General features: G+C 72.7%; 50 protein-coding genes (2 of these 50 cut by a window edge). 40 read left to right on the forward strand and 10 right to left on the reverse strand.

Going from position 1 to position 57,671, the window contains the following annotated elements; translation table 11 throughout:
* Positions 1-1,094, reverse strand: the 5' portion of a protein-coding gene (locus tag ACH4S9_RS22715) for a D-arabinono-1,4-lactone oxidase (protein WP_398373688.1). It extends 217 nt beyond the left edge of the window; the window shows 1,094 of its 1,311 coding nt (coding positions 1-1,094); it begins with the start codon at positions 1,092-1,094; its stop codon lies off the left edge, out of view.
* Positions 1,063-2,328: an MFS transporter gene (locus ACH4S9_RS22720; protein ID WP_398373689.1), complete on the reverse strand. Its 1,266-nt coding sequence runs from the start codon at positions 2,326-2,328 to the stop codon at positions 1,063-1,065. Before ACH4S9_RS22720 ends, ACH4S9_RS22715 begins: the two co-directional genes overlap by 32 nt.
* A gap of 156 nt (positions 2,329-2,484) precedes the next feature.
* Between ACH4S9_RS22720 and ACH4S9_RS22725 the strand changes: the two genes are divergently transcribed.
* Entirely contained in the window at positions 2,485-3,639 is a 1,155-nt protein-coding gene (locus tag ACH4S9_RS22725; protein ID WP_398373690.1) for a ferrochelatase, read from the forward strand.
* An 88-nt stretch (positions 3,640-3,727) separates the two neighbouring features.
* On the forward strand, positions 3,728-4,549 hold the full coding sequence (locus tag ACH4S9_RS22730; protein ID WP_398373691.1) for an inositol monophosphatase family protein: 822 nt from the start codon (positions 3,728-3,730) through the stop codon (positions 4,547-4,549).
* A gap of 122 nt (positions 4,550-4,671) precedes the next feature.
* Here ACH4S9_RS22730 and ACH4S9_RS22735 read toward each other — a convergent pair whose 3' ends face one another.
* Positions 4,672-4,842, reverse strand: a complete 171-nt coding sequence (locus tag ACH4S9_RS22735) for a hypothetical protein (RefSeq protein ID WP_170066589.1) — start codon at positions 4,840-4,842, stop codon at positions 4,672-4,674.
* A 305-nt stretch (positions 4,843-5,147) separates the two neighbouring features.
* On the opposite strand from ACH4S9_RS22735, the gene ACH4S9_RS22740 reads away from it, so the two are divergent.
* From ACH4S9_RS22740 to ACH4S9_RS22755, 4 genes are all read left to right on the forward strand, one after another.
* Positions 5,148-5,801 (forward strand): response regulator transcription factor, encoded by a 654-nt coding sequence (locus ACH4S9_RS22740; protein ID WP_311723754.1) that lies wholly within the window; start codon positions 5,148-5,150, stop codon positions 5,799-5,801.
* Between the two features lie 6 nt (positions 5,802-5,807).
* On the forward strand, positions 5,808-7,049 hold the full coding sequence (locus ACH4S9_RS22745; protein ID WP_311723753.1) for a HAMP domain-containing sensor histidine kinase: 1,242 nt from the start codon (positions 5,808-5,810) through the stop codon (positions 7,047-7,049).
* 429 nt (positions 7,050-7,478) lie between these two features.
* A complete protein-coding gene (locus tag ACH4S9_RS22750) occupies positions 7,479-7,781 on the forward strand; it encodes a DUF4193 domain-containing protein (protein WP_009714537.1) in 303 nt (100 codons plus the stop codon).
* 13 nt (positions 7,782-7,794) lie between these two features.
* A complete protein-coding gene (locus ACH4S9_RS22755) occupies positions 7,795-8,502 on the forward strand; it encodes a hypothetical protein (protein WP_398373692.1) in 708 nt (235 codons plus the stop codon).
* Positions 8,503-8,511: 9 nt separating this feature from the next.
* On the opposite strand, the gene ACH4S9_RS22760 is transcribed toward ACH4S9_RS22755, so the two are convergent.
* Positions 8,512-8,958 carry a DUF3093 domain-containing protein gene (locus ACH4S9_RS22760; protein WP_311723751.1) on the reverse strand — a complete coding sequence of 149 codons (447 nt, stop codon included), beginning with the start codon at positions 8,956-8,958 and terminating at the stop codon, positions 8,512-8,514.
* Between the two features lie 59 nt (positions 8,959-9,017).
* Between ACH4S9_RS22760 and ACH4S9_RS22765 the strand changes: the two genes are divergently transcribed.
* The 8 genes from ACH4S9_RS22765 to ACH4S9_RS22800 all read left to right on the forward strand — a co-directional run bounded on the left by ACH4S9_RS22765 (position 9,018) and on the right by ACH4S9_RS22800 (position 17,108).
* The gene (locus ACH4S9_RS22765; protein WP_311723750.1) at positions 9,018-9,596 is read left to right on the forward strand and encodes a PaaI family thioesterase; all 579 of its coding nucleotides are present in this window, start codon (positions 9,018-9,020) and stop codon (positions 9,594-9,596) included.
* Positions 9,597-9,651: 55 nt separating this feature from the next.
* Positions 9,652-10,179 (forward strand): dUTP diphosphatase, encoded by a 528-nt coding sequence (dut, locus tag ACH4S9_RS22770; protein WP_311723749.1) that lies wholly within the window; start codon positions 9,652-9,654, stop codon positions 10,177-10,179.
* A 1-nt stretch (position 10,180) separates the two neighbouring features.
* Positions 10,181-10,960, forward strand: coding sequence for a DUF3710 domain-containing protein (locus tag ACH4S9_RS22775; RefSeq protein WP_311723748.1), 780 nt, complete (start codon positions 10,181-10,183; stop codon positions 10,958-10,960).
* A 283-nt stretch (positions 10,961-11,243) separates the two neighbouring features.
* A complete protein-coding gene (locus ACH4S9_RS22780) occupies positions 11,244-12,161 on the forward strand; it encodes a hypothetical protein (protein WP_398373693.1) in 918 nt (305 codons plus the stop codon).
* 300 nt (positions 12,162-12,461) lie between these two features.
* Positions 12,462-15,038, forward strand: a complete 2,577-nt coding sequence (locus ACH4S9_RS22785; protein WP_311723746.1) for a sensor histidine kinase KdpD — start codon at positions 12,462-12,464, stop codon at positions 15,036-15,038.
* Between the two features lie 43 nt (positions 15,039-15,081).
* Entirely contained in the window at positions 15,082-15,765 is a 684-nt protein-coding gene (locus ACH4S9_RS22790) for a response regulator (RefSeq protein WP_311723745.1), read from the forward strand.
* 107 nt (positions 15,766-15,872) lie between these two features.
* Positions 15,873-16,283 carry an OB-fold nucleic acid binding domain-containing protein gene (locus tag ACH4S9_RS22795; protein WP_311723744.1) on the forward strand — a complete coding sequence of 137 codons (411 nt, stop codon included), beginning with the start codon at positions 15,873-15,875 and terminating at the stop codon, positions 16,281-16,283.
* A gap of 3 nt (positions 16,284-16,286) precedes the next feature.
* Positions 16,287-17,108, forward strand: a complete 822-nt coding sequence (locus ACH4S9_RS22800; protein WP_385346203.1) for a DUF3159 domain-containing protein — start codon at positions 16,287-16,289, stop codon at positions 17,106-17,108.
* A gap of 85 nt (positions 17,109-17,193) precedes the next feature.
* Here the strand turns inward: ACH4S9_RS22800 and ACH4S9_RS22805 are convergent, their stop codons facing one another.
* On the reverse strand, positions 17,194-17,868 hold the full coding sequence (locus ACH4S9_RS22805) for a TrkA family potassium uptake protein (RefSeq protein WP_311723742.1): 675 nt from the start codon (positions 17,866-17,868) through the stop codon (positions 17,194-17,196).
* Positions 17,869-18,007: 139 nt separating this feature from the next.
* Positions 18,008-18,676: a TrkA family potassium uptake protein gene (locus tag ACH4S9_RS22810; RefSeq protein ID WP_311723741.1), complete on the reverse strand. Its 669-nt coding sequence runs from the start codon at positions 18,674-18,676 to the stop codon at positions 18,008-18,010.
* A 636-nt stretch (positions 18,677-19,312) separates the two neighbouring features.
* Here ACH4S9_RS22810 and ACH4S9_RS22815 point away from each other — a divergent pair.
* From ACH4S9_RS22815 to ACH4S9_RS22850, 8 genes are all read left to right on the forward strand, one after another.
* Positions 19,313-20,833 carry an ATP-binding protein gene (locus ACH4S9_RS22815; RefSeq protein ID WP_385346201.1) on the forward strand — a complete coding sequence of 507 codons (1,521 nt, stop codon included), beginning with the start codon at positions 19,313-19,315 and terminating at the stop codon, positions 20,831-20,833.
* Entirely contained in the window at positions 20,830-21,258 is a 429-nt protein-coding gene (locus tag ACH4S9_RS22820; RefSeq protein WP_311723739.1) for a roadblock/LC7 domain-containing protein, read from the forward strand. Before ACH4S9_RS22815 ends, ACH4S9_RS22820 begins: the two co-directional genes overlap by 4 nt.
* Positions 21,255-21,611 (forward strand): DUF742 domain-containing protein, encoded by a 357-nt coding sequence (locus tag ACH4S9_RS22825; RefSeq protein WP_311723738.1) that lies wholly within the window; start codon positions 21,255-21,257, stop codon positions 21,609-21,611. The genes ACH4S9_RS22820 and ACH4S9_RS22825 overlap by 4 nt, the downstream gene beginning before the upstream one ends.
* Positions 21,589-22,200 (forward strand): ATP/GTP-binding protein, encoded by a 612-nt coding sequence (locus ACH4S9_RS22830; protein WP_311723737.1) that lies wholly within the window; start codon positions 21,589-21,591, stop codon positions 22,198-22,200. The genes ACH4S9_RS22825 and ACH4S9_RS22830 overlap by 23 nt, the downstream gene beginning before the upstream one ends.
* Positions 22,197-23,699 carry a cytochrome P450 gene (locus tag ACH4S9_RS22835; RefSeq protein ID WP_311723736.1) on the forward strand — a complete coding sequence of 501 codons (1,503 nt, stop codon included), beginning with the start codon at positions 22,197-22,199 and terminating at the stop codon, positions 23,697-23,699. The genes ACH4S9_RS22830 and ACH4S9_RS22835 overlap by 4 nt, the downstream gene beginning before the upstream one ends.
* Positions 23,700-23,769: 70 nt before the next feature.
* Positions 23,770-25,872 (forward strand): APC family permease, encoded by a 2,103-nt coding sequence (locus ACH4S9_RS22840; RefSeq protein WP_311723735.1) that lies wholly within the window; start codon positions 23,770-23,772, stop codon positions 25,870-25,872.
* A 91-nt stretch (positions 25,873-25,963) separates the two neighbouring features.
* Positions 25,964-27,307, forward strand: a complete 1,344-nt coding sequence (locus ACH4S9_RS22845; protein ID WP_358847745.1) for a class I SAM-dependent RNA methyltransferase — start codon at positions 25,964-25,966, stop codon at positions 27,305-27,307.
* 231 nt (positions 27,308-27,538) lie between these two features.
* Entirely contained in the window at positions 27,539-31,543 is a 4,005-nt protein-coding gene (locus ACH4S9_RS22850; protein WP_398373996.1) for a molybdopterin-dependent oxidoreductase, read from the forward strand.
* Between the two features lie 29 nt (positions 31,544-31,572).
* On the opposite strand, the gene ACH4S9_RS22855 is transcribed toward ACH4S9_RS22850, so the two are convergent.
* On the reverse strand, positions 31,573-33,237 hold the full coding sequence (locus ACH4S9_RS22855) for a PucR family transcriptional regulator (RefSeq protein ID WP_398373694.1): 1,665 nt from the start codon (positions 33,235-33,237) through the stop codon (positions 31,573-31,575).
* Positions 33,238-33,441: 204 nt separating this feature from the next.
* Between ACH4S9_RS22855 and ACH4S9_RS22860 the strand changes: the two genes are divergently transcribed.
* From ACH4S9_RS22860 to ACH4S9_RS22870, 3 genes are all read left to right on the forward strand, one after another.
* Positions 33,442-34,707 carry an aspartate aminotransferase family protein gene (locus tag ACH4S9_RS22860; RefSeq protein ID WP_398373695.1) on the forward strand — a complete coding sequence of 422 codons (1,266 nt, stop codon included), beginning with the start codon at positions 33,442-33,444 and terminating at the stop codon, positions 34,705-34,707.
* Between the two features lie 63 nt (positions 34,708-34,770).
* Entirely contained in the window at positions 34,771-36,210 is a 1,440-nt protein-coding gene (locus ACH4S9_RS22865) for an NAD-dependent succinate-semialdehyde dehydrogenase (RefSeq protein WP_398373997.1), read from the forward strand.
* A 325-nt stretch (positions 36,211-36,535) separates the two neighbouring features.
* The gene (locus ACH4S9_RS22870; protein WP_358847327.1) at positions 36,536-36,868 is read left to right on the forward strand and encodes an SH3 domain-containing protein; all 333 of its coding nucleotides are present in this window, start codon (positions 36,536-36,538) and stop codon (positions 36,866-36,868) included.
* 188 nt (positions 36,869-37,056) lie between these two features.
* Here ACH4S9_RS22870 and ACH4S9_RS22875 read toward each other — a convergent pair whose 3' ends face one another.
* Positions 37,057-37,581: a hypothetical protein gene (locus ACH4S9_RS22875; protein ID WP_311723729.1), complete on the reverse strand. Its 525-nt coding sequence runs from the start codon at positions 37,579-37,581 to the stop codon at positions 37,057-37,059.
* A 123-nt stretch (positions 37,582-37,704) separates the two neighbouring features.
* Here ACH4S9_RS22875 and ACH4S9_RS22880 point away from each other — a divergent pair, with 123 nt between their 5' ends.
* From ACH4S9_RS22880 to argF, 12 genes are all read left to right on the forward strand, one after another.
* A complete protein-coding gene (locus tag ACH4S9_RS22880) occupies positions 37,705-38,874 on the forward strand; it encodes an ATP-binding protein (protein WP_311723728.1) in 1,170 nt (389 codons plus the stop codon).
* Positions 38,840-39,214: a nucleotide pyrophosphohydrolase gene (locus ACH4S9_RS22885; RefSeq protein ID WP_385346188.1), complete on the forward strand. Its 375-nt coding sequence runs from the start codon at positions 38,840-38,842 to the stop codon at positions 39,212-39,214. Before ACH4S9_RS22880 ends, ACH4S9_RS22885 begins: the two co-directional genes overlap by 35 nt.
* A 159-nt stretch (positions 39,215-39,373) precedes the next feature.
* A complete protein-coding gene (locus ACH4S9_RS22890; RefSeq protein ID WP_311723727.1) occupies positions 39,374-39,847 on the forward strand; it encodes a DUF6099 family protein in 474 nt (157 codons plus the stop codon).
* Between the two features lie 18 nt (positions 39,848-39,865).
* A complete protein-coding gene (locus ACH4S9_RS22895) occupies positions 39,866-40,789 on the forward strand; it encodes an LLM class F420-dependent oxidoreductase (RefSeq protein ID WP_311723726.1) in 924 nt (307 codons plus the stop codon).
* Positions 40,790-40,856: 67 nt separating this feature from the next.
* Positions 40,857-41,786 carry a homocysteine S-methyltransferase gene (gene mmuM, locus ACH4S9_RS22900; RefSeq protein WP_398373696.1) on the forward strand — a complete coding sequence of 310 codons (930 nt, stop codon included), beginning with the start codon at positions 40,857-40,859 and terminating at the stop codon, positions 41,784-41,786.
* A 100-nt stretch (positions 41,787-41,886) separates the two neighbouring features.
* Complete coding sequence (locus ACH4S9_RS22905) at positions 41,887-43,386, forward strand: 3' terminal RNA ribose 2'-O-methyltransferase Hen1 (RefSeq protein WP_398373697.1); 1,500 nt, start codon at positions 41,887-41,889, stop codon at positions 43,384-43,386.
* Positions 43,383-46,100, forward strand: coding sequence for a polynucleotide kinase-phosphatase (locus ACH4S9_RS22910; RefSeq protein ID WP_398373699.1), 2,718 nt, complete (start codon positions 43,383-43,385; stop codon positions 46,098-46,100). Before ACH4S9_RS22905 ends, ACH4S9_RS22910 begins: the two co-directional genes overlap by 4 nt.
* A 388-nt stretch (positions 46,101-46,488) precedes the next feature.
* The gene (locus ACH4S9_RS22915; protein ID WP_311723721.1) at positions 46,489-47,181 is read left to right on the forward strand and encodes a Crp/Fnr family transcriptional regulator; all 693 of its coding nucleotides are present in this window, start codon (positions 46,489-46,491) and stop codon (positions 47,179-47,181) included.
* Between the two features lie 280 nt (positions 47,182-47,461).
* A complete protein-coding gene (locus ACH4S9_RS22920) occupies positions 47,462-49,582 on the forward strand; it encodes a hypothetical protein (protein WP_398373701.1) in 2,121 nt (706 codons plus the stop codon).
* Positions 49,583-49,596: 14 nt separating this feature from the next.
* Positions 49,597-50,373: a hypothetical protein gene (locus ACH4S9_RS22925; protein WP_398373998.1), complete on the forward strand. Its 777-nt coding sequence runs from the start codon at positions 49,597-49,599 to the stop codon at positions 50,371-50,373.
* A 17-nt stretch (positions 50,374-50,390) separates the two neighbouring features.
* Positions 50,391-51,614 (forward strand): arginine deiminase, encoded by a 1,224-nt coding sequence (locus tag ACH4S9_RS22930; RefSeq protein ID WP_311723718.1) that lies wholly within the window; start codon positions 50,391-50,393, stop codon positions 51,612-51,614.
* Between the two features lie 155 nt (positions 51,615-51,769).
* A complete protein-coding gene (gene argF, locus ACH4S9_RS22935) occupies positions 51,770-52,774 on the forward strand; it encodes an ornithine carbamoyltransferase (RefSeq protein WP_311723716.1) in 1,005 nt (334 codons plus the stop codon).
* An 81-nt stretch (positions 52,775-52,855) separates the two neighbouring features.
* Here argF and ACH4S9_RS22940 read toward each other — a convergent pair whose 3' ends face one another.
* Positions 52,856-53,308, reverse strand: a complete 453-nt coding sequence (locus tag ACH4S9_RS22940) for an ATP-binding protein (protein ID WP_311723715.1) — start codon at positions 53,306-53,308, stop codon at positions 52,856-52,858.
* 272 nt (positions 53,309-53,580) lie between these two features.
* Here ACH4S9_RS22940 and ACH4S9_RS22945 point away from each other — a divergent pair, with 272 nt between their 5' ends.
* Genes ACH4S9_RS22945 through ACH4S9_RS22955 form a run of 3 tightly spaced genes read left to right on the forward strand, consistent with a single transcriptional unit; the run spans position 53,581 to position 57,457 of the window.
* Complete coding sequence (locus ACH4S9_RS22945; protein WP_311723714.1) at positions 53,581-54,408, forward strand: enoyl-CoA hydratase family protein; 828 nt, start codon at positions 53,581-53,583, stop codon at positions 54,406-54,408.
* On the forward strand, positions 54,405-56,900 hold the full coding sequence (locus tag ACH4S9_RS22950) for a bifunctional salicylyl-CoA 5-hydroxylase/oxidoreductase (protein ID WP_398373702.1): 2,496 nt from the start codon (positions 54,405-54,407) through the stop codon (positions 56,898-56,900). The genes ACH4S9_RS22945 and ACH4S9_RS22950 overlap by 4 nt, the downstream gene beginning before the upstream one ends.
* Before the next feature lie 8 nt (positions 56,901-56,908).
* Positions 56,909-57,457 carry a DinB family protein gene (locus ACH4S9_RS22955; protein WP_398373703.1) on the forward strand — a complete coding sequence of 183 codons (549 nt, stop codon included), beginning with the start codon at positions 56,909-56,911 and terminating at the stop codon, positions 57,455-57,457.
* Positions 57,458-57,536: 79 nt separating this feature from the next.
* Here the strand turns inward: ACH4S9_RS22955 and ACH4S9_RS22960 are convergent, their stop codons facing one another.
* On the reverse strand, positions 57,537-57,671 hold the 3' end of the coding sequence (locus tag ACH4S9_RS22960) for a PaaX family transcriptional regulator C-terminal domain-containing protein (protein WP_398373704.1). It continues 780 nt past the right edge of the window; the window shows 135 of its 915 coding nt (coding positions 781-915); the start codon falls outside the window, past its right edge; it ends in the stop codon at positions 57,537-57,539.

Raw genomic sequence — 57,671 nt, forward strand, 5'->3', positions numbered from 1 at the left:
AGATGCACCGCGATGTAGGCGGTCTCCCGGCCGGAGGCGGTGGACAGCGGGATGTCGTCGGCGGGCGCGGTGCGCACCTCCACCGGGAAGCCGACCCTGAGGCCCGAGCGCTCCACGGTCGCCTTGAGCTCGCGCAGCGCCGTGACCGCGGCCTCGCGCTCCACCGCGTACTCCATCTCCACGAAGCGGACCCGGCGCGGACTGGTGAAGACTTTGTAAGGGATGTCCGTGTACGTGCGGGCCGACAGCGCCCGGCTGGAGATCTTGGCGATGCCGGGGATGGTGGCGGGCACCGCCCGCCCCACGGAACAGGCCACCTGGAAGATGCCGTTGGAGAGCAGTTCGTCGTCGACCCAGCCGCTCACCCGGCCCAGCGGAGCGGCGGGCCCATCGGCGCGGTTGTTGCGCTTGGTGTTGCAGTTTCCGGTGTGCGGAAACCAGTAGAACTCGAAGTGCTCGTTCTCGGCGACAAGTTGGTCGAAATCCGCCATGACCCGGTCGAAGGGCATGGGTTCCTCGCGTGCGGTGAGCAGGAACTCCGGCTCCACCGCGAAGGTGATCGCGCTGACCACGCCCAGCGCCCCGAGCCCGATCCGGGCGGCGGAGAAGATCTCCGGGTTCTCCCGGTCCGAGCAGCGCAGCACCGAGCCGTCCGCCGTCACCAGCTCCAGGCCCCTGATCTGGGCGGCGATCGACGCGCTTGACCGGCCGGTGCCATGCGTGCCGGTGGCGGTGGCCCCCGACACCGTCTGCTCCATGATGTCGCCCATATTGGTCAGCGACAGGCCGTGCGCCGACAGGGTCTGGTTGAGCTGCCACAGCGGGGTGCCGGCCGCGACGGTCACCGTCCCCGCCTCCCGGTCGATCTCCCGGACCCCGGCCAGCCGCTCGGGACGTATCAGCAGCCCGTCCGTGGCGGCCACGGCCGTGAAGGAGTGCCCGGTGCCCACCGGCTTCACCCGCAGGCCCTCCTCGGCCGCCCGGCGCACCACCTCGGCCAGCTCCGCGGTGGACGAGGGGGCGATGCTGCGCGCGGGCCGGGCGATCACATTCCCCGCCCAGTTACGCCACACGCCGTTCCGGCTGGCCCTCATGGTCCTTACGGTTCTTACGGCCATCCGCACCCGACCCCTCCCGCTGTGGCGCCGACCGCAGCCGGCGGTACCCGAGGAACGCCACCGCCGCCGCGAACGCCCCGGCCACGGCCGACACCGCGTACCCCGCGCGCGCCCCGGAGGCGTCGACCACCCAGCCGGCGGTCGACGAGCCGAGCGCCACTCCGACCGAGAGCCCGGTGCTCACCCAGGTCATGCCCTCGGTCAGTCGTGCGCGTGGCACGTGCTGTTCGACCAGGGCCATGGTGGTGACCATCGTCGGTGCGACGGCCAGGCCCGCGACGAAGAGCGCCACGGCCAGAAACGAAAGGTTCCCGACCAGTTGGAGGGGGATCATACTCACGGCGATCGCACAGACACCCAGCAGCCACCTACGGGGCGCCGAGCCGGTGAGGCGCAGCAGCCCGAAGACCGCGCCCGCCAGGCAGGACCCCGCCGCGTAGATGGCGAGCACCACGCTCGCCGCGGCCTTGTGGCCCTGCTCCTCGGCGAAGGCCACCGTCACCACGTCGATCGCCCCGAAGAGCGCGCCGACGGCCGCGAAGGTGGTCACCAGCACGAGCAGCCCGGCCGAGCGCAGCGCCGCGCCGCCGGTGTGGTGCTCGCGGGGATGCGGCACCGGCTCGGTGGCGCGCTGTGCGGTCAGCGCCACCACCCCGATCGCCAGGAAGCAGCCGGCCAGCAGGGGGCCCGCCTCCGGGAACCAGGCGGTGGACAGCCCGACGGACAGGATCGGGCCGACGATGAAGCAGACCTCGTCGACGACGGACTCGAAGGCGTACGCGGCGTGCAGCTTCCGCGGCACGTCTCGGTAGAGCGCCGCCCAGCGGGCCCGCACCATCGCCCCGAGGCTCGGCACGCACCCGGCCGCCGCGGCGAACGCGAACAGCGTCCAGTCCGGCCAGCGCAGATGCGCGCTCAGCAGCAGCCCGGCGAGGGCGGTGAGCGCGACGAGTGCGGCCGGCCGCAGCACCCGGCGCTGGCCGTGCCGGTCCACCAGCCGGGAGACCTGGGGGCCCAGCAACGCCGAGGAGATCGCGAGCGTGGCCGCCACCGCGCCCGCCAGGCCGTACCGGCCGGTGAGCTCGGAGATCATGGTGACCACGCCGATGGATTCCATCGAGATCATCAGCCGGCCGGGGAACCCTGCGGCGGCGAACCCCTTGGTGCCGGGGGCGGCGAAGATCGCGCGATAAGGGCCGGGACTGGGCAAGGGGTGGCTCCGCGGGTGGGCAGGTCGTGGGCACGGCGATGAGCAGGTATGCGGCTGAGCGGTAAGGAACGTAGACGCCGACACAGGTTACGGGCATCCACAGGGCGGCGCAGGTGCATTTCCCGCCCGTCAGTGCCGGGTGGCAGGATCGGGAACATGCCGGATCAGTCAGCCCAGCCATCCCACGCTCGGTCCTCCGCCCCGTACGACGCCCTGTTGTTGCTCTCCTTCGGCGGTCCCGAGGGTCCGGAAGACGTGGTGCCGTTCCTGGAGAACGTGACGCGCGGGCGCGGCATCCCCCGCGAGCGACTGAAGGAAGTGGGCCGGCACTACTTCCTCTTCGGCGGGGTCAGCCCGATCAACGCGCAGAACCGCGAGCTGCTCCAGGCGCTGCGCAAGGACTTCGCGGAGCACGGCCTCGAGCTGCCCGTCTACTGGGGCAATCGCAACTGGGCGCCCTATCTGACCGACACCCTGCGCGAGGTGGTCGCCGACGGCCACCGCCGCGTCCTCGTGCTGGCCACCAGCGCGTACGCCTCGTACTCCGGCTGCCGCCAGTACCGCGAGAACCTCGCCGACGCGCTCGCCGCGCTGGAGGCGGAGGGCCTCGAGCCGCCGCGCGTCGACAAGCTGCGGCACTACTTCAACCACCCCGGCTTCGTCCGTCCCATGATCGACGCGACGCTCGCCGCGCTCGCCGGGCTGCCCGAGGCGGTGCGCGCCGGAGCCCACCTCGCCTTCACCACACACTCCATCCCGACCGCCGCCGCCGACACCTCCGGCCCGCCGCGGGACCACGGGGACGGTGGCGCGTATGTCGCCCAGCACCTCGACGTGGCCCGGCTGATCGCGGACGCGGTGCGCGAGGAGACCGGCGTGGAGCACCCCTGGCGCCTGGTCTACCAGTCGCGCAGCGGCGCCCCGCACATCCCCTGGCTGGAGCCGGACATCTGCGACCACCTGGAGGAGGTGCACGGCGCGGGCGCCCCCGCCGCCGTGATGGTCCCGATCGGCTTCGTCTCGGACCACATGGAGGTCAAGTACGACCTCGACACGGAGGCGGCGGCCAAGGCCGAGGAGCTGGGGCTGCCGGTCGCGCGCGCCTCGACCGTGGGCGCGGACCCGCGCTTCGCGGCCGCGGTGCGCGAGCTGGTGCTGGAGCGCGCGGCCACCGAGCGCTTCGCCGCCGGCCGGGAGGCCGCCGCGCCGCAGCGCTGCGCGCTGGGCGCGCTCGGCCCGAGCCACGACCTCTGCCCGGCGGGCTGCTGCCCGGCCCGGGCGCCGCGGCCCGCCGCCGCGGGCACGGACTGAGCGCGCGCCACCGCCCCGGCCCGGGAAGCCCGGCCACCACGCCCGCCCGCACGCCTGCCTGCACGCCTCAAGGAGCACTAGGAGCACGATGACCGACTCCCTCACGACCGAACTGCTCGACGTCGCCCTGGAGGCCGCCCACCGGGCGGGAGAGCTGCTGCGCGACGGCCGCCCGGCCGACCTCGGCGTGGCCGCCACGAAGAGCAGCCCCATCGACGTGGTCACCGAGATGGACCTGGCCGCCGAGAAGCTGATCACGGACTTCCTCGCCGAGCGCCGCCCCGACGACGGCCTGCTGGGGGAGGAGGGCGCGAGCACCGAGGGCAGCAGCGGGGTGCGCTGGGTGATCGACCCGCTCGACGGCACGGTCAACTACCTCTACGGCCTGCCGGCCTGGGCGGTGAGCATCGCCGCCGAGTGGGGCGGCGAGACGGTCGTGGGCGTGGTGACGGCGCCGATGCGCCGCGAGACGTACCAGGCGGTCCTCGGCGGCGGCGCGTACGTCGTGGCGCACGAGGGACAGGGGAGCCGGGAGCGGATCCACTGCCGCCCCGCGCCCGTGCTCGACCAGGCGCTCGTGGGCACCGGCTTCGGCTACCTCACCGAGCGGCGCGTCGGCCAGGCCGAGGTCGTCCGCGCGCTGGTGCCGAAGGTGCGCGACATCCGGCGCGGCGGATCGGCCGCGATCGACCTGTGCGATGTGGCCTGCGGCCGGCTCGACGCGTACTACGAGCGCGGGCTGAACCCCTGGGACTACGGGGCCGGCGAGCTGATAGCCCGCGAGGCGGGCGCGCTGACCGGAGGCCGCCCGGGCGTCCTGGCGTCCGGCGAGCTCACCATCGCCGCACCCCCCGGCCTCTTCGAGCCGCTCCAGCGGCTCCTGGAGGACCTGGGCGCCTGGCACGACTGACGAGCGCCCCGACCGGGCGCCGACCGCTTGAGGGCCCCGTCGAGGGACAGCACGGCGCCCCGGTGCCACAAGGGCAGCCGGGGCGCCGCGGGGTCGGTGACGTGGGTGCCGGAGGACCGCCGTCAGGCGATCGCACCGACCTCCACGCCATGTTCGGCGGCGAGTCGGCGGAGGTCTTCAAGCTCCGACAGCTCGACGTCGGCGAGGAAGTCGTCGCCCGTCTCACGGGCGCGGGTGAGGTCGGACTTGGTGGTCTCTATACGCTGCAGAATCCCTGCGGTGAACGCGTCCATGTGCGCCCCCTCGTCGTGGGTCGGTGGCACGGGGGTGTGCCGACGGCGGGACGATCACGTGCGTGGTCCCTGCTGATGGCACAGATGCTTGTGGGATGCCACATACAGGGCGTGATCGCGGGTGTGCAGTCGTCCTCCCCATCGCTCCGCGAGCGGAAACCTCTGCCGAAAAAGAATCTTGAGCAGTCCCTTCCGGATCCCCCTTACCGCCGGTTTATGAGCCTTCGAGGCAGGATGGAGGCGCCGGGCGCCGATCGAGTCCGGCCGGATCGCGCCCATGGGGCCCAAGGGAAGGACTGACGACCGTGCGTGTACTCGTCGTCGAGGACGAGCAGCTGCTCGCCGATGCGGTGGCCACCGGACTGCGCCGGGAGGCCATGGCCGTCGACGTCGTGTACGACGGGGCCGCCGCCCTGGAACGGATTTCGGTCAACGACTACGACGTGGTCGTCCTTGACCGGGACCTGCCGCTGGTCCACGGCGACGATGTGTGCCGCAAGCTCGTCGAGCTCGGCATGCCCACCCGCGTGCTGATGCTCACCGCCTCCGGCGATGTCAGCGACCGCGTCGAGGGCCTGGAGATCGGCGCCGACGACTATCTGCCCAAGCCCTTCGCCTTCAGCGAGCTGATCGCCCGGGTGCGGGCGCTCGGCCGCCGCACCACCGTCGCCCTGCCGCCCGTCCTGGAGCGCGCCGGGATCAAGCTGGACCCCAACCGTCGCGAGGTCTTCCGGGACGGCCGGGAGGTCCAGCTGGCCCCCAAGGAGTTCGCGGTGCTCGAGGTGCTGATGCGCAGCGAGGGCGCCGTCGTCTCCGCCGAGCAGCTGCTGGAGAAGGCGTGGGACGAGAACACCGACCCGTTCACCAACGTGGTCCGGGTCACCGTCATGACGCTGCGCCGCAAGCTCGGCGAGCCCGCGGTGATCGTCACCGTGCCCGGCTCCGGCTACCGGATCTGACCGGGCATGGCCACGACCCCGCTTCCGCCCACCGCACCACCCAAGCCCAGCTGGGACCCGCGGCCGTCGAGCCCGCGGCCCTGGCTGCGCCCCACGATCCGGATACGTCTCACCCTGCTGTACGGCGGGATGTTCCTGATCGCCGGCGTGGTGCTGCTGACGATCATCTATCTGCTGGCGGCGGACGTTCTCCAGGGGAGCAGCAAGCTTCCCTTCCAGATCGTCAAGATGGACTACAGCCTCACCGACCCCAGCTGTGAGCTGCCGAGCAACAGCAGCACCACGCTGTTCAACCAGGCGGTGGCCCAGTGCATGAACCACCAGCGCGCCCTCGCCCTCGACGCCCTGCTGCGCCGGTCGCTGCTGGTGCTGCTGGGCCTGGCCGTGCTGGCCTTCGCCTTCGGCTACGCCATGGCCGGCCGGGTGCTCTCGCCGCTGGGCCGGATCACCCGCACCGCGCGCCAGGTGGCGGGCTCGGACCTGTCCCGGCGGATCAAGCTGGACGGCCCGGACGACGAGCTGAAGGAGCTGGCCGACACCTTCGACGAGATGCTGGAGCGCCTGGACCGCGCGTTCACCGCCCAGCAGCGGTTCGTGGCCAACGCCTCGCATGAGTTGCGCACCCCGCTGGCGATCAACCGCACCCTGCTGGAGGTGCAGCTCTCCGACCCGCAGGCGTCCCCCGATCTGTCCCAGCTCGGCAAGACGCTGCTGGCCACCAACGAGCGCAGCGAGCAGCTGGTGGAGGGGTTGCTGCTGCTCGCCCGCAGCGACAACGAGATCGTCGACCGCAAGCGCGTGGACCTCGCCGAGGTCGCCTCCCAGGCGCTGGAGCAGGTCCGTACGGAGGCGCAGGACAAGGGCGTGGAGGTACGGGGGGTGCGCGACCCCGCCGTCGTCCAGGGCAACGGCGTGCTGCTGGAGCGGATCGCGCTGAACCTCATCCAGAACGCGGTGCGGTACAACGTCCCCGAGGACGGCTGGGTGGAGGTGACCACCGAGGTCCAGGAGGGGACGGGGCAGGCGGTGCTGGTCGTGGCGAACACCGGGCCGGTGGTCCCGGCCTACGAGCTGGACAACATCTTCGAGCCGTTCCGCAGGCTGCGCACCGAGCGCACGGGCAGCGACAAGGGCGTCGGGCTCGGTCTGTCGATCGCCCGCTCGGTGGCCCGGGCCCACGGCGGGCGGATCACCGCCGAGCCGCGGGACGGCGGAGGCTTGGTCATGCGCGTGGTGCTCCCGCTCTGAGGCGGCGGATCCCGCAGCGGAGCCCGCGCCGGAGAAGGTCCTGGACATCGCCGTGAGCGCGTTCGCTTTGGGAGGAATTTTGGCGATCCGACCCCCGCCTGTATCCTGTGTGATCGATCACATGGGCGAATTTCAAGCCATATACTCTGTGTGATCGTCGCGACCGGTGGAAAGCCGGGAAAGTCCGGGTTTCCCGAGGTCGTGATCACGGGAAGTACACGTGAGGGCGCATGTGGATGCGACTTTCGGACCGTGTACGGTCCCGATCGCCATCCAAGCCGATCACCTCTTCAGGGGTGCGGTTGGGTGTCGATTGAGTAACAGACCTTGATGTGAGGCAAAATCTCCGCCTCGGGTCGGGCACAAGTCCGGCCTCTCACGCGTTACGTGCGCTGGAGACACCGCAGACACCCAGAGGGGGAGAGCGACATGGCAACGGATTACGACACCCCACGCAAGACCGACGACGACGTCAACGAGGACAGCATTGAGGAGCTGAAGGCCCGGCGTAACGACAAGTCCGCGTCGACTGTCGACGTGGATGAGTTCGAGCAGGCCGAGGGCTTGGAGCTGCCCGGCGCGGACCTCTCCAATGAGGAGCTGTCCGTGCGGGTGCTGCCCCGCCAGGCCGACGAGTTCACCTGCATGAGCTGCTTCCTTGTGCACCACCGCAGCCAGCTGGCCGCCGAGACCAAGAACGGCCAGCCGATCTGCCGCGACTGCGCGGCGTAGCCGCGGGTCAGGCGTGGACGCGGAGCATGGTGACGTGACCGGAGCGCACGTCGAGCGAGGCCGGCTGGCCTCGCTCGCGGCCGCCATCGGCCAAGGTGCCCGGAAGGGAGGCGAGCGCGCAAGAGCGGGGGTCTACGCGGTCGCCGACCGGATCGTCGCGAACGCTCCACGCATCCCGGTCCGCGACCTGGCCGCGCTGCGCAAGCAGTTCCCCGGGCTCGGCCCGGAGGAGATCGCGGACAAACTGGTGGCCGGTGCGGCTAACGGCACCTCCACCGTGGGCGCGGGCGTCGGCGCCGCGGCGATGCTGCCGGCCCCGCCCGCCATGCCCACCGAGCTGGCCGCCGAGATCATCGGCGTCGCCTCGATAGAGATCAAGCTCATCGCCGAGCTCCATGAGGTCTACGGGGTGCGCGCGCCCGGCACCGTCCGGCAGCGCGCTATCGCGTACCTCGGGTCCTGGGCCGAGGAGCGCGGCGTCGACGCCGCCGTCCCGGCCAGTGTGAACGCCGCGCTCGGCGTTCAGATGAAGCGTGAGCTGCGCCAGCAGGTCCTCAAGCGCAGCTTCCGCAATCTGCCGAACCTCGCGCCCTTCATGATCGGCGCCACCGTGGGCGCCGCGATGAACCGGCGCGACACCAAGAAGCTCGCCCGGAAGATCCGCAAGGATCTGCGCGGTCGGCAGGTGCCCTGGATCGCGCTCCCGCCGCTGGAGGCGTAGCCCGCGCGGCTACTGGGCCCGTACGGCCGAGAGCGCGGCGGACAGGCCCTCGGGGTCGCGGGTCGAGACGTAGACGTACGGCGTCGGGTCCTGCGGGTCGGTGACCTCCACCCGCAGCGCGGTCGGGATGTAGCTGCGCAGCAGCATGAACGCCCGCGGATCGGCCTTGTAGGTGCGCCAGGCGACCGCCTCGTCGCGGTCCAGCGTCTCGGCCGTGCCCAGCGCCGACACCGGGATCTTGGCGTCGCCCGCGACCAGCGAGCCCGCCACCACCCGGACCCGCACCGAACCGTAGGAACTCACCACGACGGCGGAGGCCGCCGCCCCGCCGATCAGTCCGCCGAGCATGGGCAGCGTCCCGAAGGGGAGCATGATCAGTGCCGTCGCCACCCCGATCAGAAATGCGATGAACCACCATGAACGGGGTGCGGTCAGGCGTTCTTCGTAAGGCTGCATGGGCTCAAGCTTGGCATGGCCGCCGACCGGCGCTTCCCGCGCGGGTAAGGTCAGCCGTTGTGAGTGGAACAAGGACCGCGCTGAACCCGCCTGACGGCTCCAGGGCACCCGTCAGGCACCCCGACGCCCCGGCGCCCGGAGACGTGCTCGGCGGGCACTACGAGGGGTGTTTCGGCTGCGGCCAGGAGCACGGTCTGCGCCTTGAGATCCGGGCGGGGGACGGAGTGAGCGTCACGGCCGAGTTCACCGTGGACCCCATCCACCAGGGAGCGCCGGGCCTCGCCCACGGCGGGGTGCTGACCTCGGCGCTGGACGAGACGCTCGGCTCGCTCAGCTGGCTCCAGCGGGTGATCGCGGTGACCGGGCGGCTGGAGACGGACTTCCTCCGGCCGGTGCCCGTGGGCACCGTGCTGCATCTGGAAGCGCGGGTGACCGCGGTGCACGGACGCAAGATCTACTCCGAGGCCACGGGCCGGATCGGCGGCCCGGACGGCCCGGTCGCGGTGCGCGCCGCCGCGGTCTTCATAGAGGTCAAGGTCGACCACTTCCTCAAGAACGGCCGGCCGGCTGAGATCGACGCGGCGCTCGCCGATCCGGACCAGGTGAAGCTCGCGCGCGCGTTCGAGGTGAATCCATGAGCGCGCCGTGGTCGGAGAAGCTGCCGGCGAAGGGAACAAAGGCGAAGGTGAAGGCATGAGTGTGACGCCCGTAGACGTGTTGATCCGCAGGGTGGACCCCGAGGTGCCGATCCCCGCGTATGCCCACCCCGGCGATGCCGGTGCCGACCTCGTCACCACGGAGGCGGTCGAGCTCGCCCCCGGTGAGCGCGCCGTACTGCCGACCGGAGTGTCTATCGCGCTCCCGGACGGGTATGCCGCCTTCGTGCATCCGAGGTCCGGACTCGCCGCCCGCTGTGGGGTCGCCATGGTGAATGCGCCCGGGACCATCGATGCCGGGTACCGTGGAGAAATCAAGGTGATCGTGGTCAACCTGGACCCCCGCGAGAGCGTGCGGTTCGAGCGCCTCGACCGGGTCGCCCAACTGATCGTCCAGCAGGTCGAGAAGGTGCGCTTCCACGAGGTGGCGGAGCTTCCCGGTTCGGCGCGGGCCGACGGGGGCTTCGGGTCCACCGGCGGTCATGCCGCCGTGGACGGTTCAACGGGTAGGGCATCGGGTGGGAATAGGTACGCTTCGGTCGGTTCCGACCGGGAAGGACGATGACGTGTTCGGACGTCGCCGCAAGCGCAGCAAGGACGAGGACGTCGAGTCGCTCGACGTGGCCTCCGAGGAGTTGGCCGAGGATGCGGAGGACGCCGCGGATCCCGGAGAGGACGCCGTCGCCGAGAGGGTGAGCCTGCCCCCGGCGCCGCGCCCCGAAGGGCCGTGGGACGTATCCGAGGTACGTGAGCCCGGTGAGGGCCGGGTGGATCTGGGCGGCCTGTTCGTGCCCGGGGTCGAGGGCATGGAGCTGCGGGTGGAGGTCGCGGGCGACGCGATCGTCGCCGCGACGGTGGTGCTGCGGGACAGCGCCGTCCAGCTCCAGGGGTTCGCAGCGCCCAAGAAGGAAGGCATCTGGGGCGAGGTGCGCGACGAGATCGCCACCGGCATCACCCAGCAGGGCGGGGTCGTCGACGAGGTCGAGGGTCCGCTGGGCTGGGAGCTGCGCGCCCAGGTGCCGGTGCAGCTGCCCGACGGCAAGAACGGCGTGCAGGTCGTCCGCTTCGTCGGGGTGGACGGGCCGCGCTGGTTCCTGCGCGGGGTGATCTCCGGGCAGGGCGCGGTGCAGCCCGAGACCGGCAGCCTGCTGGAGGCGATCTTCCGGGACACGGTCGTGGTGCGCGGCGAGGGCCCGATGGCCCCGCGCGATCCGATCGTCCTCAAGCTGCCGGACGACGCGCAGATGGTGCCGGACGGGGTGCAGCAGGAGGAGGCGCAGGGCTCGCGGTTCGCGGGCGGCGCCGACCGGCTCCAGCGCGGTCCGGAGATCAGCGAGGTGCGCTGAGCGCCCGCCGCGCGCGGCCGTCGCCAGTCAGTCCGAGCCCGAGGGGCCCGGGAGCCAGGCTCCCGGGCCCCTCGGCTTGCCCGGGTGACCTGCGCTTTTCCTCGCAGCGGTTTTTTCTCGGGGTTTTTCTCGGATTTTTTCTCGGGTTTCTCTCGGGACACATTGAACACAGCCGTCACCCCGCCCGTACTGATGGGCGCGAGACCTTGCGCGACCCGGAGCAGGGGCAGGACGGGGCGCGACCAGTAGACCGTTGCTGTTTGTGACCTCACGAGGTGATCAGATGTCCCGTGGCCTTCCGTTACTGCACCGTCGGCGCGTCATAGTTGTCGGTGCCATCGGCGGTGTTACCTGCGCGGCTGTCGCCGTGGGAGCCGCCATGGCCGGGCAGGACGGCTCGGGAGCGAGCAACAACGCGAGCACCAAAGCGGCGTCCTCCATCAGCTGCCCCGACGTGACGGGCTCCCTTCCCGAGATCCCCGCCCAGGCCCAGGCGGAGGTGGACCGCAACCTGGCGCTGTTGCAGACGCAGATCGACGAGGCCAACAAGCGGCTGGCCTCAACGGTGGGGCAGGGCGGCCCGAACTTCGTCCAGAACGCGATCCTCGGCCCGCTGGCGGACAAGCGGAAGTCCACCCTGGACCGCATCGCGATCTCCATCGGCCGCCATGCCGAGAAGCCCCAGGGGCTGGACGCGCTCTCCGAGTGCGCCCTGGGCGCGGGCGGCGACGCGGGCGCGGGCGGCGACGCGGGCGCGGGCGGCGACGCGGGCGCCGGCGGCGACGCGGGCTCCGGCGCGGCGGAGCCGCCGGCGTCCGCCCCGGCCACGGCCGAGCCCACGGATCCGGGCTCCGGGGCGGAGGACGGCGCGGGCTCGGACGCCGGGGCCGGCTCGGGGACCGGGCAGGCGATCAGCTGCCCGGACGTCGCGTCGAAGGTCGGCGCGGTGCCCGCGGCCTCGCAGGCGGAGGTGGACCGCAACCTGACGCTGCTCCAGACGCAGATCGACGAGGCCAACAAGCGGCTGGCCTCGACGGTGGGCCAGGGCGGCCCGAACTTCGTCCAGAACGCGATCCTCGGCCCGCTGAAGGACAAGCGAGCCTCGACCATCGACCGCATCCGCATCTCGATCTCCCGCCAGGGCGCGACCGCCCCCTCTGGTCTCGACGCCCTGGCGGGCTGCTCGCTGGCCTCCGGCTGATTCCAGGTCGTCGGCAGAGCCTGACGCCAGCGGGCGCCGGTGGGCCGCACTCCCTCCCTCGGAGTGCGGCCCACCGGCCTTTTCATGCGTGCGTAAAGAACGTGCGTAAAGAAGGCGTCAATAGTGCGGTCATGGTCGTCAGGGAGGCATCAATAGCGATCAAAAGTGGTCGGAAGGGAGGTTCGTTATCGTTGAGAATCCCCAAGAGTCGTCAAGCGCTGACGCTCGTACGACCGGGAGTACCCGCACCACGGGAAACCCGCGCAACCAGGGGTAACGCCCGACGGGGAAAATGGGGCCATGAGACGCGGCAAGCTTCGGATCTATCTCGGCGCGGCGCCGGGCGTCGGCAAGACGTACGCCATGCTGTCCGAGGGGCACCGGCGGGCCGAGCGCGGCACCGACCTCGTCGTCGGCTTCGTCGAGCATCACGGCCGCCCCCGCACCCAGGTGATGCTGCGCGGTCTCGAAGAAGTGTCCCGCCGGAAGATGGAGTACCGCGAGGCCCTGTTCACCGAGATGGACGTGGACGCGGTCCTGGCCCGCCGCCCCGCCGTCGCCCTCGTCGACGAACTCGCCCACACCAACGTCCCCGGCTCCCGGAACGCCAAGCGCTGGCAGGACGTCGAGGAGCTGCTGCGGGCAGGCATTGATGTTGTTTCCAACCTCAACATCCAGCACCTGGAGTCGCTGGGCGACGTGGTGGAGTCGATCACGGGCGTGCGGCAGCGGGAGACCGTGCCCGACGAGGTCGTCCGCCGCGCCGACCAGATCGAGCTGGTCGACATGTCGCCCCAGGCGCTGCGCCGCCGGATGGCGCACGGCAACATCTACCAGCCCGACAAGGTCGACGCTGCGCTGTCCAACTACTTCCGGCCCGGCAACCTCACCGCGCTGCGCGAGCTGGCCCTGCTGTGGACGGCGGACCGGGTCGACGAGTACCTCCAGCAGTACCGCTCCGAGCACAGCATCCGCTCCACCTGGCAGGCCCGCGAGCGCATCGTCGTCGGCCTCACCGGCGGCCCCGAGGGGCGCACCCTCATCCGCCGCGCCGCCCGGATGGCGGCCAAGGGCTCGGGCAGCGAGGTGCTGGCCGTCTACGTCGCCCGCAGCGACGGCCTCGGCCTGACTTCCGTCTCGCCCAAGGAGCTCGCGATCCAGCGCACCCTCGTGGAGGACCTGGGCGGCACCTTCCACCATGTCATCGGGGAGGACATCCCCAGCGCGCTGCTGGACTTCGCGCGCGGGGTCAACGCCACCCAGATAGTCCTCGGCTCCAGCCGCCGCAAGACCTGGCAGTACATCTTCGGGCCGGGCGTGGGCGCCACCGTCGCCCGTGACTCCGGGCCCGACCTCGACGTGCACATCGTCACCCACGAGGAGGTCGCCAAGGGCCGCGGCCTGCCGGTCGCGCGCGGCGCCCGGCTCAGCCGCACCCGGCTGATCGCGGGCTGGCTGGTGGCGGTGGCCGGGCCGGTCCTGCTCACCGTGCTGCTCACCCACGTGGGCGGCGCGCTCGCCTCCGACAGCGGACCGGGCTTCGCCAACGAGGTGCTGCTGTTCCTGTTCCTCACCGTGGTGGCGGCGCTGCTCGGCGGGCTGCTGCCCGCCCTCGGCTCGGCGGCCGTGGGCTCGCTGCTGCTCAACTACTACTTCACCCCGCCCACCCACACCCTGACCATCGCCGACCCCCAGAACATCTTCGCCATCGCGGTCTTCGTCGCCGTGGCCGTCTGTGTGGCCTCCGTCGTCGACCTCGCCGCGCGCCGCACCCACCAGGCCGCCCGGCTGCGCGCCGAATCCGAGGTGCTGTCCTTCCTCGCGGGAAGCGTGCTGCGCGGCGAGACGAGCCTTACGGCGCTGCTGGAGCGGGTCCGCGAGACCTTCTCCATGGACTCCGTGGCGCTGCTGGAGCGGGAGAGCGACGTCGACCCCTGGACCTGCGCGGGCAGCGTCGGCGGCGGCGGGGGAGCGCCGCCGCCCGAGCGGCCCGAGGACGCGGACGTCGACATGCCGGTCGGCGACCACATGGCGCTCGCGCTCTCCGGCCGGGTGCTGCCCGCCGCCGACCGCCGGGTGCTCGCCGCCTTCGCCGCCCAGGCCGCCGTGGTCCTGGACCGGCAGCGGCTGGCCCTCGAGGCCGAGCGGGCCCGGGAGCTCGCCGAGGGCAACCGCATACGCACCGCGCTGCTGGCCGCCGTCAGCCACGATCTGCGCACCCCCCTGGCGGCCATCAAGGCGGCCGTGTCCTCGCTGCGCTCCGACGACGTCGCCTGGTCGCCCGAGGACGAGGCCGAGCTGCTGGAGGGCATCGAGGAGGGCGCCGACCGCCTCGACCACCTGGTCGGGAACCTCCTCGACATGTCCCGGCTCCAGACCGGCACCGTCACACCGCTGATCCGCGAGATCGACCTCGACGAGGTGGTGCCGATGGCCCTGGTCGGCGTCCCGGAGAGCGGCGTCAGCCTCGACATCCCCGAGGAGCTGCCGATGGTCGCGGTCGACCCCGGCCTGCTGGAGCGCAGCGTCGCCAACATCGTGGAGAACGCCGTGAAGTACAGCCCGGCCGGCCGGCCCGTCCTGGTGTCCGCGAGCGCCCTCGGCGACCGCGTCGAGCTGCGCGTCGCCGACCGCGGCCCCGGCGTCCCCGACAGCGCCAAGGACCGGATCTTCGAGCCCTTCCAGCGGTACGGCGACGCCCCGCGCGGCGCGGGGGTCGGCCTCGGGCTCGCGGTCGCCCGCGGCTTCGTGGAGGCGATGGGCGGCCGGCTGGCCGCCGAGGACACCCCGGGCGGCGGGATGACGATGGTGCTCACCCTGGCCGCCGCCGGCCGGGCGCCGGTCGGCTCCGGGCTGCCCGCCCAGGTCACCTCGTGATCAGCCACAATCGACCACAGCGGAGCGAAAGGCAGGCCGTCAGATGAACCGGGTGCTCGTGGTGGACGACGAGCCGCAGATCGTGCGCGCCCTCGTGATCAACCTGAAGGCGCGCAAGTACGAGGTCGACTCCGCCTCGGACGGCGCCACCGCCCTCCGGCTCGCCGCCACCCGCCACCCCGACGTGATCGTGCTCGACCTGGGCCTGCCCGACATGGACGGCGTCGAGGTGATCAAGGGGCTGCGCGGCTGGACCCGGGTGCCGATCCTCGTCCTCTCGGCCCGCCAGACCTCGGACGAGAAGGTCGAGGCGCTCGACGCCGGGGCCGACGACTATGTCACCAAGCCCTTCGGCATGGACGAGCTCCTGGCCCGGCTGCGCGCCGCCGTGCGCCGCGCCGAGCCCGCCGGGGCGGGCGGGGACGCCGCGGTGGTGGCGACCGAGGGGTTCACGGTCGACCTGGCCGCCAAGAAGGTCAACCGCGGCGGCGCGGACGTCCGGCTGACGCCCACCGAATGGCATCTGCTGGAGGTCCTGATCCGCAACACGGGCCGGCTGGTCAGTCAGAAGCAGCTGCTTCAGGAGGTCTGGGGCCCGTCGTACGGCACCGAGACCAACTATCTGCGGGTCTATATGGCCCAGCTGCGCCGCAAGCTGGAGGCCGACCCCTCGCACCCGCGCCACTTCGTCACCGAGCCGGGCATGGGCTACCGCTTCGAGCCATGAGCGCCCGTCCCGCGCCGTGAGCGCCCGTCCGCGCCGTGAGCGCCGGTTCGGGCCGTGCGCGCCGGTTGGGCGGCGACCCTGTGAGAGCGCCCCGGTACGCTGGCCGTATGAGTGTCCCAGACCAGCCACCCGGCAAGTCAGACAAGCCGGTCGGCCGCTTCCGGCGGATGCTGGACCGGCTTTCGACTTCCCAGGAGGAGCTTCACTCCGCGGAGCTTCAGCAGGACGCGGAGGCCGCCGGATGCACCAAGATCGGCGATTGCGGTGACCGGCAGATAGTCAAGGTGGCCGGTACACTGCGCACCGTCACACTGCGGCCGCGGGCCGGGGTGCCCGCGCTGGAGGCGGAGCTCTTCGACGGGACCGCCGCCCTGGACGTGGTGTGGCTGGGCCGCCGCTCCATCCTCGGGATCGAGCCCGGCCGCAGACTGATCGCCACCGGCCGGATCTCCATGAGCCACGGCCGCCGGGTGCTGTTCAACCCCAAGTACGAACTCCGACCGCTCGGACAGGAGTAGCCGGTGACGAGAGACGACGAGCCGACCGAGGCCGAAAAGCGGTCCGCCGCGCAGAGCAGAGCGGCGGCGGACACCGCGCTTCTGGAAGCGTTCGGCGGGGTGCGGGGCATGGTGGACACCACCGTTCCCGGACTGGTCTTCGTACTGCTCTACACGATCAAGCGCGACATCCACCTGGCGGCCCTGGCGTCGCTGGGGCTCACGGTGCTTCTCGCGCTCGCCCGGCTGATCCGCAAGGAGACCCTCAAGCACGCCTTCAGCGGGGTCTTCGGGGTCGCCTTCGGCGCGATCTTCGCGATGATGTCCGGCGACGCGAAGAACTTCTATCTGCCGGGCATGCTCTACACCCTGGGGCTGGCGGTCGCCTACGTCCTCTCGGCGATCTTCCGCTATCCGCTGATCGGCGTGCTGCTCGGGCCGATGCTCCGGGAGAACCTCTCCTGGCGCACCCGCAACCCCGGCCGGTTCCGCGCGTACACCAAGTCCACCTGGGCCTGGGGTCTCATCCTGCTCGCCAAGTCGGCGATCCTCTTCCCGCTGTACTGGTGGGGCGACGCCACCCAGCTCGGCTGGGTCAAGGTCGCGCTCGGCATTCCGCCGTTCCTGCTGGCCGTCTATCTGACGTGGATATTCCTGGCCAAGGCCCCGCCGCCGATCGACGTCATCGCGGAGATGGAGGCGGAGGAGAAGGCCGAGCAGGAGCGGGAGCGGGTGAAGGCCGAGGCGGAGAAGGCCGCCGACCCGCTGCTGGCGGAGTGGGCCGACCAGATCGTCGACGAGGCCCGGCAGGAATCCGCGGACCGGCGCCACCCGCCGCGCGCCTGAGCGCCCCGACACGTCACACGAAAGCGCCGGGCGGCCCGTAATCGGCCGCCCGGCGCTTTCGTTGTGTACGGGGGTGCGGTGGTGGCTAGGACGCGTCCGCGCGCTGGACGGACAGGAGCTCCTCCAACTGCTCCTCGCGGGCCTGGGCCGCGACGAAGAGAAGCTCGTCGCCCGCCTCCAGGACGTCGTCCTTGCTCGGGGTCAGCACGCGCGTGCCCCGGATGATGGTGACCAGCGAGGTGTCCTCCGGCCACTCCACGTCCCCGACCCGGGTGCCGGCCAGCGCCGCCTCCGGCGGCAGCGTCAGCTCCACCAGGTTGGCGTCGCCGTGGCTGAAGCGCAGCAGCCGGACCAGGTCGCCGACGCTCACCGCCTCCTCGACCAGCGCCGACATCAGCCGCGGCGTGGAAACCGCGACATCGACGCCCCACGCCTCGTTGAACAGCCACTCGTTCTTGGGGTTGTTGACCCGGGCGACCACCCGCGGCACCCCGTACTCGGTCTTCGCGAGCAGCGAGACGACCAGGTTGACCTTGTCGTCACCGGTCGCCGCGATCACCACGTTGCAGCGCTGCAGCGCGGCCTCGTCCAGTGAGGTGATCTCGCAGGCGTCGGCCAGCAGCCACTCGGCCTGCGGCACCCGCTCCACCGAGATGGCGGTCGGCGCCTTGTCGATGAGCAGCACCTCGTGCCCGTTCTCCAGCAGTTCGCCCGCGATGGAGCGCCCCACGGCGCCCGCCCCGGCAATCGCGACTCTCACAGCGCCTCCTCGTTCGCCCCGCCGCGCCAGCGGCTGATGTCACTGCCGCCCGCACGGCGCAGAGGCGCGGCTTTCGCTTTCGTCTGCGGCCCGGCTGCCGTGCGTGCTCCCCCAGCTACCGCTGGGAGGTGCCCCCTGCTCACCGTCCGGCCTCCTCAGGTCCCTCGTCAAAGGCCGCCTCGACCTTCTCGACCTCGTCGGTGCGCATCATCACGTGCACCAGGTCGCCCTCCTGCAACACCGTCTCCGAGGTCGGCAGCATCGCCTCGCCGAGCCGGGTGAGGAACGCGACGCGCACGCCGGTCTCCTCCTGAAGCCTGCTGACCTTGTGGCCCACCCAGGCGGGGGAGGTGTGCACCTCGGCGAGCTGCACCCCGCCGCTCGGGTCCCGCCACAGCGGCTCCGCGCCGGACGGCAGCAGCCGCCGCAGCATCTGGTCCGCGGTCCAGCGCACGGTGGCCACGGTCGGGATGCCGAGCCGCTGGTAGACCTCGGCGCGGCGGGGGTCGTAGATACGGGCCGCCACGTTCTCCACGCCGAACATCTCGCGCGCGACCCGCGCCGCGATGATGTTGGAGTTGTCGCCGCTGCTGACCGCGGCGAAGGCCCCGGCCTCCTCGATGCCGGCCTCGCGCAGGGTGTCCTGGTCGAAGCCGACGCCGGTCACCCGGCGCCCGCCGAAGCCCGCACCGAGGCGGCGGAAGGCGGTCGGGTCCTGGTCGACGACGGCGACGGTATGTCCCTGTCGCTCCAGGGTCTGGGCGAGCGCCGCACCCACCCGGCCGCAGCCCATGATCACGATATGCATGCGACTACCCCGCACTCCTCATTACCGTGCTGAACTGCACAAACACCCTGCTCACATCTTCCTTCCAGGCCTACGGGGTGACAGCGGGGCAAAAGGCCCGCGATGTCGATGCCGCGCGGCAGCGGAAAGCCGGCCGCCGCAACGTCTGTCACCACCGTATCCGCACTTGTGTGACGGCCCCGAGTCCCCTGCTCAGGTCCTGGTCGAGGCCGTGACCTATACGGCGTACAGGAGTCCCCGCCGCGCCGGGGCCCTGCCGGAACCGTCCCGGAACGCGCACTGCCGCTTGCGAACGTTCCGGGGGGTGCGCGAGGCGTCGCGCCGCGCGTCCGCGGCCTCCGTGGTCGGCGTGTCGCCGGGTGCCGGGACGCGGGGCGGGGTGGCATCGCGGCTCGACGGCGGGGTGGTCGTATTTGTCCCGGGCTGAGGCATCACCATCTCCCCGCCGCCTTCCCGATCTTCATGGGATCTTCACCAGAAACGGCAATCATGGCCCCGCAGTTCGAATGTTGATGCGCGCATCGGACGTCTGGTCACCGGCGTGGCTAAGATGATCGCCGTATTCCGTTTCCGGACGGGACATCAGGGCACTGAACCGTTCCTTCCGCGCCCGCGTTCTCCTGCACGAGGATTCTGATGACAGATCACATATCGGAGGCGGTGAGCTGGTGCCTGGCCGTCGTCGTGCTCGTCGTCTTCGTCCTGCTGATACGCCAGCGAACGATCAACGCCGGCGTGCGCAGGCGTAACGCCACACTCGAGGACAACCTGAGGGCGCGCGACGAGGAGCTTCAGCATCTCCTCGAGATGCGCCTCCCGGTCATCGCGGACACGCTCAGCCAACCCTCGCCGCTGCCCGGGCTGAGGGACGAAAGGCTGGCCGGCACCGCCTTCGCGCAGAGTCTGCACGGGGTCGTGGAGCTGTTCACCCGCGCGGTGGACAAGGCACAGGCGAGGGCCGACGCCTCGGCGAAGGCGGCGCTCAAGGCGTCGATGCGCGCCCTCCAGGGTCTGGCCAATGAGCAGCAGCTGTCGATCTCCCAGATGCAGGACCGGCACGACAACCCCGATGTGCTCCGGGACCTCCTGGAGATCGACCACTCCAACTCCCAGTTCGGCCGCCGCGCCCAGGCCATCGCCGTGCTGTGCGGGTCCTGGCCCGGCCGTCAGCGGATCTCCTCCCCGGTGACCGATGTCGTACGGGGCGCCAAGTCCCGGATCCGTGACTACCGCCGGGTCCAGGTGCACGCCCTGGTCGACGTCGCCGTGGTGAGCCGGGCGGTGGAGCCGGTCGTGCTCGCCGTCGCCGAGCTGCTGGACAACGCCGCCCGCCACTCGCAGCCCAACACCAACGTCGAGGTCAGCCTCCAGCCGGTGCACAACGGCGCGGTCATCGTGATCGACGACGCCGGCGTCGGCATGGACGGCCTGGAGGTGCAGCGCGCCGCCGGGCTGCTGTCCGGCGAGCGCGCCGTCGACGTCGCCCGGCTCGGCGACCCGCCCCAGTTCGGCTTCGCCGTCATCGGCCTGCTCGCCGCGCGGTACGGCTTCAGCGTCTCCGTCGACACCAGGTCCCCGTACGGCGGTGTGCGCGCCGTGCTCTTCCTCCCCACCGCGCTGCTCACCCACGTCGACGCCGAGGACCAGGGCAGCGGGCAGCAGGCCGTGCCGCAGGAGCCCCAGCAGTCGTCCCTGCACACCATCCCCTCCCTGCCCACCCGCAAGACCCGCGCCGCCCGCCGGACCGAGCCGCCCGCGGAGCAGGTGCCCCAGCAGCAGGTGCCCCAGCCGGGGGTGCCGCCGCAGCGGACGCCCCAGCGGCCCGCGCCGCAGCCGTCCGCGCCGCAGCCGTCCGCGCCCGCCCCGGAGGCCCAGCCCCCGTCCGGGCTGGACCACCCGTCCGAGATCGACGAAGCGTCACGTACCTACGGCTCGACGGCCGGCGGGCTGCCCAAGCGCCGCCGCCGGCAGCCCATCGCCCAGTCGGCGGACGACTGGCCCACGAGCACCCCGGAGCCCGAGACCGGCTCGCACCGCGTCCGTTCGGCCGAGGAGACGGCCCAGCGCATGGGGGCCTTCGCACGCGGCACCCGCACCGGCCGCTCCGACAACCAGGGCGCCGACCCCCAAACCGAAGAAGGGAATCGCCAGGCATGAACGACCACATAAACAACGAGCTGGGCTGGATGCTCGACGAGGTCGTGAAGATGCCGGAGGCACGGCACGCGATCCTGCTCTCGGCAGACGGGATGCTGCGGGCCTACTCCGAGGGCATCGCACGGGACGAGGCGGAGCGCCAGGCCGCGGCGCTCTCCGGCCTCCAGTCGATCAGCCGCTCCACCGCCGAGTTCTGCGAGCGGGAGGAGACGCCCTGGCAGCAGACGCTCGTCGAGTTCGCCGGCGGCTATGTCTTCCTCATCGCCGCCGGCCCCGGCGCGTACCTCGCCGTCTCCGCCACCGAGTCCGTGGACATGGAGGCGGTCAGCTACCGGATGCAGAAGCTGGTCGACCGGCTCGGTAAGGAGCTGACCAGCCCGCCGCGCCAGGGCGCCACCCGACAGGGCATCGGCAGCCCGGCATGACCCCGGCCCGGCGCGAACGAGGACTGGTACGGCCGTATGTCGTGACCGACGGCCGTGCCTATCCGACCCGCAACACCTTCGACCTGGTGACGCTGGTCATGGCGCACACCGACCGGCCGCTCGCCGGCCTCAGTCCCGAGAAGCGCCGGCTGATGGAACTGTGCCTCGGCGGCGCCCTCTCGGTCGCCGAGGTCGCCGGGTATCTGCAACTGCCGGTCAGCGTCACCAAGGTCCTGCTCGGCGACCTCGTGGACAGTGGCCACATCACCACGCGGTCGCCCATCCCCACGGCCGACCTGCCCGACATCCAGCTTCTGCAGGAGGTGCTCGATGGACTCCGCGCTCGCCTCTGAGAAGGCGGTCTATCTGCCGCAGACGGTGCGAACGGCGGTGAAGCTGCTGGTCGTCGGGCACTTCGCCGTCGGCAAGACCACCTACGTCGGCTCGCTGTCGGAGATCAAGCCGCTGCGCACCGAGGAGACGATGACCCAGGCCGGGGCGCTCGTCGACGACCTCGCCGGGATCGAGGACAAGACGACCACCACCGTCGCCATGGACTTCGGCCGCCTCACCCTGAGCGACACCCTGGTCCTGTACCTGTTCGGCGCCCCCGGACAGCGGCGCTTCACCCGGCTGTGGCAGGACATGACGCGCGGCGCCCTGGGCGCCCTGGTCCTCGCCGACACCCGGCGGCTCGACCAGTCCTTCCCGGTGATGGCCATCCTGGAGGAGCACTCCCTCCCGTACGCGGTCGCCGTCAACCACTTCGAGGGGGCGCCGCGCTTCGCCGAGGCGGAGGTCCGGGAAGCACTCGATCTGCTCCCCGAGACCCCGCTCGTCACCTGTGACGCCCGGGACCGGGTCTCCTCGACCCACGCCCTGATCGCTCTTGTGCAGTACCTGCAGAACCGCCAGGCCCAGACTTCCCAGGAGCATGCGTGACCCACCGCCCCGACGTCGAGGCCGTCGCCGGAGCCATGCCGCCACCGGGCTGTCCCGCGCACGCGGGCCACCCCGGAGCCGGCAGCCCCGGCCGCCCCGCCGCCCAGGGCCTGCCCCTGTACGGACCCGACTTCGCCGCCGACCCGCACGCTCACTACGAGCGGCTCCGCCGATACGGGCCCATCGCCCCGGTCGAGCTGTCTCCCGGGGTCGAGGCGTACCTGATCACCAGCTACTCCCTCGCGCTGGAGGTGCTGCGCGACACCGAGCGGTTCGCCAAGGACCCCCGCGGCTGGCGCGCGCTGAACGAGGGACGGATCCCGCCGGACAGCCCGGTGGGCCCGATGATGATGTACCGCAACAACGCCCTGTTCAACGACGGCGAGGCCCATGCCCGGCTGCGCGGCGCGATCACCGACAGCCTCACCCGGCTGGACCCGTACGCGCTGAGCGAGTACGTCGAGCGCAGCGCCGACACGCTGATCAACCACTTCGCCGACAAGGGCGAGGCGGATCTGCTCAGTGAGTACGCCGCGGCCATCCCGCTGCTCGTGTTCAACCAGCTCTTCGGTTACCCCGCCGAACACGGGCTGCGCCTGGTCGGGATCATGGCGAAGCTCTTCGACAGCGGCGAGGACGCGGTGGAGGCCAACCAGGAGCTGATGGACTACATGGCGGGCCTGATCGCCACCAAGCGCGACCGGCCCGGAGCCGACATCACCTCGTGGATGCTGGCCCACCCCTCCCGGCTGGGGGACGACGAGCTGCTCCAGCAGCTCTCGCTGATCATGGCCGCCGGGACCGAGCCCCAGCTGAACCTGATCGCCAATGCGCTGCTGCTGCTGCTCTCCGACGACCGGTTCGCGGGTGAGCTCTCCGGGGGCAGCATGCCCGTCCAGGACGCCATCGACGAGGTCCTGTGGACCGACCCTCCGCTGGCCAACTTCGGGACCCGGTTCGCCCGCCGCGACCTGGACCTCGCGGGGGTGCGGATCCGCCAGGGCGAGCCGATCCTCACCAGCTACGCCGCGGCCAACACGGACCCCGAGCTGACCTCCGACGGCCGCCTCGGCAACCGCGCCCACCTCGCCTGGAGTATCGGCGCCCACCGCTGCCCCGCCGAGAGCCCGGCCCGGGTGATCGCCTCGGTCGCCATCGAGAAGCTCCTGGACCGGCTCCCGGACGTGGAACTGGCCGTGCCGGCCCACCAGCTGGCCTGGCGTCCCGGCCCCTTCCACCGCGCGCTGGCGGAGCTGCCCGTCCGCTTCCCTGTCACGACCGGGCTCGTCCCGGCGGCTGTCTCCGCGCCCGCCCAGACGGCCGCCCCGGCAGGGATCCCCCAGCAGCCCCGCGGGCCCCAGGAGAACGGCCGGCGGACACCCGCCGAGCCCGTCTCCTCGCCGTCGGCTCCGCCCGCCGAGCCGAGCCGGACCCCGTCCGAGCACGGGGCCCAGCGGCGCCGCTGGGGCGCCTTCGCGGCCTGGTGGCGCGGGCAGTGAGCAGCGACTCCGCCGCCCACCCCCGACGTGGGGTGGGCGGCGGGACGGGCGACCGCTTACGATCCTCTCCGTGTCCAAACTGACCGACGTTCCTAAACGGATCCTGATCGGGCGGGCGCTGCGCAGCGACAAGCTGGGAGAGACACTCCTCCCCAAGCGCATCGCGCTCCCCGTCTTCGCCTCCGACCCGCTGTCCTCCGTCGCATACGCGCCAGGGCAGGTGATGATCGTTCTCTCGGTCGCGGGGGCGTCGGCTTACAACTACAGCCCATGGATCACCGTCGCGATCATCGTGCTGATGTTCACGGTGGTCGCCTCGTACCGCCAGAACGTGCACGCCTACCCCAGCGGCGGCGGGGACTACGAGGTCGCCAACACGAACCTCGGCCCCCGGGCGGGGCTCACCGTGGCCAGCGCCCTGCTGGTCGACTATGTGCTCACCGTGGCGGTGTCGATCTCCTCCGGCGTGGAGAACCTGGGGTCCGCGGTCCCCTTCATCGTCGAGCACAAAGCGGCGTTCGCGATCGCCATCATCCTGCTGCTGACCCTGATGAACCTGCGCGGAGTGCGCGAGTCCGGCAAGCTGTTCGCGATCCCCACCTATGTCTTCGTCGCGGGCGTCTTCATCATGATCGCCTGGGGCGCCTACCGCGGACTCGTCCTCGGCGACGACATGAAGGCTCCCACCGCCGGCTACGAGATCAAGGCCGAGCACACCGGGCTCGCCGGATTCGCGCTGGTCTTCCTGCTGCTGCGGGCCTTCTCCGACGGCTGTGCCGCGCTCACCGGCGTCGAGGCGATCAGCAACGGCGTGCCCGCCTTCCGCAAGCCCAAGAGCCGGAACGCCGCCACCACGCTGGCGCTGATGGGCGGCCTCGCCGTCACCATGTTCTGCGGGATCATCGCCCTGGCGATGACCACCGATGTGAAGATGGCCGAGGACCCGGCCAGGGACCTGCTGAAGCAGGGCGTGGCACTCGGCGAGGGCTACACCCAGGACCCGGTGATCACCCAGGTCGCGGCGGCCGTCTTCGGCGACGGCTCCCTGCTGTTCGTGGTGCTGGCCGCGGCCACCGCGCTGGTGCTGTTCCTGGCCGCCAACACCGCGTACAACGGCTTCCCGCTGCTCGGCTCGATCCTCGCCCAGGACCGCTATCTGCCGCGCCAGCTGCACACCCGCGGCGACCGGCTCGCCTTCTCCAACGGCATCGTGCTGCTCGCCGGGGCAGCCGCCATCCTGGTCTACATCTACGGCGCGGACTCGACCCGGCTGATCCAGCTCTACATCGTCGGCGTCTTCGTCTCCTTCACGCTCAGCCAGACCGGCATGGTGCGGCACTGGAACCGCCATCTGCGGACCGAGCAGGACCCCGCCGCGCGCCGCCGGATGCTCCGCTCGCGCGCGATCAACACCTTCGGCGCCTTCTTCACCGGCCTGGTGCTGGTCGTGGTGCTGCTGACCAAGTTCACCCACGGCGCCTGGGTCGCCCTGCTCGGCATGGTCGTCTTCTACGGGCTGATGAGCGCGATCCGCCGCCACTACGACAGCGTCTCCGGCGAGCTGTCGGCCTACGAGGACGACGAGGACGAGACGACCGTGCGCCCCTCCCGGGTGCACTCCATCGTCCTCGTCTCCAAGATCCACAAGCCCACGCTGCGCGCCCTGGCCTACGCCAAGCTGATGCGCTCCCACAAGCTGGAGGCGCTGAGCGTCAGCGTGGACCCGGCCGAGACCAAGGCGCTCCAGGCCGAGTGGACCGAGCGCGGCATCGACGTCCCCCTCAAGATCCTCGACTCGCCCTACCGCGAGATCACCCGGCCGGCCATCGAGTACGTCAAGAGCCTGCGCCGGGAGAGCCCGCGCGACGTGATCTCCGTCTACATCCCGGAGTACGTGGTCGGCCGCTGGTACGAGCACCTGCTGCACAACCAGAGCGCGCTGCGGCTCAAGGGCCGGCTGCTGTTCACCCCGGGCGTGATGGTGACCTCGGTGCCCTGGCAGCTGGACTCCTCCGAGCTGGCCCGCAAGCGCGCCCGCAAGCGGGCCGAGTGGCATGCGCCGGGCGCGGTGCGCCGCGGCCCGGTGGGACAGCCGAAGGCCGCGGACAAGGCAAAAGCCGATAAGGCAAAAGCAGACAAGGCGAGGGTCGGCGGCGGGCAGCCGAGGGCCTAGACTGGTGGGCTGATCGGTGGACGCTCTCGTCCACCCCAGCCCCACCACCCCCAGCCGAACTCTCAGCCGCACCCTCTGGAGCCGAGCCGCCATGCACCGTGACCCCCAAGCATCGCTGGTCGGCGAGGAGTACGAGGTCGAGGTCGGGCCGGTCGCACACGGCGGCCACTGCGTCGCCCGCACCGCCGAGGGCCGGGTGCTGTTCGTCCGGCACGCGCTGCCCGGCGAGCGCGTCGTGGCCCGGGTGACCGAGGGCGAGACGGACTCGCGCTTCCTGCGCGCCGACGCGGTGCGGGTGCTGGAGGCGTCCAAGGACCGGGTCGAGGCCCCGTGCCCGTTCTCCGGCCCCGGCCGGTGCGGCGGCTGCGACTGGCAGCACGCGGCCCCGGGCGCCCAGCGCCGGCTGAAGGCGGAGGTCATCACCGAGCAGCTGAGCCGGCTCGCCGGGCTGACCCCCGAGGAGGCCCGCTGGGACGGCACCGTCGAGCCCGCCCCCGGCGACAAGGTCGCCCGCGGCGAGGTCCCGGCCTGGCGCACCCGGGTCCAGTACGCGGTGGACGAGCAGGGCCGCCCGGGGCTGCGCCGCCACCGCTCGCACGAGGTCGAGCCCGTCGACCACTGCCTGATCGCCGCCCCCGGCGTCACCGAGCTGGGCGTCGAGAAGCGCGAATGGCCGCAGATCGCGACCGTGGAGGCGATCGCCGCCACGGGCTCCTCCGACCGCCAGGTCGTCCTCACCCCGCGCCCCGGCGGCCGGCTTCCGCTGGTGGAGCTGGACCGGCCGGTCTCCGTGCTGCGGATGGGCGAACCCCAGGGCCGCGAGGGCACCCGCGCCGTGCACCGCGTACACGGCCGCCCCTTCGTCCGCGAGCGCGCCGCGGGCCGCACCTGGCGGGTCGGCGAGGGCGGCTTCTGGCAGGTCCACCCCAAGGCCGCGGACGTACTCGTCGAGGCCGTCATGCAGGGCCTGATGCCCCGCAAGGGCGAGATGGCGCTCGACCTGTACTGCGGGGTCGGCCTCTTCGCCGGCGCGCTCGCCGAGCGGGTCGGGGAGCGCGGCGCGGTCCTGGGCATCGAGGCCGGCAAGCGCGCGGTCGAGGACGCCCGCCACAACCTCGCCGACCTGGACCGGGTCCGGATCGAGCACGGCAAGGTCGAACAGGTCCTGCCCCGCACCGGCATCACCGAGGCCGACCTGATCGTCCTGGACCCGCCCCGCGCCGGCGCGGGCAAGGAGACCGTCACCCGCCTGGCCTCCCTCGGCCCGCGCCGCATCGCCTACGTGGCCTGCGACCCGGCGGCCCTGGCCCGCGACCTCGCCTACTTCCGCGAGGCGGGCTATGTGCCGCGGCGGCTGCGCGCGTTCGACCTGTTCCCGGTGACGCACCACGTCGAGTGCGTGGCGATTCTGGAGCCCGCCGCGAAGCGCTCCTGACCGCGCTCACATCGCCCCACCGGTATCTGTGCGGTGGGTGTTACCCCTGACGATCAGCCGCGGAGACCCCCGCGTAATGAGTCGTTCGTACGGTCACGAACGTACGGCGGTCACGAAGGGCCGAATTAGGTCGATCAGGAGAGAGGGACGCGCGTGGTCGCACCGGGCTCGCGGAATGAGGGCACGACGAAGGTGCGGACGGTCTGCTCGTACTGCGGGGTGGGCTGCGGCATGGTCCTCGACGTCGGCAGGGGGCCGGACGGGCGGCGTGCGGTGCTGAAGGCGGCCGGTGACAAGGAGCATCCCGCGAACTTCGGCCGGCTGTGCACCAAGGGCGCGACCACCGCGGACATGCTGGCCGCTCCGGGGCGGCTGACCACGGCCCTCATGCGGCCCGCGCGGGGGGAGGAGCCGGAGCCGGCCGCCGTGGACGCGGCGATCGCGGAGACGGCGCGGCGGCTGCGGGCCGTCGTCGATGAGCACGGGCCGGACGCGGTCGCCCTGTATGTGTCCGGGCAGATGAGCCTCGAGGCGCAGTACCTGGCGAACAAGCTGGCCAAGGGGTTCCTCCGGACCAACCAGATCGAGTCGAACTCCCGGCTGTGCATGGCCAGCGCCGGAACCGGCTACAAGCTGTCCCTCGGCGCCGACGGGCCGCCCGGCTCGTACCAGGACTTCGACAGGGCGGACGTCTTCTTCGTCATCGGCTCCAACATGGCCGACTGCCACCCGATCCTCTTCCTGCGCATGATGGACCGGGTGAAGGCGGGTGCGAAGCTGATCGTCGTCGATCCGCGGCGCACCGCCACCGCCGCCAAGGCCGATCTGTTTCTCCAGATCAAGCCGGGTACGGACCTGGCACTGCTCAACGGTCTGCTGCACCTGCTGCATGCGAACGGCCACACCGACCCCGAGTTCATCGTCGCGCATACCGAGGGCTGGGAGGCGATGCCCGACTTCCTCGACGACTATCCGCCCGCCGCCGTCGCGGAGATCACCGGGATCCCGGAGGACGACATCCGCGAGGCCGCCCGGCTGATCGGCGAGGCGGGGGAGTGGATGAGCTGCTGGACGATGGGGCTCAACCAGTCCACACACGGCACCTGGAACACCAACGGCCTGATCAACCTGCATCTCGCCACCGGCGCGATCTGCCGCCCCGGCAGCGGGCCCTTCTCCCTGACCGGGCAGCCCAACGCCATGGGCGGCCGCGAGATGGGGTACATGGGGCCGGGGCTCCCGGGGCAGCGCTCGGTTCTCGTCGACGACGAGCGCGCGTTCGCCGAGGAGCTGTGGGGGCTGCCGGCGGGCACGGTCAGGGCGGACGGTGTCGGCAAGGGCACGGTCGAGATGTTCCAGAAGATGGCCGAGGGCGAGATCAAGGCGTGCTGGATCATCTGCACCAACCCGGTCGCCTCCGTCGCCAACCGCAGGACGGTCATCGAGGGCCTGGAGGCCGCCGAGTTCGTCGTCACCCAGGACGTCTTCGCCGAGACCGAGACCAACGCGTACGCCGATGTCGTCCTGCCCGGCGCCCTGTGGACCGAGGCCGAGGGCGTGCTCATCAACAGCGAGCGCGACCTCACCCTCGCCCAGCCGGCCGCCGACCCGCCCGGTGAGGCGATGGCCGACTGGCGGATCATCGCCGCGGTCGCCCGTGGGATGGGGTTCGAGCAGGGGTTCTCGTACGACAGCGCCGAGGAGGTCTTCGAGGAGATCAAGCGGGCCTGGAACCCCAAGACCGGCTACGACCTGCGCGGTGTGAGCTACGAGCGGCTGCGGACCACCCCGGTGCAGTGGCCGGCGGCGCGTGCGGACGGGCCCGACCGCAACCCCATCCGGTACGTCGGCGAGGACGGTGCGCCGACCTTCCCCACCCCGAGCGGCCGCGCCGTCTTCCACGCCCGCCCGCACATCCCGGCCGCCGAGATGCCGGACGACGACTACCCGTACGTCCTGAACACCGGCCGCCTCCAGCACCAGTGGCACACCCTGACCAAGACCGCCAAGGTGCCCAAGCTGAACAAGCTCAACCCCGGCCCCTTCGTGGAGGTGCACCCGCGGGACGCGGCCGGTCTTGGCATCGCCGACGGGGATTCGGTGGAGGTCGCCTCGCGGCGCGGGCGCGCCGTGCTGCCCGCGGTCGTCACCGACCGGGTGCGGCCGGGGGCCTGCTTCGCGCCGTTCCACTGGAACGACCTGTTCGGGGAGTATCTGAGCGTCAACGCGGTGACCAGTGACGCCGTCGATCCGCTGTCCTTCCAGCCCGAGCTGAAGGTGTGTGCCGTCTCGTTGGCGAAGGTGCCCACGCCGGTTGCGGTGAAGGTCCCTGTGGCGGTGGCGAACCCCGCCCCGGGCGAGGGTCCGGCCGCCGCCTTCGGCCTGGAGCCCGCCGCGCCGCCGGTGCTGGCCGAGCACGAACGGCGGTATCTGGTGGGCTTCCTGGCCGGGATCCCGTCCGGCGCCCCCGGCGTTCCCGTGCTGCCCCTGGACGCCCCGTTCACCCGCGAGCACACCCTGTGGGTCAACGGCGTGCTCGCCGGGATGTACTCCCGTACCCCCACGGCCCCCCGGCAGCGCTCGGCCGAGGCGGCCAAGGCGACCAAGGTGACCGACGCGACCCCGGGGCGCCAGGTGGTGATCCTCTGGGCCTCGCAGACCGGGAACGCCGAGGAGTTCGCGGCCGCCACCGCCGCGCGGCTTGCCGCGGGCGGCCACACCGCGTCCCTGGTCGCGATGGACGAGGCCGACCCCGCCGCCCTGCCCGCCGGCGTCGATCTGCTGCTGATCACCAGCACCTTCGGCGACGGCGACGCCCCCGACAACGGGGCGGGCTTCTGGGACACCCTGGCCGCGCCCGACGCCCTGCGCCTGGAGGGCCGGCGCTACGCCGTCCTCGCCTTCGGGGACTCCTCGTACGACGACTTCTGCGGGCACGGCCGCCGCCTGGACCGGCGCATGGACGAGCTGGGCGCGGTGCGGCTGGCGCCGCGCGCGGACTGCGAGCCGGACTATGAGACGGCGGCCCACGCCTGGCTCGACGGGGTGCTCACCGCCCTGCGGGCCGCCCCGGAACCGGCGGCCCCCGCGGCGCGGCAGGCCCCGCGCGCCAAGCGCCTCGCCCCGGTCACCGCCCGCCTTGCGGGGAACCGGCTGCTCAGCCGACCGGGTTCCGACAAGGAGGTCCGCCAGTTCACCTTCGACACCCGCGACAGCGAGGAGCCCCTCGACTACGAGGCGGGCGACGCGCTCGGCGTGCGGCCGCTCAACTCCCCTGACCTCGTGGCGGAGTGGCTGGCCCTCACCGGCCTGGACACGGACGCCGCCGTGGACGTCGACGGCGCGGGGGAGGTCTCCTTCGGCGAGGGCCTGTCCCGCCACCTGGACATCACCCGCGTCACCCCCGAGCTGCTGCGCTTCGCCGCCGAACGCGCCCGCGACCCGCACCGGTTGAAGCGGCTGCTGCGCCCGGACAACAAGGGCGAGCTGGCGAAGTGGTCCTGGGGCCGGCAGGCCGTGGACGTGGTCGCCGAGTTCGGCATACGGGCCGACGCGCGGGAGTGGGCCGGGGTCCTGGGCCGCCTCCAGCCGCGCCTGTACTCCATATCCTCCAGCCCGCTGACCGACCCCCATCTGGTGTCGCTGACGGTCTCCGTGGTCCGGTACGAGAATGTGCACGGACAGCCGCGCCAGGGCGTCTGCTCGCCCTTCCTCGCCGACGCCCCGACCGGCACCCCGGTGCCGGTCCACGTCCAGCGCTCGCCGTACTTCCGCCCGCCCGCCGACCCGGCGACCCCCATGGTGATGGTCGGCCCCGGCACCGGCGTGGCCCCCTTCGTCGGCTTCCTGGAGGAGCGCCGGGCGCGTGGACATCGCGCGCCCAACTGGCTGTTCTTCGGCGAGCAGCGCCGGGCCACCGACTTCTACTACGAGCGGGAGCTGACCGCCCTCCTCGCCGAGGGCGCTCTCACCCGCCTGGACACCGCCTTCTCCCGCGACCAGCGGGCCAAGATCTACGTCCAGGACCGGATGCGCGAACACGGCCCCCAGCTGTGGTCCTGGCTCCAGGACGGCGCCCACTTCTACGTCTGCGGCGACGCCTCCCGCATGGCCAAGGACGTCGACCAGGCCCTGCGGGACATCGCCGCCGTCCATGGCGGCCTGAGCGAGGCGGACGCGGCGGCGTACGTCAAACAGCTCGCCGCGGACAAGCGCTATGTGCGCGACGTCTACTGACCCCGCCCCGACAGCCGCCGTATGACGGCTCAGCGCACCCGCAGGACGTCGAGCGCCGCGAGGGCCACCTGGAGCTCTATGCGCTGCTCGCCGGATTCGAGGTCGCAGTCGAGCAGCCGCTCGATGGTGCGCAGGCGCTGGTAGACGGTCTCCCGGGACAGGCCGCCGCGGCGCGCCGCCGTGGTCTTGTTGCCCGCCGCGTCCAGGTAGTGGCGCAGGGTCGCGAGCAGGTCGGTGTGGTGCCGGGCGTCGTGGTCGATGAGCCGGCCGAGCTGCCGTTCGGCGTAGCTCTGGATGCGGGTGTCCTCGCGCAGCGCGTACAGCAGTCGGCGCAGCCCGATGTCGGACAGCTCGTGGAAGGACCTGCCCGCGGGGAGGGGCTGGCCGGGCAGGGCCGCCTCGGCCACGCGGGCCGCCTCGCGCAGCGAACGGGCGGCGTCGGAGAGGTCCGTGACCTCGGAGCCGACGCTCACCACCGCCCCCGGGTCCAGGTCCAGCGCGACGCGGCTGAGCCGTTCGACCGTGGGCCGCCACGGCCGGCCGGGGCGCAGGGCCAGCAGAAGGCCGATCCGGCCGGGGGACAGGGCGCCGACGAGCGCCGGAACGCCCGCCGTCCGGAGCTCGCAGGACAGCCGGCTCTCCGGCTCCGCGCCGTCGCCGTCGGCGCTGCTTCGCAGGTCCATGAGGACGGCGACGAAACGTCCGGCGTCGGCGGGCAGGCCCAGCGCGGCGAAGCGGGCGCGGGCGTCCTCGGGCGAGCGGTGGCGCTGCTCGGCGAGGTGGCGCAGGGCGCTGCGCTGCGCCGTGCGCTCCCAGGGGGTGGCGTGGATGAGCCGGGCGATGGTCAGCGCCATCGCCGTACGCTCCAGCACGGCCACGTCCTCGGGCCCGAAAGCGGAGGCATCGGAGTGCCCGGCGGGCAGCATGGCCACCCGGCCCCAGCGCTCCCCCTGGTACTCCACGGGGGCCACCAGCCAGCCCTCGGGCCCGAGCACCTCCGCGTGGTCGCCGGGCGGGGTCGCCCGGGAGCGCTGCTCCCAGCCGCTGAGCGCATCCTCCACCGTGGAGCCGGAGGGTTCGCAGATCAGCGCCTGGTGCACCAGGTTCTCCAGGACGACCGTGTGGCCGCTCATCTCCGCCGCCGCGCGCACCACGTCCTCCGGGCCCGCGCCGCGCAGCGTCAGCGCGGTGAACGCCTCGTGGATCCGCTGGGTCCTGCGCATCGCCTCCGCCTGGTCGCCGAGGATGCGCGCGTGGACGACCTGGGTGACCTCCAGGAAGTTGACGTCCTTCGCCAGGGTGACCAGGGGGAGGCCACGGTTCCGGCAGGCCTGGACGAGCGCGTGCGGCGGCCGGTGGTAGCGCCGGATCAGCTCGATGACCAGCGCGGCGGCCCCGATGTCGGCGAGCTCGTCCACGTATCGGCGCACCCCCGCCGCGTCCTCGGGCAGGGGCATGCCGGTGGTCAGGACGAGCTCGCCGCCCTTGAGGAAGGAGGCGGGGTCGGTCAGCTCGGTGATGTGGACCCAGCGGACCGGGCGGCCGAGTCCGGCCGCGCCGGTGACCACCCGGGGCTGCCCGGCGGCCAGGACGGGGAAGGCCAGCACGTCGGCCACGGTGAGCGGGTGGCCGACCGCGGTCGCGCCCGGGCCGTCCGCGTCCGGTGGCCCGGCCGCCCGGTGGTTCTCGCCCACGGCGCCTCCCTGCGTGTCGGGCCACTCTGACAAGCATCGCTGACCTGCGCAAGAGCGGTCGGAGGGCGGCCGAGAGGGCCGTGCGGTTGACACACTGTCCGAACGACGCGGCCGCCCTGGACAGTTCACGCGTTGTCGACGGCCGGGGCGGTGGGAATCCTCGAAGGGCCGAAGCACACACCACCACCCAGGCCGGAGACGCATATGACCGCACTGTCGCCGCACCTTCGCCAGGCCACACCCGTGGTGGCGGTCCGGGGCGAGGGCGTCCACCTCTACGGCGAGGACGGGCGCCGCTACCTCGACTTCACCGCGGGCATCGGGGTCACCAGCACCGGCCACTGTCACCCCAGCGTGGTCGCGGCCGCCCAGGAGCAGGTGGGCACGCTCGTCCACGGCCAGTACACGACGGTCATGCACCCGCCGCTGCGGCGGCTGGTCGAGAAGCTGGGCGAGGTGCTGCCGCCCGGCCTGGACAGCCTGTTCTTCACCAACTCCGGCAGCGAGGCCGTGGAGGCCGCGCTGCGGCTGGCCCGCCAGGCCACCGGCCGCCCCAACGTCCTGGTCTGCCACGGTGGTTTCCACGGCCGGACCGTGGCCGCCGCCGCCATGACCACCTCGGGCATCCGCTTCCGGTCCGGCTTCTCGCCGCTGATGAGCGGGGTGGTCGTCACCCCGTTCCCGACCGCCTACCGGTACGGCTGGGACGAGGAGACCGCCACCCGCTTCGCGCTCCGGGAGCTCGACTACACGCTCCAGACGATCTCCTCGCCCGCCGACACGGCCGCGGTCATCGTCGAGCCGGTGCTCGGCGAGGGCGGATACGTGCCCGCGACCCGCGCCTTCCTGGAGGGGCTGCGGGAGCGGGCGGACCGCCACGGCTTCCTGCTGATCCTCGACGAGGTGCAGACCGGCGTGGGCCGCACCGGACGGTTCTGGGGACACCAGCACTTCGGCGTCGTGCCGGACATTTTGGTCACCGCCAAGGGGCTGGCCAGCGGCTTCCCGCTGTCCGGCATTGCCGCCTCCGAGGAGCTGATGGCCAAGGCGTGGCCGGGCTCGCAGGGCGGCACGTACGGCGCCAACGCGGTGGCGTGCGCCGCGGCCTGCGCCACCCTCGACGTCGTGCGCGACGAGAAGCTCGTGGAGAACGCCGAGGCGATGGGGGCGCGGCTGCGCCTGGGCCTTGAGGCGGTGGCCGAGCGGACCCCGGCCATCGGGGACGTACGGGGCCTCGGGCTGATGCTGGCCGGCGAGTTCGTCACCGAGGACGGCGAGCCCGACCCCGAGACCGCCGCCCGGGTGCAGCGGGCCGCCGTGGACGAGGGGCTGCTTCTGCTGCTGTGCGGGGCCTGGAACCAGGTGGTGCGGATGATCCCGGCGCTCGTGATCGACGAGGCGGCGATTGACGAGGGCCTGCGGGCGTGGGAGAACGCGGTGGCGGTCGGCACTTCGCCGACGGGCCGTTGACGCCCGTCATCTCGCAGCACGACTCGACCCCGCTGACCCGTCAGGAGTGATTCCGTGAGCATCATCGACGACGTTCCGAAGCAGCTGTTCATCGCCGGTGCCTGGGCGGACGCCGCGGACGGCGCCACCATGCCCGTGGACGACCCCGCCACCGGGGAGATCCTCTGCCAGGTCGCCGACGCGGGCCCCAAGGACGCCCGGCTCGCGGAGGACGCGGCCGTCCAGGCGCAGCAGGAGTGGGCCCGTACGGCTCCCCGCGCCCGGAGCGAGATCCTGCGCCGCGCCTACGAGATCATCCTCTCCCGCACCGATGAACTCGCCGCCCTGATGACCTCCGAGATGGGCAAGCCGCTGGCCGAGGCGCGGGGGGAGGTGGCGTACGCGGCCGAGTTCTTCCGCTGGTTCTCCGAGGAGGCGGTGCGGATCGACGGCGGCTACGGCGTCCTGCCGGACGGCCGCAACCGCATGGTGCTGGGGCGCCGCCCGGTCGGCCCCTGCCTGCTGATCACCCCGTGGAACTTCCCGCTGGCCATGGGCACCCGCAAGATCGGCCCGGCCATCGCGGCGGGCTGCACGATGGTGCTCAAGCCCGCTCCGCAGACCCCGCTGTCCAGCCTGGCGCTGGCCGGGATCCTCAAGGAGGCCGGGCTGCCGGACGGCGTGCTGAACGTCGTCACCACCTCCCGCGCCGGAGAGGTCTGCGAGCCGCTGCTGCGCGGGGGGAGGATCCGCAAGCTGTCCTTCACCGGCTCCACGCAGGTCGGGCGGCTGCTGCTGGCCCAGTGCGCGGACGCTGTCGTACGCACCTCGATGGAGCTGGGCGGCAACGCCCCGTTCATCGTCTTCGACGACGCCGACCTGGATGTGGCCGTGGACGGCGCGATGGTGGCCAAGATGCGCAACATGGGCGAGGCGTGCACCGCCGCCAACCGCTTCTTCGTCCACCGGACGGTGGCGGAGGAGTTCGCCCGGCGCCTCGCCGACCGCATGGGCGCGCTGGTCGTGGGCCCGGGCACGCAGGACGGGGTCGACGTGGGCCCGCTGATCGACGGCGCGGGCCGCGCCAAGGTCGAGGAGCTGGTCGCCGACGCGGTGGAGCGCGGCGCCCGGGTGCTGGTCGGCGGCAGTACCCCGGAGGGGCCGGGCTGCTTCTACCCGCCGACCGTGCTCATCGACGTGGACCCCGGCAGCCGGCTGATGGCGACGGAGATCTTCGGCCCGGTGGCGGCGATCCTCACCTTCGAGGACGAGGACGAGGTGGTGCGCCGGGCCAACGACACCCCCTGGGGCCTGGTCGGCTATGTCTTCACCGAGGGCATGGACCGCGCCTTCCGGGTCGGCGAGCGGCTGGAGGTGGGCATGGTCGGGCTGAACACCGGTCTGGTGTCCAACCCGGCCGCGCCGTTCGGCGGCGTCAAGCAGTCCGGGCTGGGCCGGGAGGGCGGCCGGGTCGGGATCGAGGAGTTCCTGGAGTTCCAGTACCTGGCGGTGCCGGTGCGATGACGGCGTGCCCCGTACCGAGTTGATCGGTACGGGGCGGGCCGTGTGCGTACGCTGACTCGGCGTACGCGGGGGCGAAAGACCGTCTACATGATCGGGTAGGGTCTACTTCGCGCGCGTGAGAACCAAGCGCGCACGACGCGCCGAGCAAGGACCAAGCCGGCGCAACCCCCAAGCGCCCGGGCGGCCAAGTGCATTCTGTCCCGGCTGGTGTTGGGGAAGTACGTCTTTTTCGGGTCGCTGACCTACGGGGGCTTCATGAGTCAGGAATCCCCTTGCTTCAGTTGGCAATCCATCGCGATCATCTGACGAATCAAGGAGAAGAGAAGTGATAATTGCCCGGCGAATAGCGGCGACTGCCGCGTCCGCTGCCGTAATCCTCGGCGGCGCCGTGCTCACCGCCCCGACCGCCTCGGCGGCATCCCTGCCGAGGGCGTGCAACCTGATCGTTACGCAGACCAAGGAGGCTTCGGCGGCCGTGAACCTGCGCAGCGGCCCCGGAACGAGTTACACCTCCCTTGGACTCCTTTCCAAGGGTACCGATTTCACCGAGTACTGCACCAAGGATTACAAGTGGAGCTACGGTAAGGTCACCAGCGGGGCCAACAAGGGGAAGAAGGGCTGGGTCAAGTACTCCCTCCTCAACCCCGTCGAAAAGTGATAACTCGCGCTGCAATTCCTTCTCGCGCGCCAACTGATTTCTGAAGCCATAGCAGATTTGGTCGAATTCACGCGCGTGCCCGGGGCGGCCAGGCTCCGCTCGCCTGCGGCGAGGGGAGCCTGGCCGCCCGTAGGCCGTATGACGCGCTGATGGGCTCGCCCGCCGTCGTCGCCGGTCATTCCTCGTGGTCATTCCGCGTGCAGCGCGTCCCGTGCCGCGTCGACGAAGTCCGTGAGGGCGCTCCAGAAGGGTCGGTAGGCGGCATCGAAGTGCCCTACGGCCTCGGGGTCGTCGGACCGCATGCCCCGCAGCGCGCGGTGGAACGGGCCGGTCGCCTTCTGGAGGGCGTTCGCCGCCGCGGCGGCGCCTGGCGGCCCCTCCAGCTCCACCACGCGCACGCGCCGCCGCAGCTTTCCGTAGGCGTCGAGTTCCCGTTCGACCAGCTCGGCGAGGGTGGTGGCCCGGCGTTCGGGGTCGGCGGTCCGCTGGGCGGCGGACACCTCCCAGTACACCTCGGCCGTCTGGTGCGCGTGCTCGATCAGATCGAGGTACGCCGTGCGCCTGCCCTCGCGGAGCCGCTCCGACTGCTGGGCCCTGGCGGCGGTTTCCGCCTGGATCCGGGCGGCCCGGGTGTTGCCCCGGCTGGTGACCCAGCTGGCCAGGACGGCGGTGCCGCCGGTCAGTGCGGCGATCCAGAACGTGCTGTCAGGCAAGACCCGTGCTCCTCGGTTCGTCATGTCAGGCGGGCGGCCACCATCCCCCGATCGTAGGAAGATTAGGAAGATACGGAAGACGGAACGGTTCGGCGGTGCGGTGCGGGAGATACGTTCCGGGGCATGAGCGCATCCGGACTGCGGCCGGTCGTCACGGAGTTGAGGCTTTCGGCCTTCAAGACACACTGCCGCGCGGCCTTTCCCCTGGGGCCGCTCACCTTGATCGCCGGGCCCAGCGGAAGCGGCAAGTCCGGTGTGCTGGAGGCGTACGCGGCGCTCGCGCGCCTGGCGGGCGGCCACCGTCTGGAGGAGGTCTTCCGCGATCCCGCGGGGTATATCCCGCGGCGCGCGCGGCCGGACGGGCAGGGGCGGCGCGGCTTCCGGATCGGCTGCACGGTGGACGGCCCGGTCGGGCCGGTGCGGCTGGATGTCGCGGTGCAGGCGGAGCCCGAGCTGCGGATCGTGGGCGAGCGGATGACCGGCGCGGGGGAGACCCTGCTGGAGACGGCGCTGCGCGACCCGGGGCGGCGCCGGGTGCAGGCCGCCTGGCACACGGCGGGGGCGGTGGCGGTGACCCGGGCGCCGCTGCCCGACGACCGGCTGGCGACCTCGCTGCTGCCGCTGCGGGTGGCGGGCAACACCCAGGGGCAGCTGCTCGCGCTGGCCGCCGCCGAGCAGGTCGTCGTGGCGCTGCGGTCGGTCTTCGTGTGCGACCCGCGGCCGGAGCGGATGCGGGCGCCGGTGCCGCCGCGGGACGGGCGGCTGCGGGGCGGCTGCGAGAACCTCGCGGCGGTGCTGCGGCGCACCAGCCGGGAGTGCGGCAGCCGGCACGCGGCGCTGGTCGCGGCGGTGCGGGCGGGGTGCACCGGGCCGGTGGAGGACCTGGTCACGGAGGGCCCGGCGGGCGGGGTGGTGCGGGCGCTGCTGGCCCAGGGGGAGCTGGGGGCGATGCCCGTCGAGCGGCTGGGGGACGGCGAGCTTCGCTATATCGCGCTCGCGCTGGTGCTGCTCACCGGGCCGGGGGTGCTGGAGATGGACGCGGGGGCGGATGCGCTCTCGGCGCGGCAGGCGCTGACGGTGCTGGCCGACGGGTTCGACCGGTGCCTGGACCGGCGGCAGGCGCGGGCGCTGCTGGGGGTCGCGGCGCGGATGTGCGCACGGGGGCACATCCGGCTGGTGGGGACGGTGGCGGAGCCGCCGGTGGCGGACCTGCCGGGGGCAGGGGAGGTCACGGGGGCGACAGTGGTAAACCTGGGGTGTGAGCGAGGCACGAGAGTACCGACACCCCGATGACCCGCCCCGGGACCACCCCGCGGACGTGCCGGCGTTGCAGCGTCGGCTCGCCGCGTTCGCCGCGGCGCGCGACTGGCAGCCGTACCACACGCCCAAGAACCTGGCCACGGCGCTGAGCGTCGAGGCGTCGGAGCTGGTGGAGATCTTCCAGTGGCTGACGCCGGAGGAGTCGGCGCGGGTGATGGAGGACGAGGGGAGCGCGGCCCGGGTCGAGGACGAGGTCGCCGATGTGCTGGCGTATCTGCTCCAGTTCTGCGAGGTGTTGGGGATCGACGCGCTGGAGGCTCTCGCCGCCAAGATCGACCGCAATGAGCTCCGTTTCCCGGCCACCAAGCGGTAAAGATCTTGGATCTGTCACTCTCCGTAGTGACAAAGTTATCCATAGCGCAACTGTTGTCAACAGATTCCTGAATTCCCCTAGCTTTTCTGCCTGTTAGTCATCACTCTGGGTAGTGGAGGAGTGACGGGTGTGGGAAGTCCGTTGAGAGGGGTTCGGGTCATGGACGCTATGCGGCTGATCGGTGTCACTCGGCGCGCCCTGGCGCAGGCCGGGACCGTGCACGACATCGTGGCCGAAGCTTGGCAGATACAGGCGCTCGCGGAGGCGATCGGCAGTCGCTTCGTGGCGAGCGGCCCGGCGGCGGCGCGTGCGGAGGCGCGCGGCCTGTGCGAGGCGGGAAGCAGGGCGCGCGGCGCACTGTTCCACCCCGCGCTGCACCACCCCGCCCTGCGCGGCGGGGGCTTACGGGCGAGTCAGCTGACCGAGGTGGGAGATCCGAGGGAGGTGCTGCCGGCCCTCGGCGATCTGCTCGCGGAAGCGGGCTTCGCGCTGGTCGGCGTCGCCTCCAACACGGACGAGGAGGCGCTCTACTGGCAGTGCGTCGAGGCGATCGACGCGGCGGATGAGGCGCGGGACCGGGTGCACGGAATGCTGAGGCACCTCACGGTGCTGGAGTGGGGTGGCGCGGCATGACAGTGCAGGATGGGACGCATGGATCTGCGAATCTTCACCGAGCCCCAGCAGGGGGCGAGCTACGACACCCTGCTCACCGTCGCCAAGGCCACCGAGGACCTCGGGTTCGACGCGTTCTTCCGCTCCGACCACTACCTGAAGATGGGGGATGTCGACGGGCTGCCCGGCCCCACCGACGCGTGGATCACCCTCGCCGGGATCGCGCGCGAGACCCGGCGGATCCGGCTGGGCACCCTGATGACGGCGGCGACCTTCCGGCTGCCGGGCGTGCTCGCGATCCAGGTCGCGCAGGTGGACCAGATGTCCGGCGGGCGCGTGGAGCTGGGCCTGGGCGCGGGCTGGTACGAGGAGGAGCACCGGGCCTACGGCATCCCCTTCCCGGCGGAGAAGTTCGCCAGGCTGGAGGAGCAGCTGGCCATCGTCACCGGCCTGTGGGGCACGCCGGTCGGCGAGACGTTCAGCTATGAGGGGACGTACTACCAGCTCGCCGACTCTCCCGCGCTGCCCAGGCCCGCGCAGGGCCAGGTGCCCGTGCTGATCGGCGGCCATGGGAAGACCCGCACGCCCCGTCTCGCGGGGCAGTACGCGGACGAGTTCAATATGCCCTTCGCCTCGGCGGAGGACAGTGAGCGGCAGTTCGGGCGGGTGCGGGCGGCGGCCGAGGCGGCCGGCCGCAAGGGCGACGACCTGGTGTACTCCAACGCGCTGGTGGTCTGCGTCGGCAAGGACGACGCCGAGGTCGCCCGGCGGGCCGGCGCCATCGGGCGTCAGGTGGACGAGCTGAAGGAGAACGGCCTGGCGGGCTCGCCGGCCGAGGTCGTCGACAAGATCGGCCGCTTTGCGCAGGCCGGCTCGTCCCGGATCTACCTCCAGATTCTGGACCTCGACGACCTCGACCACCTGGAGCTGATCTCCTCCCAGGTCCAGGCCCAGCTCGGCTGAACCCCACGCAGCACCGCACTGACGCAACACCGCACCACCGCACCACCCTGAGCAAGGAGCACCTGTGATGTCTGCCCGCCGTACGTCCCTGGCCGCCGCCCTGGAGCGCGGGCCGCTCGTCCTCGACGGCGGGCTGTCCAACCAGCTGGAGGCGCAGGGCTGCGATCTCTCCGACGAGCTGTGGTCGGCCCGGCTGCTGGCCGACGACCCACAGCAGATCGAGGAGGCCCACGCCGCGTATGCGCGGGCGGGCGCACAGGTGCTGATCACCAGCAGCTACCAGGCGACCTACGAGGGGTTCGCCCGCCGGGGCGTGCCGGAGAAGGAGGCCACGGCGCTGCTGGAGCGCAGCGTGGAGCTGGCGCGCCGGGCGGCGGAGGGCGCGGGCGGCGGCACCGTCGACCGGCCGGTGTGGGTGGCCGCCTCCGTCGGGCCGTACGGGGCGATGCTGGCGGACGGCAGCGAGTACCGCGGGCGCTATGGGCTCAGCGTCGGCGAGCTGGAGGCGTTCCACCGGCCGCGTATCGAGGCGCTGGCCGCGGCCGGGCCCGATGTGCTCGCGCTGGAGACGGTGCCGGACACCGACGAGGCCGAGGCGCTGCTGCGGGCGGTCGAGGGCTGCGGGGTGCCGGTGTGGCTGTCGTACAGCATCGCGGGGGAGCACACCCGGGCCGGGCAGCCGCTGCGCGAGGCGTTCGCCCTGGCGGCGGGGAACGACCAGGTGCTGGCCGTGGGCGTCAACTGCTGCGAGCCGGGCGACGCCGACCGGGCGGTGGAGATCGCCGCCGAGGCCACCGGCAAGCCCGTGGTCGTCTATCCGAACAGCGGCGAGGAGTGGGACGCCAAGGCCCGCGGCTGGCGCGGGCGGGCCACGTTCGACCCGGCGCGGGTGAAGGCGTGGCGCGACGCGGGCGCGCGGCTCATCGGCGGCTGCTGCCGGGTGGGGCCGGACCGGATCGAGGAACTGGCGGCCGTGATGGCCGACGAGGGGAGGTGAGGAGAGGGCCCGAACAACGCGAGTAACCCGAGCAACCCGTGCGAGAGGAACGGGCTTAAACAATTAGAAACGCGGTGGGGGTCCGGCGATACTCGGACGGGTGTTCCTGACGATAACCACCACCGGCAGCGCCGAGAGCCCCGCGACCGACCTCGGATTTCTGCTGCACAAGCATCCGGACAACGCGCAGCGGTTCTCGACCTCCCATGGCACGGCGCATGTCTTCTACCCCGAGGCGGACAGCGAGCGCTGCACGGCGGCGCTGCTGCTGGAGGTGGACCCGGTGGCGCTGGTGCGCCGGGGCCGGGGCAAGGGCCGGGGCGGCGCCCCCGACGCGGCCCTGGGGAACTACGTCAACGACCGCCCGTACGCGGCCTCTTCCCTGCTCGCCGTCGCCCTGAGCAGCGTCTTCTCCAGCGCCCTCAAGGGCCGGTGCAAGGCGCGCCCCGAGCTGCCGGAGCGGGCGATGCCGCTGAGGATCGAGGTGCCCGCCCTCCCCGCGCGCGGCGGTGCCGAGCTGGTGGTGCGGCTGTTCGAGCCGCTGGGCTGGGCGGTGACGGCCGAGCCGGTCCCGCTGGACGAGCGGTTCCCGCAGTGGGGCGACTCGCGCTATGTCCGGCTGGTGCTGGAGGGCGAGCTGCGGCTGGCCGACGCGCTGCGCCATCTGTACGTACTGCTGCCGGTGCTCGACGACGCCAAGCACTACTGGGTGGCCCCGGACGAGGTGGACAAGCTGATCGGCTCCGGCGAGGGCTGGCTCGAGCACCACCCCGAGCAGCGGCTCATCACCAGCCGCTATCTGGCCCGCCGCTGGTCGCTGACCCGCAGCGCCCTGGAGCGGCTGGAGCTGGTGCGGCTCGCGGAGGCGGACGACACGGAGGTGGAGGAGATCGACAACGCGGTCGACGAGCGCTCCGACACCGAGGAGAAGCCGGTGCCGCTGGCCGTGCGGCGGCGCGAGGCGATCCTCGACGCCCTGCGCTCGGCCGAGGCCGCCCGGGTGCTCGACCTGGGCTGCGGCCAGGGCCAGTTGGTGGGCGCGCTGCTCAAGGAGGCGCGGTTCACCGAGATCGTCGGCGTCGATGTGTCGATACGCGCGCTCAACGAGGCGGCCCGGCGGCTGCGCCTGGACCGGATGAGCGAGCGCCGCTCGGAGCGGGTGAAGCTGGTCCAGGGGTCGCTCGCGTACACCGACAGCCGGCTGCGCGGATACGACGCCGCGGTGCTCAGCGAGGTGATCGAGCATCTGGACCCGCCGCGGCTGCCCGCCCTGGAGTACGCGGTGTTCGGCGCCGCCCGGCCCCGTACGGTCGTGGTGACCACGCCGAACGTGGAGTACAACGTGCGGTGGGAGACCCTGCCCGCCGGGCGGGTGCGCCACCCCGACCACCGCTTCGAGTGGACGCGGGAGGAGTTCCGCGGCTGGGCGGAGGCGGTGGCCGAACGCCACGGATACGCGGTGGAGTTCCGGCCCGTCGGCCCCGACGACCCCGAGGTCGGCCCGCCGACCCAGCTCGCCCTGTTCCGCCTCCGCGCCGAAGCCGACATGGCACAGACCACCGAGATCCCCGCCACGACCACGAAGGAGACGGCCGCATGACCACCACCACCGCCACGCGCGGCCTCGCCGTGCCCGACCTGTCCCTCGTGGTCCTCATCGGCACCACCGGCTCCGGCAAGTCCAGCTTCGCCCGGCGCCACTTCCTGCCCACCCAGATCGTCTCCTCCGACGTCTGCCGCGGGCTGGTCGCCGACGACGAGAACGACCAGAGCGCCACCCCCGAGGCCTTCGACCTGCTCCACTACATCGCGGGCAAGCGGCTCGCCGCCGGGCGGCTCACCGTCGTCGACGCCACCAACGTCCAGTCCCAGGCCCGCCGCAGCCTGATCGAGCTGGCCCGCGAACACGATGTGCTGCCGGTCGCCATCGTCCTCGACGTGCCGGAGAGCGTCTGCGCGCGGCGCAACGCCGAGCGCCCCGACCGCGCGGGCCTGCCCGCCCATGTCATCCCGCGCCAGCGCCGCGAGCTGCGCCGGTCGCTGAAGTCCCTGGAGCGCGAGGGCTTCCGCAAGGTCCACATCCTGCGCGGCGAGGCGGAGGTCGAGGCCGCCGGGATCGTCACCGAGCGCCGCTACAACGACCTGCGCCACCTGACCGGTCCGTTCGACATCATCGGCGACATCCACGGCTGCCGCTCCGAGCTGGAGACCCTGCTCGGCAGGCTCGGCTACGCCCTGGACCGCGACACCCTCGGCCGCCCCGTGGACGCCACCCACCCCGAGGGCCGCACCGCCGTGTTCGTCGGCGACCTCGTGGACCGCGGGCCCGACAGCCCCGGGGTGCTGCGCCTGGTGATGGGCATGGTCGCCTCGGGCGCGGCGCTGTGCGTGCCCGGCAACCACGAGAACAAGCTGGGCCGCTACCTCAAGGGCCGCAACGTCCAGCACACCCACGGCCTGGCCGAGACCATCGAGCAGCTGGAGAAGGAGGACGCCGCGGACCCGGCCTTCCGTGACCGGGTCCGGGACTTCATCGCCTCGCTGATCAGCCACTATGTGCTGGACGGCGGCGCCCTGGTGGTCTGCCACGCCGGGCTGCCCGAGAAGTACCAAGGCCGCACCTCCGGCCGGGTCCGCTCGCACGCGCTGTACGGCGACACGACCGGCGAGACCGACGAGTTCGGCCTGCCCGTGCGCTACCCGTGGGCCGAGGACTACCGCGGCCGCGCCGCCGTCGTCTACGGCCACACCCCCACGCCTCGGGCGTCCTGGCTGAACAACACCATCTGCCTGGACACCGGCTGTGTCTTCGGCGGCCGGATGACCGCCCTGCGCTGGCCCGAGCGCGAGCTGGTGGACGTCCCCGCCGAGCGGGTCTGGTACGAGCCGGTCAAGCCCCTGACCACCGAGGCCCCCGGCGGCGCCGACGGCCGCCCGCTCGACCTTAAGGACGTCCACGGCCGCCGCGTCATCGAGACCCGGCACATGGGCCGCATCGCGGTGAAGGAGGAGAACGGGGCGGCCGCGCTGGAGGTCATGAGCCGCTTCGCGATCGACCCGAAGCTGCTCCCGTACCTCCCGCCGACCATGGCCCCCTGCGCCACCTCGCGGGAGGACGGCTACCTGGAGCACCCGGCGGAGGCGTTCGCCGCCTACCGGGCGGACGGGGTGCGCCAGGTGGTGTGCGAGGAGAAGCACATGGGCTCGCGCGCGGTGGTGCTGGTCTGCCGCGACGAGGAGGCCGCGGCCGAGCGCTTCGGCGCTCCGGAGGGCGTGTCCGGCGCGCTGTATACGCGCACGGGCCGGCCGTTCTTCGACGACCCGACGACGACCGAGCGCATCCTGCAGCGGCTGCGCGGCACCATCGGCCACGAGGGCCTGTGGGAGGAGCTGGACACCGACTGGCTGCTGCTCGACGCCGAGCTGATGCCATGGTCGCTGAAGGCGGAGGGGCTGCTGCGCAACCAGTACGCGGCCGTCGGCGCGGCCTCGGGCGCGGTGTTCCCCGGGGCGCTCGCGGCCCTGGAGTCCGCCGCCGCGCGCGGCGTGGACGTGGCCGGCCTGCTCGGCAAGCAGCGCGAACGCGCCGTGGACGCGGCCGCCTTCACCGAGGCCTACCGGCGCTACTGCTGGCCGGTCGGCGATCCGGGGCAGGGCTGGCCGGGCGAGAAGTCGGAGACCGGCGCGCGGCGTGTGGTGGGGCCGCGCGGCACGGACGGGCTGGACGGCATCCGGCTGGCGCCGTTCCAGATCCTGGCGGCGCGCGGCCGCAGCCTCGCCGAGCTCCCGCACGACCAGCAGCTCGCGCTGATCGACCGGATCGTCGAGCGGGAGGAGCTGGACGCCTACGCGAACAACTCGATCTGCGCCTTCGTCCCGAAGTATGTGAACCGGCTGCTGGCCCCCACCCGTCGGCTGATCGTCGACACGGAGGACGAGGCGTCGGTCGCCGGGGGCGTGCGGTGGTGGCTGGACCTGACGGAGGCGGGCGGCGAGGGCATGGTGGTCAAGCCGCTGGCGGGGCTGGTGCGCAAGGAGGGCGGCACGGGCGGTCGGCTCGTCCAGCCGGGCGTCAAGTGCCGCGGCCGCGAGTATCTCCGGATCATCTACGGTCCGGAGTACACCCGCCCGGAGAACCTGGACCGGCTGCGCGAGCGGCACCTGGGCCACAAGCGGTCGCTCGCGCTGCGGGAGTACGCGCTGGGGCTTGAGGCGCTGGATCGGCTGGCGGAGGGGGAGCCGCTGTGGCGGGTCCACGAGGCGGTGTTCGGCGTGCTGGCCCTGGAGTCCGAGCCGGTCGACCCCCGGCTCTAGCGCGGGTCCGCCTGCGGCGGGCCTGCTCCCCTACCCGCCCCTTCCCACAACCGGGGCTCCGCCCCGGACCCCGGTCCTCAAACGCCGGACGGGCTGAAATTCGGGCGGGCAGGGGCGCGGCGGCCGTGTTGCGCACCGGACGGGACCGGACGGCGAGGCGCCATTGACGTGCCAGTGACATGTGCCTAGCGTGCTGTCGCCCGGGTCTCGGTCGCAGGGTTCTCGCCGGACTGTCTCAGGACTGTCGCGGGGCTTCCGCAACCCCCACCCGCCGTGCCTATAACTGGAACAGCCCTGATAACAGGGACAGTTGAGGTCGACTCCGCGAGCCGGACGACGCACTTATCGATATGCGGCTCCGCCGCGTGGCACCGAGCGGGGAGGGCGGATGAGTCTCTTCGAGGGCGGTCGGCCCTTCCTTCAGGCACTCCCGGCGCAGGACCGGCGCGCGCTGCTCGCGCTCGGCAGACCACGGACGTACGAGCCCTCCCAGGTCGTGTTGCGGGAACACGACCGCACGGCCTTCGTGGTCGCCATCACCTCCGGGTGGGCCACCGTCTCGGTGGAGACCGAGCGCGGTGTCCGGCTGATACTGGCGTTGCGCGGGGCGGGCGAGGTGGTGGGCGACCAGGCCGCCGTCGACCACGGCTCGCGCAGCGCCACGGTCACCGCGCTCGGGCGGCTGGAGGCGGTCATCGTCTCCGGGGACCGCTTCCGCGCGTATCTGGCCGCGCGGCCCGCCGCCACCATCCTGATCATGCGTCAGCTCAGCTCCCGGCTGCGCGCCTCCGACGGCGAGCGCCGCTCCCTGGCCTCCGAGAAGGTGCTCCAGCGCCTGGCGGCCCGCCTCGTCGAACTCGCGGAGCGCACCGGGCGCCCGGAGGCCGACGGCGGCATCTCCGTGGACCTGCCGCTGCCGCAGCACGACATCGCCGCCGCCGTGGGGTCGACCCGGGAAGCGGTCGCCAAGGCGCTGCGGCTGCTGCGCGACCAGGGCGTCGTACGGACCGCCTCGCGCCGCTTCGTGGTCGTGGACACCGGACTGCTGCGCCTGCTGGCCGAGGGGCGCGCGACGGGGTGACCGGGGGCGGCCCGTCCGCCTTCGGCCGCCCGCGCGCAGGCCTCCGGGAATCTCCGCCGACTGTGTAAACGGCTACAGCCGTCCGCGCGCCGGGCCGCGACTCTGAAGAAGGTACCGGGAGTCGGGCCGTGTGCGACGGGGGTGTACGCGGCCCAGCGCCCGACACCGGAGAAGGGCGGCGGAGCGGAGGCACGGGGGCAGCGCCCCGCCGCCCACTTCGACCACCGGACACGAGCGGCGCCGGACACGAGCGGCACCAGGCATGAAGGACGGCGGGGCGATGAGCGGAATCAAGACCGGCCACGCGGACAGTCGGACGCGGCGGAACACCCCGCCCGAGGAACGGACCGGCGCCCCCCTGGACATCCCCGTGGACAGCCCGCTGGGCACCGCGGGCGAGTCGGGCGGCGCCCGGGCGGCCCGCGAGGCGCGCGCGAGTCTGCGCCACGACGCGCATCCCGAGCCCCACGGGGGCGAAGTGCTCTCCGCCCCGGCCGGCCCGTTCCCCGAGGGGCCCGTGTCCCACGACGAACTCGTCCGGCTGCGCCGGATCCACCGCCGGGGCCCGGGCTACGCCGCCATGCGGGACCATCTGCGCCGCACCCACCTCCTCGCGCTGTGCGGCGAGCCCGGCACCGGGCGCGGCTGGACCGCGCTCGCGCTCCTGGCCGAGCTGGCCGGGACGACCGGCGGCGGCGTCTGGCGGCTTGGCGCGGCCCCCGCCGCCGGTCCCGGCCCCGGCCCCGGCGACGAATGCGCGGTCCCCGCGGGGGAGAAGACCGCGCGGGGCCACGGCTATCTGCTCGAACTGCCCACCGAACCGACGGACTTCGGGCCCGGCGGCCTCCTGGACCGGCTGCGCGCCCACTTCGCCGAGCACGAGGCGTTCGCGGTGGTCCTCGTCCCCGGTGGCGCCGCGGCCGACCGGCTGCTGCGCGGCCACCGCCACGCCGTGCCGTACGAGCCCCCGGCCGCGGCCGATGTGCTCGACGCGCACCTGTCCGACCTGCTGGCCGACGAGCCGCAGGACCTCCTCCGCCGGGCCCGCGCGACCGCCGGGCGCGCCGAGGTGACCGAGGCCCTGGGCCTCGAGGAGCCGCTGCCGGGCGAGGCGGCCCGGCTGGCCCGCCACCTCGCCCAGCACGCCCGGGGCGCCCTGTCCGAGGCGGAACTGCTCGCGCGCTGCCGGTCGTTCGCCCCGCGCCAGGCGTGCGCGTGGTTCGCGGACGCCGACCGCCCCGGCACCCTGCCCGCAGCGCTGCCCGCGCTGCGCCGGGCGGCGCTGCGCATCGCGCTCGCCGTCTTCGACGGCTCGTCCCACAGCCTGACCGCCGAGGCCGCCGAACTGCTGGCCTGGGAGCTGGCGGTCACCCTGGACCCGCAGTACGCGCCCGGGCGCCCGGTGTTCACCGCGCCCGCCGACGCCCTGCCCGCCGCCGCCCGGGCGATGCTCGGGGAGGGCGTGGAGGACCTGGGCGAGGCCTCCGTACCGGTCCGCACGGTGTGGTTCCAGGGCCGCCGGCTGGCGCCCGCTGTGCTCTTCGAGGTGTGGGACCACCACCACAACACGCGCGGCCCGATGGCGCGTTGGCTGCGCGGGCTGTGTGACGACCCACGGCCCCAGGTGTGGGTGCGGGCCGCCGTCGCCGCGGGCGTGCTCAGCGCCCGCGACTATCTGTACGGCCTCACCGAGCTGCTGCTCCCGCTGGCCCGCGGGGACAGCCCGGTGCAGCGCATGGCGGCGGCCACCGCGCTCGCCGAGGCGTCGCGTGACGCCGAGGTGCGCCCCGCCGTGGCGGGCCTGCTGCGCGGCTGGTCCGAGGGCGGCGACGAGCGGGAGCGCGAGACCGCCGCGCTCGCCCACGGCTACGGACTGGCGGCCGGCTCGCCCGCCGCGTCCCTGGAGGAGCTCGGCCGGATCGCGGCCGCGGACGGCGGCTCCACCGCCTCGTACAGCGCGGTGCGGCTGCTGGCCGGGGCGGACCCCGAGGCCGTGCTGGGGCGGCTGGCCCACTGGCTGGCCGACACCCGCCGCTCCCGCCGCGACCTCGCGCTGCTGACGGCGCTGCGCGCGGTCCGGACCCGCACCTCGCACCTGTGGGGTCTGCGGGAGGCGCCGGAGCTGGCGCCGTACGCCGCCTGGCCGCTGGCCACGGGGCTGCTGGCGGCTCGCCCCGAGTGCCGGACGGCGCTGGCCGAGCTGCTGCGGGCCGCGCTGACCTGGGCCAGATCGGCAGGGGCCGCCGAGGACGCGCTCGTGGGCTGGATGCGGCGGGCGGCCGGCGACGAGCGGCAGCTGGCGGTGTTGTGCGACTTCCTCCCCCTGCTGGCGCAGGAGGGCCGGAAACCGCTCGACCCGCGGGCCGCGACACGGATACGGGAGGTGCTGGAAGCGCTGTGAGGAGAAGAACGGTGATGGTGGAAGAGGCGATCGTGGATGACCAGGCAGCAGACGAGGCAACAGACGAGGGGACAGACGAGACGACCGATCAGGCGGAGCGGGGGCACCTCCCAGCGGTAGCCGGCGGAGCGCGGCGGCTGCGCGAGGCGCTGCGGCAGGGCGGCGAGGGGTTCCCCGCGGCGCTCCGCGAGGCCGACGACGGCCTGCTGCTGAGCGCGCTCGACGGCGGGATGGCCGCCGACCGGGCCACCCGCGTCGTCGTGGAGCTGGTGCGCCGCGCCCCCGAGCGCGGGCCGGAGCTCGCGGACGCGGTGTGCGAGAAGGTGCTGCTGGCCAGGCTCTATCTGGAGACCCCGGAGCGGTCGGGCCACGACGACCGGCTGCGGGTGCGCAACGCGCTGATGCTGTACGAGGGCCTGGTCCGGCCCTGCGCGCAGCGCGGCGGCACCCCCGAACTGCTGGCGTGCGTGATGCCCGCGCTGTGGGCCGCGCGGGGTGGCGCGGGCCGCGAGGTGGTGCGCCGCATCGTGGACTCCCGGCAGCCCACCGGCTTCGGCGAGCGGGCCTGGAAGGAGCTGTTCACCAGCGCCGCCGAGGAGTGCCGCGAGCGCGAGGCCGCGGCGGAGGCCGTCGCCCGGCGCGGGGCGCGCCGCTGGTGGCCGCTCCGGAGGCCGTATCGGGGCGAGGACGGTGGCCGGATCGATCTCCAGCCCGGCCAGCTGTGGGTGTCCGTCCTGCTGGGGCTGATCTCCGTCGCGCTGGTGCTGATCGTCGTCCTCGCGGCCCGGTAGCTTGCGAAGATGGAGGCATGGGATTCCATGTGGACTCCGAGGCCGGGCGGCTGCGCCGCGTCATTCTGCACCGTCCAGACCTGGAGCTGAAGCGGCTCACGCCCTCCAACAAGGACGCGCTCCTCTTCGACGACGTCCTGTGGGTGCGGCGGGCCCGCCAGGAGCACGACGGCTTCGCGGACGTGCTGCGCGACCGCGGCGTCGAGGTGCATCTGTTCGGGGATCTGCTGGCCGAGTCCATGGCCGTCCCGGCGGCGCGGGCGCTGGTGCTGGACCGCGTCTTCGACGAGAAGGAGTACGGTCCGCTGGCCACCGACCATCTGCGGGCGGCCTTCGACGAGCTGGGCGGCGCCGAGTTGGCGGAGGCGCTGATCGGCGGCATGACCAAGCGGGAGTATCTGGAGCGGCATCCGGAGCCGACCTCCATCCGCTTCCACACCATGGAGCCGGACGACTTCCTGGTGAATCCGCTCCCCAACCACCTCTTCACGCGGGACGCCTCCGCCTGGGTGTACGACGGGGTGTCCATCAACGCGATGCGCTGGCCCGCCCGCTGGCACGAGACGGTCCACTACGAGGCCGTCTACCGCCACCACCCGCTGTTCGCGGACGACGGTTTCCATGTCTGGTCGGAGGGCCAGGCGGCCTATCCGTCGACGATCGAGGGCGGCGACGTCCTGGTGATCGGCAACGGCGCGGTGCTGATCGGGATGAGCGAGCGGACCACGCCGCAGGCGGTGGAGATGCTCGCGCGCGGGCTGTTCGCGGCGGGCTCCGCACGGACGATCGTGGCGCTCGACATGCCCAAGGCGCGGGCGTTCATGCATCTGGACACCGTGATGACCATGGTCGACGGGGACACCTTCACTCAGTACGCGGGCCTGGGGATGCTCCGCTCGTACACCATCGAGCCGGGCGTCGCCGACCAGGAGCTCAAGGTCACCGACCATCCGCCGGAGCATATGCACCGGGCGATAGCGGCCGCGCTCGGGCTAGACGCCATCCGGGTGCTCACGGCCACGCAGGATGTGCACGCGGCGGAGCGGGAGCAGTGGGACGACGGCTGTAATGTGCTCGCCGTCGAGCCGGGGGTGGTCCTCGCGTACGAGCGGAACGCGACCACCAACACGTATCTGCGCAAGCGCGGGATCGAGGTCATCACGATCCCGGGCAGCGAGCTGGGCCGGGGGCGGGGCGGCCCGCGCTGTATGAGCTGCCCGGTCGAGCGCGACCCCGTGTGACGCCCGCGGCGTCACGCGGCGGAGCCGTATATCGGGGCAGATCGGCCGGAAACCTCTCGCAGTGCCCGGGATCACAGCCCGAATGGGCTTCCGTATATATGCAGTGGCTCGTATAGACTTCCACGGTCTTCCCGATCGCACCCTAGGAGCCCGACATGGCGACAGATCTCACCGGCCGCCACTTCCTCAAGGAGCTGGACTTCACCGCCGAGGAGTTCCGCCAGCTCGTCGCCCTGTCCGCCGAGCTGAAGGCGGCCAAGCGCGCGGGCGCCGAGGTCCAGCACCTCAAGGGCCGGAACATCGCGCTGATCTTCGAGAAGACCTCCACCCGCACCCGCTGCGCCTTCGAGGTCGCCGCCGCCGACCAGGGCGCCTCCACCACCTACCTGGACCCGGCCGGCTCGCAGATCGGCCACAAGGAGTCGGTGAAGGACACCGCGCGCGTGCTGGGCCGGATGTTCGACGCGATCGAGTACCGCGGCAGCGGGCAGGACGTGGTCGAGGAGCTCGCCGCGTACGCCGGGGTGCCCGTCTACAACGGCCTCACCGACGACTGGCACCCCACCCAGATGCTCGCCGACGTGCTCACCGTCACCGAGCACACCGACAAGCCGCTGGACGAGGTGTGCTTCGCCTACCTCGGCGACGCCCGCTACAACATGGGCAACTCCTACCTGATCACCGGCGCGCTGCTGGGGATGGACGTGCGGATCGTCGCGCCCCGGGGGCTGTGGCCCGACGAGGCGGTCGTGGAGCGGGCCCAGGCGCTCGCGAAGGACTCCGGCGCCCGCGTCACCCTCACCGAGGACGTCGCCGAGGGCGTGGCCGGTGCGGACTTCGTCGCCACCGACGTCTGGGTGTCGATGGGGGAGCCCAAGGAGGTCTGGGACGAGCGCATAGCGCTGCTCGGCCCGTACGCGGTCACCATGGACGTGCTGCGCGCCACCGGCAACGACGACGTGAAGTTCCTGCACTGCCTGCCGGCCTTCCATGACCTGGGCACCGCCGTGGGCCGCGAGATCCACGAGCGCCACGGGCTGACCTCGCTGGAGGTCACGGACGAGGTCTTCGAGTCCGCGCACTCCGTCGTCTTCGACGAGGCCGAGAACCGGATGCACACGATCAAGGCGGTGCTGGTCGCCACGCTCGGACGGCCTTGATGCTCGGACGGCCTTGATGCTCGGACGGCCTTGACGCCCGGACGGCCTTGACGCCCGGACGGTCTCAGCGCTTGGACGGTCTCAGCGCACCGTGGCCGGCAGCCTGAACCAGATCGCCTTGCCCTCGCGGGTGGGGCGGTAGCCCGCCTCCGCGCTGAGGGTCCGGAGCAGCTGGAGGCCGCGGCCGCGCTCGGAGACCTCGCGCGGGTCGGCGCCGGTCGGGGCGACGGGGCCGGTTGGCCCGCCGGGCTCGCGGAGGCCGGCGGGCGGGTTCGGGTCCTGGTCGTGCACCTCGACCTGCCACGCCCCGTCCGGCGTCAGCTCCACCGCCAGCTCTATGGGCTCGTCGCCGTCCGTATGCTGCACCGCGTTGGCGACCAGCTCGGCCGTGAGCAGCTCCGCGGTGTGGCCGTCCACGGGCGCGCCGGTGTCCGCGAGGGTGTTGCGGACCAGCGCGCGGGCAAGCGGGACGGCTGCCGTGGTGTGCGGCAGGGCGAAGCGCCAGGAGGCGGTGGTGGAGGCGGGGTCGGGCACGGCTCGGTCCAGTCGGTGGCGAAACCTCACGGTCTCTCGGGTGCCTCCCAGCGGTAGCCGGAGGAAGTATGAAGCGGACGATAGCGCCGCAAGAGGCTGTAGACCACTCTTGATGTGACTTATGACTACTCGTTTGTCGGATGTCGGGGTTCCCGGGGGCTCTCCGGCCGTACTCCACGCCGCACTTATCGTGCACTCGTGACGACAGTCACACTTGGGTGATAACTTCGAAGGGCAGGCACCAGCCGCCCGGCTGAAGGAGGCCCTGGCCCATGAGTCCGTTCACCGGCTCCGCGACCGGGACCGGGGAGTGGCGGCATCTGCGCCTGGCCCTCGACGCCGGCGTCGCGACCGTCACCCTCGCCCGCCCCGAGAAGCTCAACGCGCTCACCTTCGGCGCCTACGCCGATCTGCGCGACCTGATCGCCGAGCTGGCCCGCGAGGGCTCCGTACGGGCCCTGGTGCTGGGCGGGGAGGGCCGCGGCTTCTGCTCCGGCGGCGACGTCGACGACATCATCGGCGCCACCCTTGCCATGGACACCCGCGAGCTGCTCGACTTCAACCGCATGACCGGGCAGGTCGTGCGCGCCCTGCGGGAGTGCCCCTTCCCCGTCGTCGCGGCCGTGCACGGGGCCGCGGCGGGGGCCGGCGCGGTGCTGGCCCTGGCCGCCGACTTCCGGGTCGCCGACCCCTCGGCCCGCTTCTCGTTCCTGTTCACCAAGGTCGGGCTGTCCGGCGGTGACATGGGCGCCGCGTATCTGCTGCCGCGCGTCGTGGGCCTCGGGCACGCCACCCGGCTGCTGATGCTGGGCGAGCCGGTGCGCGCCCCGGAGGCCGAGCGCATCGGCCTGATCAGCAAGCTCGTCGACGAGGGCCGGGCGGCGGCCGAGGCCGCGGCGCTGGCCCGCCGCCTCGCCGACGGGCCCGCGCTCGGCCTCGCCCAGACCAAGGCGCTGCTCACGGCGGAGCTCGACATGCCGCTGGGCGCGTCGATCGAGATGGACGCGGCCACGCAGGCGCTGCTGATGAACAGCGCCGACTACGCCGAGTTCCACGCCGCGTTCACGGCTCGGCGCCCGCCCCACTGGCAAGGGCGATGAGCCGGCCGACGCCGCCGCCCCGGCCGCCCCGGCGGGCTCAGAGGACCCAGCCGTCGCCGCCGTCGCCGCCGTCCGAGCGGATTCAGCGGGGCCGGCCGACGCCGCTGCCCCAACCGTCCCAGCGGACCCAACCGCCCCTGCCGGCCGAGGCCCCCGCCGGCCGGGCGCGCGTCCGGCCGACGCAGGCCCCGCCGGGCGGGCGGCTGTCGCCCGCCCGCCCCCTGCGGATCGCCGTCGTCGGCGGCGGCCCCGGCGGGCTGTACGCGGCCGCGCTGCTGCGCCGCCTCACCCCGGAGCCCGAGGTCACCGTCTGGGAGCGCAACGCCCCCGACGACACCTTCGGCTTCGGCGTCGTCCTCTCCGACGAGACCCTCGGCGGCATCGAGGACGCCGACCCCGCCGTCCACGCCGCCCTCCGGACGGAGTTCGTCCGCTGGGACGACATCGACGTCGTCCACCGCGGCCGGACGCTGACCTCGGGCGGCCACGGCTTCGCCGCCCTCGGCAGGCGCCGACTGCTGCGCATTCTGCACGAGCGCTGCCGGGCCCTGGGCGTCCGGCTCCGGTTCCGCACCCTGGCCCCGCCCGCGGCCGAGCTGGCGCGCTCGTACGACCTGGTGATCGCCGCGGACGGCGTGCACAGCGCGACCCGCCAGGCCCGCGCCGACGTCTTCAGGACCCGTCTGACCACCCACCGCTGCCGCTATATCTGGCTCGCGGCCGACTTCGCCTTCGACGCCTTCCGCTTCGAGGTGGCCGAGACCGAACACGGCGTGCTTCAGCTGCACGGCTACCCCTACCGGCCGGGCGCCAGCACCGTCATCGTCGAGGCCCGCGAGGAGGTCTGGCGTCGCGCGGGCCTGGACCGCCTGGACGAGCGGGAGTCCGCGGAGCGCTGCGCCGCTCTCTTCGCCGACGCCCTCGGGGGCCGTCCGCTGCGCGGCAACCGCTCCCAGTGGACGGCCTTCCGCACGGTCGTCAACGAGCGCTGGTGGCACGGGAACACGGTGCTGCTCGGCGACGCCGCCCACACCGCGCACTTCTCGATCGGCTCCGGCACCAAGCTCGCCATGGAGGACGCGGTGGCGCTCGCGGACCATCTCGCGAAGCACCTTGCGGACCACGTCCAAGAGCGCTTCTCGGTGGCGGAGGCGCTCGCCGCGTACGAGGCCGAGCGCCGCCCGGTCGTCGAGTCGACCCAGCGCGCGGCCCGCGCCAGCCTGGAGTGGTTCGAGAACCTGGCGCTGTACGTGGATCAGCCGCCCCGCCGGTTCGCCTTCAACCTCCTCACCCGCAGCCGCCGCGTCACCCATGGCAATCTGCGGCTGCGCGACGCGGCCTTCGTGACGGCGGTCGAGCGCGAGGCCTCCGTGCCCCCGGCCACCCCGCCGATGTTCACCCCCTTCCGGCTGCGCGGCCTGACCCTGCGCAACCGCGTGGTCGTCTCGCCCATGGACATGTACTCGGCCCGGGACGGCACGCCCGGCGACTTCCACCTCGTCCACCTGGGCGCGCGTGCGCTGGGCGGCGCGGGCCTGGTGATGACCGAGATGGTGTGCGTGAGCCCCGAGGGCCGCATCACCCCCGGCTGCGCGGGCCTGTACAGCGACGCGCACGAACCCGCCTGGCGCCGGGTCGTCGACTTCGCGCACTCCGCGTCCCCGGGCACGGCACTCGGTGTCCAGCTCGGCCACAGCGGCCGCAAGGGCTCCACCCGGCTGATGTGGGAGGGCATGGACGATCCCCTTCCGCGCGGCAACTGGCCGCTGTCCGCCGCCTCCCCGCTGCCCTACCGCCCCGGCGTCAGCCAGGTCCCGCACGCCCTGGACACCGCCGGGCTCGCCGCCGTCCGCGAGCAGTTCGCCGCCGCGGCGCGGCGCGCCGCCCGCGCCGGCTTCGACCTCCTCGAACTCCACTGCGCGCACGGCTATCTGCTCTCCGGCTTCCTCTCCCCGCTCACCAACCACCGCACCGACGCCTACGGCGGTGCCCTCCAGGCCCGGCTGCGCTATCCGCTCGAAGTCTTCGACGCCGTACGCGAGGTGTGGCCCGCCGACGCCCCCATGACGGTCCGCATCTCCGCGACCGACTGGGCCGAGGGCGGCACGACCGGGGACGACGCGGTCGCCGTCGCGGCCGCCTTCGCCGCCCATGGCGCGGACGCCGTGGACGTCTCCACCGGCCAGGTCGTCCCCGACGAGCGCCCCGACTTCGGCCGCTCCTACCAGACCCCGTACGCCGACCGGATCCGCAACGAACTCGGCGTCCCCGTCATCGCGGTCGGCGCCATCTCCTCCTGGGACGACGTGAACTCCCTGCTGCTGGCGGGCCGCGCCGACCTGTGCGCGCTCGGCCGCCCCCATCTCTACGACCCGCACTGGACCCTGCACGCCGCCGCAGAACAGGGCTACACCGGCCCCGGCGCGCCCTGGCCGCTCCCGTACCGCGCGGGCAGCCGCAGACCCCCGACGGGCCGCGCCGATGGACGATGATGACCGACATGACCATACGCAGAAGGGCCGAGCTGTTCGTCGCGGAGGAGCAGGACCGCCGCCTCGACGCCCGGACGACCGGTGACGAGCGGGGCATGCTGATCGACTTCCTGGCGGCCCAGCGGGCGACCCTGGAACTGAAGTGCGGGGGCGCGGAGGAGGCGTTGTCGCTGCGCTCGGTGGAGCCCTCGACGCTCTCGCTGCTCGGGCTGGTCCGGCATCTCGCCGACGTGGAGCGCCGCTGGTTCCGGCGGGTGCTGGCCGGGCAGGACGTGCCGCTGCTCTTCTCCACCGAGGCCGAGCCCGACCGGGACTTCGACGGCGCGGTGGCCGGTCCCGCGGCCGTCGCCGAGGCGTGGGAGGCCTGGCGCGCGGAGGTGGCCTTCGCCGAGCGCTTCGTCACCGAGGCGCCCCACCTGGACATCACGGCCGACGACGGATGGCGCGGGGCGGTCTCGCTGCGCTGGGTCCTGATCCACATGATCGAGGAGTACGCCCGCCACAACGGCCACGCCGACCTGCTGCGGGAGCGGATCGACGGCGCGATCGGCGTATGAACCCGTAAGGCCGGGCGCCCGGCGGATTCTGTCCCCACCCCGCCGCAGGCGTCAAGATCCGCCGGACAGGGCCCAGGCGTCAGGCCCGCGTGGTCGACAGCACCTCCCGCACGTACCCGGCGCCCGCGTCGTACAGCCGGTCGTGCAGCGCCGCGAACACCTCCGCCGCCCGGATGCCGGGCCAGTCCCGCGGCAGCAGCGCGGTCGGCAGCCC

This window comes from Streptomyces sp. NPDC021225, assembly GCF_044332865.1.
Classification (GTDB): Bacteria; Actinomycetota; Actinomycetes; order Streptomycetales; family Streptomycetaceae; genus Streptomyces.

Bases quoted from the DNA above. Each gene is read 5' to 3' on its own strand.
- ACH4S9_RS22860 (WP_398373695.1), top strand. From the start codon at position 33,442: ATGACCGCACTGTCGCCGCACCTTCGCCAGGCCACACCCGTGGTGGCG.
- ACH4S9_RS22735 (WP_170066589.1), bottom strand. From the start codon at position 4,842: ATGGACGCGTTCACCGCAGGGATTCTGCAGCGTATAGAGACCACCAAG.
- ACH4S9_RS22945 (WP_311723714.1), top strand. From the start codon at position 53,581: ATGAGTCCGTTCACCGGCTCCGCGACCGGGACCGGGGAGTGGCGGCAT.
- ACH4S9_RS22820 (WP_311723739.1), top strand. From the start codon at position 20,830: ATGAACGACCACATAAACAACGAGCTGGGCTGGATGCTCGACGAGGTC.
- ACH4S9_RS22730 (WP_398373691.1), top strand. From the start codon at position 3,728: ATGACCGACTCCCTCACGACCGAACTGCTCGACGTCGCCCTGGAGGCC.
- ACH4S9_RS22910 (WP_398373699.1), top strand. From the start codon at position 43,383: ATGACCACCACCACCGCCACGCGCGGCCTCGCCGTGCCCGACCTGTCC.
- ACH4S9_RS22780 (WP_398373693.1), top strand. From the start codon at position 11,244: ATGTCCCGTGGCCTTCCGTTACTGCACCGTCGGCGCGTCATAGTTGTC.
- ACH4S9_RS22760 (WP_311723751.1), bottom strand. From the start codon at position 8,958: ATGCAGCCTTACGAAGAACGCCTGACCGCACCCCGTTCATGGTGGTTC.
- ACH4S9_RS22795 (WP_311723744.1), top strand. From the start codon at position 15,873: ATGAGTGTCCCAGACCAGCCACCCGGCAAGTCAGACAAGCCGGTCGGC.
- dut (WP_311723749.1), top strand. From the start codon at position 9,652: ATGAGTGTGACGCCCGTAGACGTGTTGATCCGCAGGGTGGACCCCGAG.
- ACH4S9_RS22845 (WP_358847745.1), top strand. From the start codon at position 25,964: ATGCACCGTGACCCCCAAGCATCGCTGGTCGGCGAGGAGTACGAGGTC.
- ACH4S9_RS22950 (WP_398373702.1), top strand. From the start codon at position 54,405: ATGAGCCGGCCGACGCCGCCGCCCCGGCCGCCCCGGCGGGCTCAGAGG.
- mmuM (WP_398373696.1), top strand. From the start codon at position 40,857: ATGTCTGCCCGCCGTACGTCCCTGGCCGCCGCCCTGGAGCGCGGGCCG.
- ACH4S9_RS22880 (WP_311723728.1), top strand. From the start codon at position 37,705: ATGAGCGCATCCGGACTGCGGCCGGTCGTCACGGAGTTGAGGCTTTCG.
- ACH4S9_RS22750 (WP_009714537.1), top strand. From the start codon at position 7,479: ATGGCAACGGATTACGACACCCCACGCAAGACCGACGACGACGTCAAC.
- ACH4S9_RS22925 (WP_398373998.1), top strand. From the start codon at position 49,597: ATGGTGGAAGAGGCGATCGTGGATGACCAGGCAGCAGACGAGGCAACA.
- ACH4S9_RS22955 (WP_398373703.1), top strand. From the start codon at position 56,909: ATGACCATACGCAGAAGGGCCGAGCTGTTCGTCGCGGAGGAGCAGGAC.
- ACH4S9_RS22790 (WP_311723745.1), top strand. From the start codon at position 15,082: ATGAACCGGGTGCTCGTGGTGGACGACGAGCCGCAGATCGTGCGCGCC.
- ACH4S9_RS22920 (WP_398373701.1), top strand. From the start codon at position 47,462: ATGAGCGGAATCAAGACCGGCCACGCGGACAGTCGGACGCGGCGGAAC.
- ACH4S9_RS22815 (WP_385346201.1), top strand. From the start codon at position 19,313: ATGACAGATCACATATCGGAGGCGGTGAGCTGGTGCCTGGCCGTCGTC.
- ACH4S9_RS22830 (WP_311723737.1), top strand. From the start codon at position 21,589: ATGGACTCCGCGCTCGCCTCTGAGAAGGCGGTCTATCTGCCGCAGACG.
- ACH4S9_RS22725 (WP_398373690.1), top strand. From the start codon at position 2,485: ATGCCGGATCAGTCAGCCCAGCCATCCCACGCTCGGTCCTCCGCCCCG.
- ACH4S9_RS22850 (WP_398373996.1), top strand. From the start codon at position 27,539: ATGGTCCTCGACGTCGGCAGGGGGCCGGACGGGCGGCGTGCGGTGCTG.
- ACH4S9_RS22930 (WP_311723718.1), top strand. From the start codon at position 50,391: ATGGGATTCCATGTGGACTCCGAGGCCGGGCGGCTGCGCCGCGTCATT.
- ACH4S9_RS22825 (WP_311723738.1), top strand. From the start codon at position 21,255: ATGACCCCGGCCCGGCGCGAACGAGGACTGGTACGGCCGTATGTCGTG.
- ACH4S9_RS22785 (WP_311723746.1), top strand. From the start codon at position 12,462: ATGAGACGCGGCAAGCTTCGGATCTATCTCGGCGCGGCGCCGGGCGTC.
- argF (WP_311723716.1), top strand. From the start codon at position 51,770: ATGGCGACAGATCTCACCGGCCGCCACTTCCTCAAGGAGCTGGACTTC.
- ACH4S9_RS22745 (WP_311723753.1), top strand. From the start codon at position 5,808: ATGGCCACGACCCCGCTTCCGCCCACCGCACCACCCAAGCCCAGCTGG.
- ACH4S9_RS22890 (WP_311723727.1), top strand. From the start codon at position 39,374: ATGGACGCTATGCGGCTGATCGGTGTCACTCGGCGCGCCCTGGCGCAG.
- ACH4S9_RS22915 (WP_311723721.1), top strand. From the start codon at position 46,489: ATGAGTCTCTTCGAGGGCGGTCGGCCCTTCCTTCAGGCACTCCCGGCG.
- ACH4S9_RS22810 (WP_311723741.1), bottom strand. From the start codon at position 18,676: ATGCATATCGTGATCATGGGCTGCGGCCGGGTGGGTGCGGCGCTCGCC.
- ACH4S9_RS22895 (WP_311723726.1), top strand. From the start codon at position 39,866: ATGGATCTGCGAATCTTCACCGAGCCCCAGCAGGGGGCGAGCTACGAC.